The organism is Micromonospora sp. NPDC051924, assembly GCF_055586005.1.
Window position 1 is genome coordinate 57064 of the sequence record NZ_JBVJJA010000010.1, and the last position, 57671, is coordinate 114734.

The following is a 57671-nucleotide window of genomic DNA, read 5'->3' on the forward strand; positions in this document are numbered from 1 at the left end:
GCGGAGGAAGCGGTGACCGGCAGCCGTGCCCTTCCCGACCTGGACGGCGTCGCGCTGCTCAGCAACGGCGCCAGCCGCATCGTCAGCCCGTACGGCCTGACCGACTGGCCGGGCGTACTGGAACTGCTCGGCGCTGACGGGCCGGCCGAGTTCATCCGCCGCGTCCGGCAGGCCGAGGCCCGCGCCTCCGCCGGATCCGATGCCCGGATCCCGGACGACGCCACGGTCGCTTACTGCACCCTTGTCGCTCCGTGAGGTCGGCGGACTGTCCCAGCCGGCAACCGGCCGCTGAGCCTGGCCCCGGCGGCCAGTCCCGCTGCGCGGCAGGTGGTGGTGTCCAGAGCGTCGGATACCGCCCTTTGCGCCATACCGCGCCGGGGGTCGTGGGGGCCGCGCGTCCGGCCGAGGGCGACTAGCATCGGGCGCATGACCTGGCGATGTTGATCCTGTCCTAGAGGTCGTGCCCGCGGGCCGCCGCGGACGCCGTACGTCCGGTGTCCGTCTCGTCCCCGTGGGAAGGCCTCATGATCGTCACTCCTGCGCGCGTACCCGCGACCCGCCGGCTGGCGGCCACGCTCTACGGCTACGCGTTCCTCACCGACTTCGTCCTGCTCTACCCGCTCTACGTGCTGCTGTTCGCCGACACCGGGCTGTCGGTCGGGCAGATCTCCTCGCTGTTCGTCATCTGGTCGGCCACCGGCATCGTGCTGGAGGTGCCCTCCGGCGCCTGGGCCGACGCGGTCTCCCGGCGGCTGCTGCTCGTCCTGGCCCCGCTGCTGCCGGCGGTCGCGTTCGCGCTCTGGGTGCTCCTCCCGTCCTACCCGGCGTTCGCCGTCGGCTTCGTGCTCCGGGGCGCGGGCGGGTCGCTGCGCTCCGGTGCCCTCGAGGCGCTGGTCTTCACCGAACTCGACCGGCTCGGCGCGGCCGACCGGTACGCCCGCCTCATGGGCCGGGCCCGCACCGCGGACGTGGCCGCCGCGGCGGCATCCGGGGCGGTGGCCGGACCGGTCTTCGCCCTCGGCGGCTACCCGGCCGTCGGCGTGGCCAGCATCGGGGCCGGTCTGCTCGCCGCCGCCGTCGCGACCCGGTTCCCGGAGCACCGCCCGGCCCGGACGGAGGCGCCCCCGCCGGTCGACGGGGAGGACGAGCCCGGCTGGTTCGCCAGCCTGCGCGCGGGCCTGGCCGAGGCGCGGGCCGACCGCACGGTCCGCGCCGCCCTGCTGCTCGTCCCGGCGGTGACCGCGGTCTGGGGCGGCCTCGACGAGTACACCGGGCTGCTGGCCCGGGACACCGGCGTCGCCGAGGCGACTGTGCCGCTGCTGCTCCTGATGCTCTGGGCCGGGATGACCGCCGGTGGGCTGCTCGCCCCGGTGGGGGAGCGGCTCAGCACCGGCGGGTACGCGGGCCTGCTGGTGCTCGCCGCGTCGGCGTTGGCGGCGGGTTCCCTGGTCGGCAGTCCGGTCGGGTTCGTGCTGCTCGCGGTGGCGTTCGCCGCGTTCCAGCTCGCCACGGTGCTCGCCGACGTGCGGTTGCAGTCCCGGATCACCGGTGCGGCCCGGGCCACGGTGACCTCGGTGGCCGGGATGGCGACCGATCTGACCATCGTCGCGTTCTACGCCGCGTACGGCGTGGTGGCCGGTGCCGCCGGCAACGCGGTCGCGTTCGCGCTGGGCGCGGTGCCGTACCTCGCGGTGGCGTTCTGGATGGTCGTGCGTCGCCCGGTGCCGCGACGAGCGGTGGAGCAGAGCCGGTGACGGGGGCGGCCCGGAGGCAGGCCCGACCGGGCGGCGCGGGTGGAGATCGGGCAGGCCCCGGCGCCAATCGGGCGCGCCAAAGGAGAAGGATGCGGCTTCTGGTGGGCTTTGCGCTGCCCGTGTGGTGCCGGATGGCGGGCGGCAAACACACCGCATTACCCCGAATGTGACCGTCGTCACGCCACGGCGCCGGTGTTACAAAAAGAAGCACGAGCCGGGCGGGAGGTGCGAGGTGGACGCAGCGCAGCGCAGACACCACATCCTCGGCCTCGCCCGGCGCCAGGGCGACGTCGACGTGCAGAAGCTGGCCGCCGACCTGGGCGTCGCGCCGGAGACCATCCGGCGCGACCTCAGCCTGCTGGCCCAGCAAGGGCTGGTGCGCCGCACCCACGGCGGGGCGTACCCGATGGAGACCGCCCGCTTCGAGACCACGCTGGAGACCCGCACCACCAGGATGGTCGCGGAGAAGCGGCGGATCGCCGCCGCGGCCGTCGAGCACCTCGGCGACGCGGAGTCGGTCTTCATCGACGAGGGCTACACCCCGCAACTGATCGCCGAGACGCTGCCCACGCACCGGCCGCTGACCGTGGTGACCGCCTCGCTGCACACCGCCGCGACGCTCGCCACCTACCCGACCGTCACCGTCCTGCTGCTCGGCGGCCGGGTCCGGGGACGCACCCTCGCCACCGTCGACCACTGGGCCACCGCCATGCTCGCCGGCTTCGTCATCGACCTGGCCTACGTCGGGGCCAACGGCATCTCCCGCGAGCACGGGCTTACCACGCCCGACCCGGCGGTGGCCGCCGTCAAGGCCCAGGTCATGGCGGTCGCCCGGCGGGTGGTGTTCGCCGGCGTGCACACCAAGTTCGGCGGCCACAGCTTCTGCCGCTTCGCCGACGTCGGAGACGTCGACACCATCGTCACGGACACCGCGCTGCCGGCGTCCGAGGCGCACCGCTACTCGCTGCTCGGCCCCGTGGTGCTGCGCGTCTGAGCGCCCGGCCGGCCCGTTTCCACCACCACACCACCACCTCTGGAGGTCCACTGTGTCCAGAACACGGTCTCCTCGCCGCTGGCGGGCCGCGCTCGCCGTCGCCGTCGCGGTCGGTCTCACCACCACCGCCTGCTCGGGCGCCGGCGGCGGCTCCTCGTCCGGCGGCAGCGGCGGCAAGACGATCACCGTGCTGATGGTCGGCAACCCGCAGATGGAGGACCTGGCGAAGGTCACCGCCGACAACTTCACCAAACAGACCGGGATCACCGTGCGGTTCACGATCCTGCCGGAGAACGAACTGCGCGACAAGGTCACCCAGGACGTCGCCACCCAGGGCGGCCAGTACGACGTGGCGACGATCGGGGCGTACGAGGCGCCGATCTGGGCCAAGAACGGCTGGCTGCACGAACTGAGCTCGTACGCCGACGCCGACTCGGGCTACGACGAGGGCGACCTGCTCAAGCCGATGGTCGCCTCGCTCTCCGGTCAGGACGGCAAGCTCTATGCCGCGCCGTTCTACGGCGAGTCGTCCTTTCTCATGTACAACAAGGAGCTCTTCGCGGCCAAGGGCCTGACTATGCCGGAGCGGCCGACCTGGCAGCAGGTGGCCCAGTTCGCCGCGCGGCTCGACGACAAGAAGGCCGGCGTCGCCGGCATCTGCCTGCGCGGGCTGCCCGGCTGGGGCGAGCTGTTCGCCCCGCTGACGACGGTCGTCAACACCTTCGGCGGCACCTGGTTCGAAAAGGACTGGACCCCGAAGGTGAACGCGCCGGAGTTCACCGCCGCGACGAAGTTCTACGTCGACCTGGTCCGGGCGCACGGCGAGGCGGGCGCGCCGCAGGCCGGCTTCACCGAGTGCCTGAACACCTTCGGCCAGGGCAAGGCGGCCATGTGGTACGACGCCACCTCCGCCGCCGGCACCCTGGAGGACAAGAGCGCGAGCAAGGTCGCCGGCAAGGTCGGCTACGCGTACGCCCCGGTGAGCAGGACGAAGTCGTCCGGCTGGCTGTGGGCCTGGGCGCTGGCGATGCCGAAGACCACCAAGAACGCCGACGCCGCCTGGAAGTTCATCTCCTGGGCCACCGGCAAGGACTACGAGAAGCTGATCGGCTCGTCGCTCGGCTGGTCCCGGGTGCCGGCGGGCAAGCGCCAGTCCACGTACGCGATCCCCGAGTACCGGCAGTCCGCCACCGCCTTCGCCGACCTCACCCTCAAGTCCATCCAGGAGGCCGACCCGGTCAACCCGGGGGTGCAACCCCGGCCCGCGCTCGGCGTGCAGTTCGTCGGCATCCCCGAGTTCGCCGACCTCGGCACGAAGGTCTCCCAGGAGGTCTCCGCCGCCATCGCCGGCAGCACCACCGTCGACAAGGCGCTCGCCGACGGCCAGCGGCTGGCCGAGAGCGTCGCCAAGGAATACCGGTAGCCGCCGGCCGGGGCCGGTCGACCGCCGGCCGGCCCCGGCCCTGCCTCCCGAGGTGGTCCCATGACCCAGACCGTCACCGCCGGCCCGGGCACGGCACGCCGGCGTACCGTCCGACCCGTCCCCGCCGCCGCGCGGCAGCGCTGGACCCGCCGCGCCCCGCTGCTGCCCGCCCTGATCTTCGCGATCGTGGTGACCCAGGTCCCGTTCCTGGTCACCCTCTACCTGTCCACCCTCGACTGGAACGCGCTGCGGCCCGGCCGGCGGGCCTTCGTCGGCCTCGCCAACTACGGCACGGTGCTCACCGACGGCCGGCTGCGCGCCGCCCTGCTGAACACCGTGGTGCTCACCGCCGCCTCCGTCGTGCTGTCCGTCCTGCTCGGCCTCGGCCTGGCCATCCTGCTGGACCGCCGGTTCCCCGGGCGCGGCGTGGTCCGTACCCTGCTCATCACGCCGTTCCTGGTGATGCCGATGGCGGCGGCGCTGCTGTGGAAGCACGCCATCTACAACCCGTCCTACGGCCTGATCAACGGCATCGTGGGCGGTAGCACCGACTGGGTGTCCCGGTATCCGATGCTCTCGGTGGTCACCACCCTGGTCTGGCAGTGGACCCCGTTCATGATGCTGATCATTCTGGCCGGGTTGCAGAGCCAGTCGCTGGAAACCCTGGAAGCCGCCCGGGTCGACGGGGCCGGACCGTGGCAGACCTTCACCCGGGTGACCCTGCCCTACCTGCGGCCCTACCTGGAACTGGGCGCCCTGCTCGGCTCGATCTACCTGGTGCAGACGTTCGACGCCGTCTTCACCATCACCCAGGGCGGGCCCGGCACCGCCACCACCAACCTGCCGTACGAGATCTATCTGACCACCTTCCGCAAGTTCGAGTACGGCGAGGCCGCCGCGGCCGGGGTCGTGGTGGTGATCGGCACCATCATCGTCGCCACCTTCGCGCTGCGGGTGATCTCCAGCCTGTTCCGGATGGAGGACGCGCGATGACGACCCTGACCCGACGCGCCTCCCGCCGGCGGACCAGCCCGGCCCGGCGGACCAGCGGCGCCACCGGAGCAGCGTGGACCGCGCTGGCCTGGCTGGCCGGGCTGCTGTTCTTCCTGCCCGTGCTCTGGATGGTGCTCACCGGCTTCAAGCGCGAGGTCGACGCCGCCAGCAACCCGCCGTCCTGGTTCTTCACCCCGGTCCTCGACGGCTACCGGCAGGTGTTCGACCGGGACATCACGCCGTACCTGCTCAACTCCCTGATGGCCAGCCTGCTGTCCACCCTGCTGGTGCTGCTGCTGGCCACCCCCGCGGCGTACGCGCTGTCGATCCGCCCGGTCGCCAAGTGGCGCGACGTGCTGTTCTTCTTCATCAGCACCAAGATGTTGCCCGCGGTCGCCGCGCTGCTGCCGATCTACCTGCTGGTCAAGGAACTCGGCATGCTCGACAACGTCTGGACCATGGTCATCCTCTACACCTCGATGAACCTCCCGCTCGCGGTGTGGATGATGCGGTCCTTCCTGCTGGAGGTGCCGGCCGCGCTGATCGAGGCGGCGGCGATGGACGGCGCGAGCCTGACGGTGACGATCCGGCGGATCCTGCTGCCGATCGTCGCGCCCGGCTTGGCCGCCACGGCCCTGATCTGTTTCATCTTCAGCTGGAACGAGTTCTTCTTCGCGGTGAACCTCACCGCGACCAGGGCCGGCACCTCGCCGATCTTCCTGGTCGGCTTCATCACCTCCGAAGGGCTGTTCCTCGCCCGGCTCTGCGCGGCGGCGACCACCGTGTCGCTGCCGGTCGTGCTGGCCGGCTGGATCGCCCAGAAGCAACTCGTCCGAGGACTCTCTATGGGGGCGGTCAAGTGAAGGCAGCGGTCATCGTCACGCCGGGTCGGATCGAGCTGGAGTCCGTGCCCGATCCCACGCCCGGCCCGCGCGACGTGGTCGTCGAGGTCGCCGGCTGCGGGATCTGCGGCACCGACCTGCACATCATGGACGGCGAGTTCGCGCCCGCGTACCCGATCGTGCCGGGTCACGAGTTCGCCGGCCGGGTGGTCGAGGTCGGTCGGGACGTCACCGACGTGCGGATCGGTGATGCGGTGGCGGTCGACCCGTCGCTGCACTGCGGGGAGTGCTACCAGTGCCGCCGGGGCCGGGGCAACCTCTGCGAACGCTGGGCGGCCATCGGGGTCACCGTCTCCGGCGGCGCGGCCGAGTACGCGGTCGCGCCGGTGAAGAACTGCTTCCCGCTGCCGGAGTCCGTCGCGCCGGCCGACGCCGCGCTGATCGAGCCGCTCTCCTGCGCGGTACGCGGCTTCGACGTGCTGCCCCGCCGGCTCGCCGACCACTACCTGATCTACGGGGCCGGCACCATGGGCCTGATGATGCTGGAGTTGGCGAAGCGCTGCGGCGCGGCGAGCGTCAGCGTGGTCGACCCGAATCCGGACCGGCTCGCCACCGCGATCCGGTTGGGCTGCACGGCCGGCGGCGCGAGCGCGGAGGACCTGACCCGGCCGCGCGGCTGGGACGTGGTCATCGACTGCACGGGCGTGCGGGCCGCGATCGACGACGGGCTGGGCCGGGTGGCCCCGGCCGGGACGTTCCTCCAGTTCGGGGTCGCCGAGTACCGCACCCGGGCGACCGTGGAGCCGTACCGGATCTACAACCGGGAGATCACCGTCACCGGGTCGATGGCGGTGCTGCACAGCTTCGAGCGGGCGGGCGAGCTGTTCGCCGCGGGCGTGCTGGATCCGGACGTCTTCATCAGCCACCGCTTCCCGCTCGACCGGTACGCCGACGCGATGGCACAGTTCCGGGCGGGCGTCGGCCGCAAGATCCAGATAGCGGGTTGACGGGGGAGGGTAGGAGCGGTCGCCGGCAAATCGGTGGTTAACCGGATAAACGTTCGCCCTCTGGCTACGGTGGGGTGCGGCATGGCCGGCCGACCAGGGTCGACTGCGGGAGGCGATTCCGGTGACGATGGAAGCAGAGCGGACGCTGCGGGACGAGGAACTCACCCGGCTGGGTGACCTCGCCGCCCAGCTCCGGGTGGACTCGATCCGCAGCAGCACGAAGGCCGGGTCCGGCCACCCGACCTCCAGCCTGTCCGCCGCCGACCTGCTGGCCGTGCTGATCTCCCGGCACCTGCGCTACGACTGGCGCAACCCCCGCAACCCCGCCAACGACCACCTGATCTTCTCCAAGGGCCACGCCTCACCCCTGCTCTACGCCGTGTTCCGGGCGGTCGGCGCGATCAGCGAGCAGGAGCTGATGGACACCTACCGGCAGTCGGGCTCGCGCCTGCAGGGACACCCGACCCCGGTCCTGCCGTGGGTGGAGGTGGCCACCGGTTCGCTCGGCCAGGGCCTGCCGGTCGGCGTGGGCATCGCGCTGGCCGGCCGGTACCTGGACCAGCGGCCGTTCCACGTCTGGGTGCTCTGCGGCGACAGCGAGACCGCCGAGGGCTCCATCTGGGAGGCCCTGGACAAGGCCAGTCACTACGGGCTGAGCAACCTCACCGCCATCGTGGACGTGAACCGGTTCGGGCAGCGGGGCCCGACCGAGCTCGAATGGGACCTGGACACCTACCGCCGGCGGGTCGAGGCGTTCGGCTGTCACGCGCTCGTCGTCGACGGCCACGACCTGGCCGCCATCGACGACGCGTACCGCCGGGCCCGGGAGGCGACCGGCCCGACGGTCGTGCTCGCTCGGACGGTCAAGGGCAAGGGGGTGCCGGAGGTCGAGAACAAGCCGGACTGGCACGGCAAGGCGCTCAAGCCGGACATGGCCGAGCGGGCCGTCCAGGCCCTCGGGGGCGTACGGCAGATCCGCGTCACGGGGCGGCACCCCGGCAGCTTCACGCCGCCCCCCGCCCCCGCCCACGAGCCACCGGAGCTGCCCCGCTACGAGAAGGGCGCGAAGGTGGCCACCCGCAACGCATACGGGGACGCGCTGCGCGCGCTGGGCGCGCGCCCGGACGTGGTCGCCCTGGACGGCGAGGTCAGCGACTCCACCCGCGCCGACAAGTTCGGCGAGGCGTACCCGGACCGGTTCTTCGAGATGTTCATCGCCGAGCAGCAACTGGTCGCCGCCGCGGTCGGCCTCCAGGTACGCGGCTACCGGCCGTTCGCCGCGACCTTCGCCGCATTCCTCACCCGCGCCTACGACTTCATCCGGATGGCCGGCATCTCCCGGGCCGACATCGCCCTCGCCGGCTCGCACGCCGGCGTGGAGATCGGCCCGGACGGCCCCTCGCAGATGGGGCTGGAGGACCTGGCCGCGATGCGCGCCGTCCAGGGGTCGACGGTGCTCTATCCCAGCGACGCCGTCTCCTGCGCCGCCCTCGTCGCGCAGATGGTCGAATGCAAGGGCATCAGCTACCTGCGCACCACCCGCGGCAAGTACCCGGTGCTCTACGACAACGGCGCCGACTTCCCGGTCGGCGGCAGCAAACTGGTCCGCGAGGGCGGTGACGTCGCGCTGATCGGCGCCGGGGTGACCGTGCACAACTGCCTCGCCGCCGCCGACGAGCTGGTGCGCGAGGGGATCGAGGCCCGGGTCATCGACCTCTACTCGGTCAAGCCGGTCGACCGGCAGCGCCTGCTCGACGCCGTCCGGGACACCGGCGGCCGGCTGGTGGTGGTCGAGGACCACTACCCGCAGGGCGGCCTCGGCGCCGCCGTGCTCGAGTCGCTGGCCGACCTCGCCGACCCGGTACGGGTCAACCACCTGGCGGTCCGCGGCCTGCCCGGCTCCGGCACCCCCACCCAGCAGATGGACCAGGCCGGGATCGGGGTGAACGACATCGTCTCGGCGGCGCGCGCCCTGGCCTGACCGCCGACCCGGCCCGTTTCATCCCCACCCGCGCGGGTACCCGCAGGTCCGGTCCGAGAGGGGGTTCAGGTGAACTACACGGAGTTCATCCAGGCGGTGGCGGCGAAACCGAAGATGTCCCCGGCGCAGGCCGAGCCGATCACCCGCGCCACACTCCAGACACTGGCCGAGCGGATCACCGGCGGACAGGCGGAGGACCTCGCGGCGCAGCTTCCCGAGGAACTGAAGGCGTCTGTCACCAGCCGGGCCGGGGTGAATCCCGAGCCGTTCGGGCTGCCGGAGTTCCTTGAGCGGGTGCAGGCCCGGGCCGCGGTGGATCTCCAGGCGGCGACCGACGGCGTCCGCGCCGTGTTCGACACGCTGCGGGAGAGGATCAGCGCCAAGGAGTACGGGGACGTCGTCGACCAGCTGCCGCAGGACTTCTGGCAGCTCACCGGCCCGGCGTCCAGCCGCCTCGAAACCCGCCGGGTCGGCACGTAGCGGGGGCGACGGTCTGGAATGCTTCGCCCATGCCCTCCTACCCGCCCACCTTCGCCGACCAAGTCGTCGCACAGCCAGCCCAGGCCCAGTTCGAGGCGTTCCTCGACGAGCACCGCGGCGCGCTCAACGGCTGCTTGGACGGGCTGACAGAGGAACAGGTGCGCCGATCGTTGGTGGCCTCCCGGACCACGCTGCTGGGTCTGGTGAAGCACGCGACCTTCGTCGAGAAGGTCTGGTTTGACGAAGTCGTCACGGGCCGGTCGCGTGCGGAGATCGGCATCCCCGCGGCGTCGGAGGAGTCGTTCCTCCTCGAGGACGACGACACGATCGCCACCGTCCAGCAGGCACACCGCGAAGCCTGCGAAGCATCACGCCATGCGACGTCATCCCTGGGTCTGGACGACATCCTGCACGGGCACCGGCGGGGCCCGCTTCCGCTGCGGTGGGTGTATCTCCACGTGCTGCGCGAGCTCGCCCAGCACTGTGGGCACGCAGACATTCTTCGAGAGCAGCTCATCAACGAGTAGTGCCGCACTGACGAGACGCTGCGGCTTCTCTCCGTCTTCGGCGCCCAGCGCCTGACCGGACGCCGGTGACGCTTCCGGTCAGCTCCGCAGGAACGCGAGCAGGTCTTTGTTGACCTGGTCCTGCATGGTCGACGTGATGCCGTGCGGTGCGCCCGGGTAGTAGATCTCCTGCGTGTTCGCGACCAGCTGCGCGGTCTTGTGCGCCGAGTCCTTCACGGGGACGATCTGGTCATCCTCGCCGTGCAGCACGAGGGTTGGGACGTCAAATTTCGCCAGGTCGTCACGGAAGTCCGTCTCGGAGAACGCCTTGATGCTCTCGTACGCGTTCAGCAGGCCGGCCTGCATGCTCCACAGCCAGAACTGGTCAAGGATGCCCTTCGAGACCTTTGCGCCCGGCCGGTTGGCGCCGTAGAACATCTGCGCCAGATCCTGGTAGAACTGCGACCGATCGGCGAACAGGTTGGCGCGCATCTCGTCGAAGACGTTGATCGGCAATCCCTCCGGGTTGTCCGGGCTCTGCACCATGATCGGCGGTACTGCCGCGATGAGGACCGCCTTGGCGACCCGCCCGGTGCCGTGGCGACCGATGTACCGGGCGACCTCTCCGCCGCCGGTCGAGTGGCCGACGAGGGTGACGTCGCGCAGGTCGAGCGCCTCGATGACCGCGGCCAGATCGTCGGCGTACCCGTCCATGTCGTTGCGGCTGCGGGCCTGGCTCGACCGGCCGTGACCACGGCGGTCGTGCGCGACCACCCGGAACCCGTTCTGCACGAGGAAGAGCATCTGCCCGTCCCAGGCGTCGGCGTTCAGCGGCCAGCCGTGGGAGAAGGTGACGGCCGGGCCCTCACCCCAGTCCTTGTAGTAGATCTCCGCGCCGTCCGTCCCGGTGACGTAGCTCATGCCGCTGCTCTCCTCATTCGTCAGGATCGACACGCGGTTGTTCGAGTCAACTGCGTACCTGCCTCGTCTTCCACCGAGGCTAGGCCGTTCAAGGCAGCGGAACGGCAGGTTCACCAGGACCAGGAGGGTGTTCTCGGGTGGGCAGCCCCTTCACCACCACCTGGTCTTGCCAGAGGTGGGGCGGTGGGCCTCAACCGGCGCATAGTCTGATCGTGGCGACGCCGCATTCAGGGCAGATGGGCCAGGTTCCTACAGCCGGAGTGCTCCGGCGGGGAACGTGATTGCGCGCCGGTAGCTCCGGTCACCCCGGTCGCTCTTGCAACCGGACCTCGGCCGGGTCGCGGTCGCTGCGCAGCCCCTTCCAGGAGGGGTGCCGCAGCCGGCGGTCCGGGGTCCACGACCGGAAGGTGACATCGCCGACCAGCACCGGTTCGACCCAGGCGGCGTGGCGGGCGTGCTCCCGCGGAACCGGCGAGTCGAAGGGCGGATGCCGCCGGGCCAGCGGCTCCAGCCGCCGCTGGAGGTCGCGCAACACGGCCTGGGTGAAGCCGGTGCCGACCTGCCCGACGTAGACCAGCCGGTCCCGCGGGTCGTACATGCCCAGCAGCAGGGAGCCGATGGTGCCGGCCCGGCGACCCGCACCGGCCCGCCACCCGCCCACGACCACCTCCACGGTGTCGTTGAGCGGCACCTTGACCCACGCCGATGCCCGGCGACCGGGTTCGTACGCCGAGTCGAGCCGCTTGGCGACGACCCCTTCGAGGCCGAGCTCGGCCGCCGCCGTGGCCAGGTCCCGGCCGGCCTCGCCGGTCCAGTACGGCGGCGTCTCCACGCTGTCGCCGCTGAGCCCCAGCTCATCGAGCGCCGCCCGGCGTTCCTGGTACGGCAGGGACGTGGTGTCCCGCCCGTCGAGGTGCAGCAGATCAAACAGGTACAGCCGCACCGGGGTCGTGGCGACCAGCGCGGCGGCTGGCGCCCGGACGTGCATCCGGCGTTGCAGCGCCGAGAAGCTGGGCCGGCCGCCGGCGTCCAGGGCCACGATCTCCCCGTCCAGCACCGCCCGCCGCCCGGCCAGCAGCCCGGCGAGCTCACCCAGCTCGGTGTACGCCCGGGTGACGTCCCGGTCGTTGCGGCTGAGCAGCCGGAGCCCGTCGTCGACGTACGCGACCGCGCGGACGCCGTCCCACTTGAACTCGTACCCCCAGCCGGGGCCGGTGGGCAGCGCGCCGCTGGACGCCAGCATCGGCGGCACGAGTTTGGGCATCCTGGCCACGCCTCGATCATGGTCGTCCGCGCCGCGCGCGACGCAGGTTTCCGGCCTTTTGCCGGCCCCGCCGGCGCCCCACCGTTTGTGCCGGTCGCCGGCGGGTAGCCAGCCGGTCTCCGGGACGGGAAGGACGGGGCATGGCCGAGCTGGAGTTCTTCGAGAAGGTGGCCGCGCGGGCGGGCGTACCGGCGGAGACCGCCCGCGCCCTGACCGAGGCGACCCTGCGTACGCTCGCCGAACGGATCAGCGGCGGCGAGGCCGCGGACCTGGCCGACCACGTCGCCCACGAGCTGCGCCCGCTGCTGGCCCGGGCGCGCCCGGAGGAGCCGGAGGCGTTCGGGTACGACGAGTTCCTGCGCCGGGTGGCCGAGCGCGCCGGCTCGGCGCCGGAGGTCGCCGAGCGCGGCGTGCGGGCGGTGCTGCAGACCCTGCACCGGGTGGTCGGGCACCGCGAGTTCGAGCACGCGCTGGCCCAGTTGCCGCGGGAGATCGGCGCACTGGCCCAGCCGGTGCCCCGCGAGCCCTGACCGCCGATCGTCCGGGGCGGTGCGACGCCGGCCGTCGGCTTCCCCCTGGCTGGCCGATCGCCCACTAGGTTGGGTTGATGGCCCGGCTGAGCTTCGACCGACACTGCGCCGAGATCGTCGCCCAGAGCGACCTGCTGCGGTCCCACCTCGACCGGGCCGACCTCACCGTGGCCGTCCCGTCCTGCCCGGGTTGGAACGTCGGCCAGCTGGTCCGGCACCTCGGCGGCGGCCAGCGCTGGGCCGCCGAGGTGGTCCGCACCCGGGCCGCCAGCCCACCTCCGGACACCCATTTCCGCGACCTGTCGCCGTACGCCCGGGAGGAACCCGCGGTGGTCGGCCCGTAGCTGGTCGAGGGCGCCGCCGAGCTGGCCGACGCCCTGATGACGGCCGGCCCGGCTGTGGCCACCTGGACGCCGTTGGTGACTCCGGCGGCCGGCATGTTCTGGGCCCGCCGGTTCGCCCATGAGACGTTGCTGCACCGCGCGGACGCCGCCCTCGCGCTGGGCGCGGACTTCGCCGTTGACCCGATGCTGGCGGTCGACGCGCTCGACGAGTGGATGGAGCTGGGCTCGCTCCCCGAGATGCTGGACTTTCACCCGCACCAGCGGGAGCTGCTCGGCCCCGGCCGCACGCTGCACTTTCACGCCACCGACGTGCCGGCGGAGGTGGGCGCGGAGTGGCTGGTGGACCTCACCGGCGACGCCCTGGCCTGGCGGCGGGCGCACGAGAAGGCCACCGTGGCGTTACGCGGGCCGGTGGCCGAGCTGTTGTTGATCATTTACCGACGGCGCCCGGTCGACACCACCGTCGTCGAGGTCCTCGGCGACGCGAAGCTGCTGGACTTCTGGCTGGAGCGGGTCGCGTTCGGCTGACGGTGGGGCCGGCGGCCAAGTGGCCGCCGACCCCACCCCCGGCTCAGCCGGGCAGGTGCAGGAAGGACCACTGGTGGCCGTCGAGGTCCCGGAACCCGCGCATGTACATGAACCCGAGTTCCTGCCCCGGACCCAGCGAGGTGCCGCCCGCGACCACCGCCACGTCGACCAGCTCGTCCACCCGCTCCCGCCGGTCGACGCCGAGGCCGACGATCACCTCCCGACTGGTGGCGGTGTCGCACACCTCGGCCCTGGCGAACGCGGCGAAGGCCGCCGGGGTGTGCAGGATCAGGTGGGTGGTCTCGTGAAGGGTGAGCTGGGCGCTCTCGCCGCCGGGCTGCCGAGGCCCGGCCGTGAAGCCCAGCGCGGTGAAGAACTCGACCGCCCGGTCGAGGTCGGCCACCGGTAGGCTGACGAACGTCGCGCCGCTCATCGGGCCACCTCCGCCTTCTCCAGCAGCTGCTTCAGAGCGGCGAGCCGGTCCCGCCAGTACGCCTTGAGCCGGTCGGCCGCCGCGGCGTCGCTGAGCTTCTCGTGCAGCACGGCCACCCGCGCCTTCGTCCCGCTCACCGGAGTGAAGCCGACGGCGATTCGGCTCGGCCCGCCGCCCCAGTCCGCCCGGAAGGTCTTCGGCGCGGTGGCCGTACGGACCCGGATCGCCACGTCGGGCAGCCACCGCCGGCGTACCGCCTCGTCGGCGAACGCCGCGAACAGCTCCGCCACCGGCACCGCCACCGTCCGGCTGCCGGTGGCCTCGAAGCCGCCGCCGCGCCGCTGGCCGGGGGCGCGCAGCCCGCGCGCCTGCTCGTACCCGACGGTGATGGTCTGCGCCCACCAGCCCGGTACCTCGTGCGCGGTGACCAGCCAGCGCGCGGTCTCGGTGTGGGTCCGGTCGACCGCGCCCCAGGCGTCGAGCCGGCCGAACCACTCGTCCCAGTCGCGGCCGGTGCGCTCGCGCAGCAACGCGGCGGAGACGCGGTCCATCTGCGTCCGGGCGGGGGAGGAGGGTTCGGGTGCCGGGGCGGCGGCTCCGGGCCTGGCCAGCAGCTGCCGGCGGGCGGTCGTGTAGCTCTCGCCGGTGCGGGCAATCCGGGTCCGCACCCGGGACTTGAACGACTTGTGACTCGTCATCACATGCTCCCTGTCGAGGGCGCGGTCGCGGGGACTCACGCTCCCGTCGACCCCGCCCTGGGCATGTGGCGTGTCGGTGGGCCTGTCGGCACCGCGTCCCGAGGGCTCGGGGCCCCCTTTGCCTCCGCGGGACCGGTGGCGTGAGCACCGGGATGGAGGTGAGGCGCGGGACTGCGCCGCGCCCAGTCTACGCCCCGATCGGTCCCGGGTGGGGGAGGCCGGCTCAGCCGGCGGCTTGCTCCCACATCGACTTCATCTCGTCGAACGCCTGCTCCATGATCTGCACCATGGCGCGGCGGGCCCGCTCGCCGTCGCGGTGCTGCAGCGCCTGGGCCACCTCGGCGTGCAGGTGCAACGCCTGCTGATCGGGGTGGTGCGGCATCAGGTGGTAGTGGTGCCGGCCGGTCAGCACCTCGGCGACCAGTTCCTGGAGCTTCACGAACATCTCGTTGCCGGAGGCGACGAGGACCCGCCGGTGGAAGTCGATGTCCAGATGGAGGAACCGCTCCTCGTCGCCGGCCTCGCCGGCGGCCCACATCTTCGCGGCGATGCCGACCAGGTCGCTGGCCTCGTCGGGGGAGATCCGGCTCGCCGCCAGCCAGGCCGCGTGCGGCTCGATCGCGGTCCGCAGCTCGGTGATCGAGCGTAGCTGCGCCATCCGCCCGGCGGAGGCGAGCCGCCAGCGGATCACCTGCGGGTCGAAGACGTTCCATGCCTCGGCGGGCCGGATCAGCACCCCGACCCGGCGCCGGGTCTCGATGAAGCCCATCGACGCGAGTACGCGCAGGACCTCGCGGATCACCGACCGGGAGACCGCGTACCGGTCGACCAGCTCGTCGATGTTGAGCACCGAGCCGGCGGCCAGCTCGCCGCCGCAGACGGCGGTGCCGAGGTGGTCGAGGACGCGGGCGTGCAGCCCCGCCTCGGCGGGGCCGGACTGGGCGGGTGCGATCCCCGGGGAGGACTGATCCACGCGACGGAGCATATCAGTTCGGGATCACCCCTTGAATAAGTCAGCTTTTTCGGCCTAGCATCCGGTCGTTAAGCGGACGTTACAGCGTTGTGGCGCTCTTCCCCTGGGGCGGCGACCACGAGAAAAGGAGAGATGACGTGCGACGTCGATCGATAATCGGTACGTCTCTGGCCGTGGTGGTCGCCATGGGCCTGGCCGCCTGCGGCGGCGGTGGCGACGACAGCGGCGCGTCCAAGACCGTCCACGTGACCCTCGCGAACCACGTGTGGACGGAGAACATCAAGAAGGCCCTGCCCGAGTTCGAGAAGCAGACCGGGCTCAAGGTCGAGATCACCCAGCTCGGCGAGGACCAGCTCTCGGACCAGTACAACGTCAAGCTCAACGCCGGGTCGTCCGACCTCGACGTGATGATGTACCGGCCCCTGCAGGAGGGGAAGCTCTTCGCCAAGAACAAGTACCTGGCCGACCTGTCCGACCAGGTCAAGTCCAGCAAGGACTGGGACTCCTCGGACTTCCAGTCCGGCCCGGTCGAGGCCACCACGTACGAGGGCAAGTCGGTGGGCGTCCCGATCATCACCGAGCAGGAGGTCCTGTACTACCGCAAGGACCTGCTGGCCAAGGCTGGCCTGAGCGCCCCGCCGAAGACCCTCGACGAGCTCAAGGCCGCGGCCGCCAAGATCAAGGCGACCACCCCCGGCGTCGCGGGCTTCGTCGCCCGTACCGGCAAGTCGCCGGCGGTCACCCAGTTCTCCAGCTTCCTGTACAGCTTCGGCGGTGACTTCGTCGACGGCAGCGGCAAGGCGACCGTCAACAGCGATGCCGCCAAGCAGGCGTACGCCTTCTACGGCGGGCTCATCAAGGACAGCGGCCCGGCCAACGTCAGCACCGACATGAGCTGGCCCGAGGCGATGGCCATCTTCACCCAGGGCAAGGCCGCCTTCTACACCGAGGCCAACTCGCTCTACAAGAACGCCACCGACCCGGCCAAGTCCAAGGTGTCCGACACCGTCGGCTTCGCGCCGTTCCCGGCCGGCCCGGCCGGCTCCAAGCCGTACAACATCCCCTCGTGGGCGCTGGGCATCAACGACGCCTCGAAGAACAAGAGCAACGCCTGGAAGTTCATCGAGTGGGCCACCGGCAAGGAGCAGACCCTCGCCCAGCAGAAGGCCGGTGTGCCGAGCGCCCGTACCTCGGTCTGGGCCAACCCGGAGGGCACCGCGAACTACCCGAAGGACCTGGTCGAGGCAATCAACGCCAGCACCCAGGGCGGCGTCGCCCATGACCGGCCCGTGGTCGTGAAGGTCGGCCAGGCCCGCGAGATCGTCGGCCAGCCGATCGTCGACGCGATCACCGGCAAGGACCCGGCGGCCGCGGCCGACACCGCCAACGACGCCTTCCAGAAGTTCCTGGACGACGAGGCCAAGTAAGCCGCGCGCGGGTGGTGGGGCGGCTCGCCCCACCACCCCCCCCCCCCCCCCCCCCCCCGCCCCCCCCCCGCCCCCCCCCCCGCCCCCCCCCCCCCCCCCCCCCCCTCCTCCCCCCCCCCCCCCCCCCCCTCCCGCCCCCCCCCCCCCCCCCCCCCCCCCCCGCCCCCCTCCCCCCCCCCCCCCCCCCCCCCCCCCCCCCCCCCCCCCCCCCCGGTCCGTATCCCCCTCCTCGGGCAGGTCGAACGGGTGTGGCATGGTTGAAGGCGTGATTCCGGCTGGCGAGCGTTCAGGTGCCACCGGCCCCGGCGGTCGCCCGGGTCCGGAGGGCACGGGTCAGTTCGGCGCGCTCGGCCTGTACCTCGCCGACCCGCGCGTCGAAGCGTCCGTGCTGGGCGTCCTCGATCGGGTCGAGACCTACCTGCGGGCCAGCGTGGCCAGCGCCGACCCGCTCGTCACCGAGGCGGCCCGGCACCTGGTCGAGGCCGGCGGCAAGCGGTTCCGTCCGCTTCTGGTCGCGCTCGGTGCCCAGTTCGGCGATCCGACCAGCGACGAGGTCGTATCGGCCGCCGTGGTGATGGAGCTCACGCACCTGGCGACGCTCTACCACGACGACGTCATGGACGAGGCCGCGGTCCGCCGGGGCGCCCCGAGCGCCAACTCCCGCTGGACCAACTCGGTCGCCATCCTGGTCGGCGACTACCTCTTCGCCCGGGCCGCGGACATCTCGGCTGAGCTGGGTCCCGAGGCGGTACGCCTCCAGGCGCGCACCTTCGCTCGGCTGGTGCACGGGCAGATCGCCGAGACGGTCGGCCCGCGCGGCACCGACCCGGTCGCGCACTACCTGCACGTCATCGCCGAGAAGACCGGTTCGCTGATCGCCACCTCGGCCCGCTTCGGCGGCATGTTCGGCGGCGCGTCGGCTGAGCACACCGAGGCCCTGGCCGGGTACGGCGAGACCATCGGGGTGGCCTTCCAACTCTCCGACGACCTGCTCGACATCGCCAGCGAGTCGGTGCAGTCCGGCAAGACCCCCGGCACCGACCTGCGCGAGGGCGTGCCGACCCTACCGGTGCTCTACGCGCTGGCCTCGGACGACTCGGACGCCGCCAGCGTGCGGCTGCGGGAGATCCTGGCCACCGGCCCGCTGGTCGACGACGCGCTGCACGCCGAGGCGCTCGGCCTGCTCCGCGAGTCCCCGGCGCTCAAGCGCGCCCGGGAGACCGTCCGCAGCTACGCCGAGGACGCGCGGGCGCAGCTCGCCCCGCTCCCCGGGAGCCCGGCCCGCCGCGCCCTCGAATCCCTCTGCGACTACATCGCCGACCGCACCAGCTGACCCCCCACCCCCCACCCCCCACCCCCCGGCTCCGCCGGCCTTCGTGGTCGATCATGAAGTTTGCGGCGATGTCGATCTCATTGAGTGCCGCCAAGTTCATGATCAACGAGGCGGGGTCAGGTCAGGGGCGGGGGCGGGAGAGGAGGCGGGCGCCGAGGAGCATGAGGGCGGCGGCCAGGAGCATGGCTACGGCGGCGGCCGTCCACATGGTGGGGTAGCCGAGGTGGGCGGCCACCGCACCGAGGCCGAGCGGGCCCAGGCAGCCGCCCGCGTACACGCCGGTCTGGGTGATCGAGGTGGCCGCGGCCGGGGCCTGCGGGTGCAGCCGGACCACCGCGAAGTTCAGCAGGCCGGGCCAGGCCCAGCCGAGACCGAAGCCGAGCACCACGCCGGCGACCAGCGGCCCCGAGCCTGCCAGCGCGAGCAGGACCAGCCCGACCGCGCCGACCACGAGCATGCCGGCGATCAGCGCCACGTGCCCGCCCTCCCGGCGGTCGGCGAGCCAGCCGGCGCCCACCCGGGCCGCCACGCAGACCGCGCTGCCCAGCGTCAGGGTGAGGCCGGCCAGGCCCGGGGAGAGCCCGCGGCCGGCCGCGGAGTCCACCACGAAGGTGCCCAGCGCGTTCGCGGCGGCGGCGGCCAGGGTGGCGGCCAGACCGACCACCACCAGCGCCACCGTCGCCCGGCCGGCCCGTCCGGCGGCCGGCCGCCGCGCCGGGTCGCGCTCCTGCGCCGGTACGGTCGGCAGCGCCGCGAGGGCGGCCCCGGCGGCGGCCACGAACGCCCAGCGCCAGCCGGCGGTCAGCGCGATGGTGGGCACCGCCGCGCCGGCCAGCAGCGTGGAGACCGGGATGGCGGCCTGTTTCACCCCGAAGGAGAGCCCCTGCCGGTGGGCGGGGACGTGCCGGGCCAGGGCGGCGTTGCTCGCCAGCTGGCCGAGCGCGTTCGCGGCGGCGCTGAGCGCCAGCAGCCCGACCAGCACCGGGTACGACCGGGCCAGCGCCGCAACGGCCAGCAGCGAGGCGGCGGAGAGCAGGATGCCGGCGCGGGCCACCACGGCGCTGCCGTACTGCTCGACGAGCGCGCCGGAGGGCACCGAGGCGAGGGCGCTGATCCCGAAGTACACCGAGACGGCCAGGCCCAGGCCGGCGGGGGAGAAGTGCAGGTCCTGGCCCATTTGCACGGCGAGCCCGCCGAGCAGGAAGACGGGCAGGACGCAGGCGATCGTGGTGGCGATGGCCCCCGCGCTGGCCTGGACGGTACGTCGGGCCGCGGGGGGCGAGGGGTGCAAGGCGGTGTGGGTCATCGTCAGGCAAACCTACGCCGGCCATGTTTCGGCAGCTGATCGCCGTCTGTCGGTGCGCGGCCCGTGCCCGGTGATCTGGCATCCTCGATCCGAACAGGCATTTCGCACTCGGCCTCTTTTTCATATGGTGTAAGTCCCCGGCGGCGGAGGTGGTTGTGCGCGACCCCTTGGCGGAACCTTCGGACCTGATCCGAAGTGTCTCCCGCGCGCTTCGAGTGCTCGAGTCGGTCGGCCGTGCGCCGAGGGGACTCACCGTCAAGCAGATCGCCCGCCGCTGCGAGTTGACCGTGGCCACCACCTACCACCTGGTGCGCACCCTCGCGTACGAGGGCTACGTGATCCGGCGGGAGGACGGCACGTACATCGTCGGGCTGGAGGTGGCCGACCGGTACCGGGAGCTGGTGACCGCGTTCCGGGGGCCACCGGCGGTCGGGGAGTCGCTGCGGCGGGCGGCCGTGGACACCGGCTGGAGCCACTTCCTGGGGCGGTTCGTCGGCGGCCAGGTGGCGGTCACGGCGGTCGCCGAGGGGCCGCGCTCGCCCTACCTGGAGGACCTGGTGCCGGGCTTCGACGAGGGGGCGCACGCCACCGCCCTCGGCAAGAGCCTGCTCGCCACGCTCACCGCCGAGCAGCGCTTCCGCTACCTGCGCGAGTACGGCATGCGCCCGTTCACCAGCGCCACCCTCACCACGCCGGAGGCGTTCGAGGCGGACCTGGCCGCCGGTGACCGGCGCGGGATGCAGTTGGAGCTGGGCCAGTTCCGGCAGGGGGTGGCCTGCGCGGCGGTGCTGGTCACCCCGGACAAGGACATCGAGCGTCGGGTGGTGCTGGCCTGCGCGCTGCCGGCCAGCGAGATGATGACCTCCGCCCGGGTGGTCCGGGCCAAGCTGCTCACCGTCGCCCGGGCGGTCGCCGACGGCATCGCCGCCGACGTCTGACGCCGAACGGGCCCTTCCCCGGCGGGGGAAGGGGCCCTTCGGGGCGGTCCAGCGCCGAACCGCCAGGGGGAACGTCAGCTGCCGACCGGGCCGCCGTCGAGGCGCCAGGTGACCACCACGCCGGGCTTGGCGAAGTCGCCGTCGGGCCAGGTGGACGCCGGGTTCTCCACCGACGCGCCGGTGATCTCGCCCGGGTGCTGCACGGCCACGAAGACCGAGCGGTTGTCCCGGGTGATGAACGGGCCGCAGGTCTCCGCGCCGAGCGGCACGGTGAGGAACTGCTTGAGGTGACCCCGTTCCGGGCCCTCGACCGCGGTGGCGAAGAGGCCGTCGTTGCTGCCCAGCGCGTTGCCGTCGGTGGCGATCCAGAGGTTGCCGGTGGCGTCGAAGGCGACGTTGTCCGGGCAGGAGATCGGCGAGACCTTGGCCTTGTCGTACCCGGCGAAGTGGGTGGACGGGTCGGCCGGGTCGCCGCAGACGATCGGCAGCGACCAGGCGAAGCTCTCGCCGGTGTGGTCGCCCCGGTCCTCGACCAGCTCCAGGATCTGCCCGTGCTTGTTGAGGTTGCGCGGGTTCGCCTCGTCGGCCGGGGCCTTGCCGGCCTTGCCCCGGTCGGTGTTGTTGGTCAGTGCCACGTACACCTTGCCGGTGAGCTGGCTGGGCTCGACGTCCTCCGGCCGGTCCATCTTGGTCGCGCCGACCCTGTCGGCGGCGAGCCGGGTGAAGGTCAGCACGTCGGCCGCGGTCATCCCGTTCACGTACGAGCGGTTGCCGCTGACCAGCCTGATCCACCGGCCGCGCCCGTCGAACGCGCCGTCCGAGGGGAGCGTGCCGGTGCCGTCGATCTCACCGGCGCTGTTGCCGGTCAGCGCGGCCACGTAGAGCGTGCCGGACTCCAGCAGGGTGAGATTGTGCTTGCGGGCCACCCAGGAGCTGCCCGGCATGAACTTCTTGTCCGAGACGAACTTGTACAGGTAGTCGAACCGCTCGTCGTCGCCCAGGTAGGCCACCACGTGCCCGTTGTCGGCCACGATGACGTTGGCGCCCTCGTGCTTGAACCGGCCCAGCGCGGTGTGCTTGCGCGGGCGGCTCTCCGGGTCGAACGGGTCGATCTCCACGATCCATCCGAAGCGGTGCGCCTCGTTGGGGTGCTTCGCCAGGTCGAAGCGCTCGTCGGCGCGGTCCCACTTGCGGCTGCCGCTCGGGTAGCGCACGTCGGTCGGGATGCCGTAACGGGCCAGCTTCGGCTTCAGCTCCTCGGGCGCGGCGTCGCCACCGACGAAGTACTGGTTGAAGTTCTCCTCGCCGGAGAGCACGGTGCCCCACGGGGTGACCCCGCCGGCGCAGTTGTTCAGCGTGCCGACCACCGTACGGCCCGTCGGGTCGGCGGCGGTGCGCAGCCAGGCCGAGCCGGCGGCCGGGCCGGTCAGCTCGAACGTGGTGGCCAGTGCGGTCACCCGCCGGTTGTACGGCCGCCGGCCGTGGCCCACCGGCCGCCACCGCCCGGTGCCGTCCACCCGCTCCAGCTCGACCACGGACATCCCGTGCGCGGCCATGGCCACCCGCAGCTGCTCGACCGTGAGCGCGTCCTGGCCGGTGAAGCCGGGGAACATCAGGTCCTCGTTGGTGTACTCGTGGTTGACCACGAGCAGCGCCCGCTTCCGGTCGATCGGCAGCACGCCGACGAAGTCGTTGTTGTAGCCGAACTGCTTCGCCTGGGCCGCGGCGGTCTGTCCGTGCACGTCGAACTCGGGCGCGCCGGGCACCACCGGGTCGCCCCACTTGATGACGACCGCGTGGTCGTACCCGTTCGGCACGACCAGCGAGTCGAGCTTGTTCGGCGGGACAGGCCGGAAGGTCAGCGCGCCGCTGCCCACGCCGCCGCTCGGCGCAGCCTCCGGGGCCGCCGGGACGGTCGGCGCGGCGGGCGCGGCGGCGGCCGGCGCGGCACCGGCCAGCGCGCCGGCGACGGCGCCGCCGAAGCCGAGTACCAGGGCGCCGACGGCACCCGCGCGGACCACGCCGCGCCGGGAGACTTCGGCCTCGACCAGGTTTCCGAAGTACGGGTTGTCGGAGGAGTTCGGCACCGGGTGGTCGCAGGCGTTGCCGCACCGGTACTGGCAGGTCATCGCATCGCGGGTACCGTGTCGGGGCGCGCCGAGCAGCGGAAGCAGCCGGGGACGTTCACTCATGGGGTGGAGCCTCCTGATCGGACGTCGGTGGCGCGCCCGGGCGTCGGCGCGCGCGTACGGGCCGGACCCTGCCAGGGCGCGGTGAGCGGGCACCGGCACGGACGTGAACCGGACGTGAACAGCTGCGGCGTGACCTGCGGCTGAACCGTTCGGCGTCACGGCACGTATGGAGAGGTGAACGCACCGCTGGTCTCGCCGCCGGAAGCGAGGTGCCCCGCCATCAGCGACCACGACGCCCAACTGCTGCGCGCGTTGCACGACGAGCACGCCGACGCGCTCTTCGCGCACGCCCTCCGGCTGGTCAACGGTGACCGGTCGCGCGCCGAGGACCTGGTGCAGGAGACGCTGCTCCGGGCGTGGCGGCACCCGGAGTCGCTGGACCCGCGGCGCGGCTCGGTCCGCGCCTGGCTCTTCACCACCGCCCGGAACCTGGCCATCGACGCCTGGCGGCGCCGGTCCACCCGGGTCGGCGAGGTCTACACCGACGAGCTGCCCGAACCTCCCGAGACGGTCGACGAAGCGGAGCGTGCGGTGGAGGCGTGGACGGTGGCCGAGGCGCTGAACCGGCTCAGCCCCACCCACCGGGAGGTGCTGGTGGAGTGCTTCTACCAGGGTCGGTCGGTGGCGGAGGCGGCCGCCCGGCTCGGCGTGCCACCGGGCACGGTCAAGTCCCGCACCCACTACGCGCTGCGCTCACTACGGTTGGCCCTGGCCGAGATGGGGGTGACCGGATGACCCGCTGCGAGTTCGCGCACGACGACGGCGCGTACGTGCTGGGTGCCCTCGCCCCCGCCGAGCGGGCCGCCTACGAGCGGCACCTGGCCGGCTGCGCGGCCTGCCGGGAGGCGGTGGCCGAGATCGCCGTCCTGCCCGGCCTGCTCGGCCGGCTCGACCCGGCCGGGTTGGAGCAGTTCCTGGAGGTCCGTCCCGAGACCTCCCGGGTGCCCGCGCTGCTCGACGCCGCCCGGGCGCGGCGGCGCCGCGAGGGGTCCCGGTCGCGGCGACGGTACGCGCTGACCGCGCTCGCCGCGGCCGTGCTCGCCGTGCTGGCCGGCCTCGGGGCGGCCCAGCTCCGGCCGCCGGCCGCCCCGCCGGCGCGGCAGGTGACGCTGACCGCGATGCGGCCGACCGCCGGCCCGGTCCCGGTGCACGCCGAGGTCGGGTTGACCGACAAGAAGTGGGGCACCGAGGTCACCCTGCACTGCGGGTACGACCAGCGGGCCGGTGACCGGGAGGCGTACACCTTCCGGCTGGTGGCGCACGGCCCGGACGGCGCGACGGAGCAGGTCGCCACCTGGCTGGCCGCGCCCGGGGACAATCTCCGCATGACCGGCGCCACCCGCTTCACCCACGGCGAACTGGTCCGCCTCGAACTGCTGCGGGCCGACAACACTCCCGTCCTCGCCTACGACCTCCGCTGACCGCGGTCAGCGGGTCGCGGCGGGGACCGGGGCCGCGGCGGTCCGTGCCGCGGCGCGGCTGCGGCGGGCGTGGCGGACGGCGTCGGTGGTGAAGACCACCAGGGCGAGCCAGACCAGGGCGAAGCCGGCCAGCCGGGCCGGTGGCATCGGCTCGTGGTAGATCAGCACCCCGCAGCCGAGCTGGAGGATCGGGCCGACGTACTGGAGCATGCCGATGGTGGAGAGCGGCAGCCGGTTCGCCGCCCCGGCGAATAGCAGCAGCGGGATCGCGGTGGCCGCGCCGGCCAGCACCAGCAGCACGGTGTGCCCGGTGGAGACGTGGCCGAAGGTGGACGCGCCCCGGCTGGTCAGCCAGGTCAGGTAGCCCAGCGCGGGCAGCGCCAGCACCGCCGACTCGACGAACAGGCCCTCTGCGGCGGGCAGCCCGAGCCGCTTCTTGACCAGCCCGTAGCCGGCGAAGCTGAAGGCCAGGGTGAGCGCCAGGTAGGGCAGCCGGCCGTAGTCGATGGTCAACACCGCCACCGCCAGCCCGCCGACGGCGAGCGCCGCCCACTGCGCCGGGCGCAGCCGCTCGCGCAGCAGGAAGACCCCGATCAGCACGATGACCAGGGGGTTGATGAAATAGCCGAGCGCGGTCTCCACCACCCGGTCGGAGTTCACCCCGTAGATGTAGGTGCCCCAGTTGATCGCGATCAGCGTGGCCGCCGCGGCGATGCCGGCCAGCGCGCGGGGCCGGCGGGCCAGCGCGCGCAGGAAGCCGATGTTGCGCATCGCGGCCAGCACGAGGGCGACGAAGACCACCGACCAGACGATCCGGTGGGCGAGGATCTCCACCGGCCCGGCCGGACGGAGCAGCTTCAGGTAGATCGGGAAGAAACCCCAGATGAAGTACGCGCCGAAGCCGTACAGGTAGCCGAGGCGGGTCTGGTTCACGCCTCCACCGTAAGTGGTGAAGCGGCCTGTTGCTCCTTTCCAGTGACCTGGGTCACCCGCCGATCGAGGTGCATCCAGCGGTCCGGCTCCACCGGGGTGAAGCCCACCTTGGCGTAGACCTCGTGGGCGTCGTTGGTGGCCAGCACGATCCGGCGTACGCCCAGCTCGGCCAGGTGGTCGCGAACCGCGCCGGCCAGCCAGGTGCCCAGGCCGCGACCCCGCTCGCCCCGGTCCACGTACACGTCGCAGAGCCAGGCGAAGGTGGCCCGGTCGGTGACCACCCGGGCCACCGCCGCCTGCCGCCCGTCCCCGGGCCGGTAGACCCCGAAGCCGATCGAGCCGGCGAAGGCCCGCTCGACCGTGTCCCGATCCCGCCCGAGCGCCCAGTACGCGTCGGTGGAGAGCCACCGGTGCACCCGGTCCAGGTCGAGCCGGTCCGGGTCGGTGCTGAGCTGGTAGCCGTCAGGGCGGGTCAGGGTGAACACCCGACCGACGCTACCGCCGGTCCCCGGGCTCCTCGCCAGCCAATTCCCGCCCACTGGCCTGGCCGGTGGGCGGGAATCGACGGGACGGCTCAGTCGCGGTCGAGGACCGCGCCCAGGATCCAGGTCACGATGCCGACGAAGAGCGCGCCCAGCACCGCGGCCGGCCAGAAGTTGTCCACGTGGAACGGCAACCCCGCCTGACCGGCGATCCAACTGGTGAGCAGGAAGAGCAGGCCGTTCACCACCAGCGCGATCAGGCCGAGGGTCAGCAGGTAGAAGCCGCAGCCGACGGTCTTGATGATCGGCTGGAGTACGGCGTTGACCACACCGAAGATCACCGCGACCAGCACCAGCGTGGTCACCGTGTCGGTGACCGACTCCGAGTTCAGCTTGATGCCCGGGATGAGCAGCGTGGCGAGCCAGAAGGCCACCGCGGTCGAGGCGAGCCGGATCAGAAGACCCTTCAGAAAACCCATGGCGGGGATCGTGCCATGCGGCGTCGATGCGCGGAACCCTGTTGATCCGCTCAGCGGCGGCTCGGCCGACCGACCAGTTGCGACTCGATCGGCGTCGGGGAGAGCAGCGCCCAGCGCAACGCCCGCCGGTTGACCACGGCCACCATGTCGTCGCGGATCCGGGTCAGCCAGTCCGCCGAGCCGCCGAGACCGAGCGCCGCGCCGGCGAGCGCCGCCTCATCCGGGTCCAGCGGTTGCAGGATCGCCAGGTCGGCGCGGGCCAGCGCCGCCGAGTCCGCCGGGGTCAGCTCGTCCCGGACCACCAGGATGGACTGCCAGGGCGCCGCCGGCCCGACCTCCGGCGGCACCGGTCCGGCGTCGACCACCAGCAGCAGCGGTTGCAGCGGCGAACCTGGCGCGCCGCCCACCGGACGCCCGGGCGGGATCAGCGGCACCGCCCCGCCGGGCGCGGCCACGCCGCGGAGGAACGGCTCCCACGCCCGGGGCCGGGCCGTCTGCACCACCACCCGGGCGCCGAGCGCCAGCGCGCGCAGCGCCAAGAGTTGCGCGGCGCACACCCCGCCGACCAGCAGCAGGCGGGTCGTGCCGGGACCGAAGAGGCGTACGGTCACCGCGCCGCCGCGCCGGTTGGCCCCGATCATCAGCCCGGACTCGCCGACGGACAGCTCCAGCCCGTCCAGCTCCGCGCCGGCCACCCCCGGGCCGCCCCGGGCCGCCGCCAGCGGCAGGGTGGCGGCCAAGCCTGCCAGGTGCTCGCCGTCGAGCCGGCGCACCTCCGCGCCGAGGTCGCCGACGAGCCGGCGCAGCGCCCGTTCGGCCACGGCCAGCTCCGGCCCGGTCCAGGCGGCCAGGCGTACGCTCAGCTCCGCCGGAACCGGCGCGGTGTCGGCGCCGACGCGCGGACCGACGCAGAGCGAGACGGTGGTGGCGGTGGCCGGCAGCGCCAGCAGCCGGGGCACCAACCGCCGACCCGCGTCGGTACGCGGATCCGGCCACCGCCGCAGCCGGTAGGTGGCCTGGATGAGTCCGCCCGCCGTCACGGCCGGCCACGACTCGCGGACCGGTGCCCCGGCGTCGTGGTGGGCCAGTTCGGCGACCACCCGCAGCGCCGCCGCCCCGCCCAGCGGGCGGCCGGTCAGCGGGTCGAGCCGGCGGACGATCCGGCGGACCGTGCCGGAGAGCGCCCGGCGCAGTTCCCCGTCCGACCAGCCGTCGACCCGGAGCATCCGGACGGCGAGCACCGCCCGGGTTCGCGCCGCCAACCGGCCGTCGGTGAGCTGCCGGTACGACGTGCCGGCCGTGCCGGCACCGGCGGCCGGCGCGGGGGCGGGTGAGGCGGAGAGCAGGAGCTGGAGCCGCGCCGGTGGGCTCTCCGGGCCGGGCGGAGCCAGCAGGGAGAGCGGCGCGGGCAGGGCCCGCGGGCCGTCGCCGAGCAGGTCGCCGGGCTCACCGATCTCGACCAGCGCGGTGATCCCGGCCGGGTCGTCCAGCAGGGCCGCGGGGTTGCCGGCCAGCTCGGCGGCGTGCACCGACGCCCCCGGGGCCACCAGCTCCAGCAGCGCGGCCGGCCCCGAGGCGGTGGGCAGGGCGCGCCGCCGGGTGAGGTGCCCCAGGCCGACCAGCAGCCACTCGTAGAGCCACCGGCCGCGCCAGCGGACCCAGGCCCCGGGCAGCAACAGGATCGCCAGCAGCAGGGCCGCCGCGGTCACCGCCACGCCCTGGCCGACGGCTGCCACCAGCGCGGCGACCGCGACCTGGGCCGCCACCACCTGACCGGCCCGTACGCCGGGCGCGGGGCGGGGCGTCCAACGGGGCGGGTGCGGGGCCGTCGGTGCCGGCCGGCCGGTCGTGGTCGCCGTCACCGCCCCTCCTCCCATGCTCGCCGTGACGTTGCTATGGCTCATCGTAATGGCTTGTTGTCCACAGGGGAGGCTCGGGGGTAGCAGAACCGGAATCGGGCGGCTACCGTCAGCGACGAGTTCCGCCGAGCGCGCCCGTCCCCTCCCCCGTTTCCGGTTCCGCGCTCCGGCGAAGTCCACGGTGGTCGTTCCAGCGGCCAGCCACGACCGAGGAGACGAGGTGACGTCCGGGGTGTCCCAGACCCAGGCAGAAGCCGCGGTGATGCAGCAGACCGCCGCGAAGTTCGAGCAGGTGGACCAGTCGTTGCAGGCGATGCTCAGCGGCCTGATGGCCGAGCTGGAGGTGCTGCAGCAGGCCTGGCGCGGCGCCGGCGGGCGTTCGTTCGAGCAGGTCAAACAGCAGTGGGCGCAGGACCAGGCGGCGTTGCAGCGCGCCCTGCGGGAGACCGCCGGCGCCATCCGCACCGCCGGGGCGCAGTACGACGTCTCGGACACCGACGCCGCCACCCGGGTGGGCGGCACCCATCGCGGCATCCAGTTGCCGCTCTGACGACGGAAGGACGGATCCGATGGACCACGGTGTGCTGGTCGTCAACTTCGCCGCGCTGCAACAGGCCGCTGCGGACATCCAGAAGGCGCTGAACACCCTCGACGGCCAGCTCGGGCAGCTCGAGCGGGACGCCGCACCGCTCGTGGCGAGTTGGTCCGGCGGGGCCCGCGAGGCGTACGAGCAGCGACAGTCCCGGTGGCGGGCCGCCTCGGAGGACCTCCAGGCCATGCTGCGCGACATCAAGCTGGCGGTGGAGGACTCGGCGGCCGACTACCTCGACACCGAGAAGCGGAACGCCAACCTGTTCCAGTGACCACCGCAGCGGCGGCGGGCGCTCACCCATCCGAACCGCCGCCCCCGCACACCTCCGCCCGGCCCCGGCCCGGCTCACCGAGTTGATCAAGGGGTCTGCGTCGCCGTACTCCGGATTCCTGACGCAAACCTCTTGATCAACGAGGCGGCGCGGGTCGGGTGGGCCGGGTTCGGGGGTGGTGCGGGTCCAGGAGGGGGCGGGGTCTGAGGGGTGGGTGAGCCGATGGGGGGGCCGATCAGGCGGGGTCGGCGGGGCGCCAGCGGCGGCGGGCGCCGCGGGGCAGCACCGCCGCCAGCAGCGCCACGACGACGGCGGCCGCGCCGGTCACCCCCGCCACCAGCAGTGCCCGGTCCCGGGCCGCCAGCCGTCGCATCCGCTGCGCCGTCGCGGCCGGATCCGGCTGGTCCATCGCCAGCGCGGCTCTCCGCTCCGGTCCGGCGGCCACCGGCCCCGGTGACTCGGTGACCGCCCGGTACGGGTTCAGCACCCCGGCGCCGTATCCGTCGCCCCGCCCCGGCGCCGGATCCGTGCCGGCCACGATCCGCCCGGCGACCTCGGCGGCGGTCAACTCGGGGCGGTACTGCCGCAACAGCGCCGCGGTAGCCGCCACGAAGGGCGTCGCGTAGCTCGTCCCCTCCGCCCGGTGGTGGCCCTGCCCGGGCGCGGCCATCAGCACGTCCCCGCCCGGAGCCACCAGATCCACGTACGGGCCGGTCTGGGAGAAGGGGGTGCGGGCGCCGTCCGCCCCGATCGCGCCCACCCCGAGCACCCCCTCGTACGCGGCCGGGTACGGCCGGGGGTCACCGCTGTCGTGCAGGTTGCCGGCGGCGGCCACCACCACCACGTCCCGGCGCACCGCGTAGGCGATCGCGGCCCGGACCGCCGGGTTGTCGGCGTACAGCACGACGGAGAGGTTGAGCACGTCGGCGTCGTGGTCCACCGCCCAGCGGACGGCCCGGGCGAAGTCGGCCGCGTCGACCGTCCGCCCCGACTCCCGGCCCTCGACGACCTGCTGCTCGCTGACCCGTACCGGCAGGATGCGGGCACCCGGGGCGAGCCCGCGGAACGCCACGCCCGGGCGGGCGCGCGCGGCGATGATGCTCGCCACCCCGGTGCCGTGCCCGGCGCAGTCCCGGGTGCCGTCGCCACCCCGGTCGAGGAAGTCGGCGCCGTCGAGCACCCGCCCGGCCAGCTGCGGGTGGGTACGGTCCACGCCGGAGTCGACCACCGCGACGACCACGCCGGTGCCGTCGGCGAGCGGGGTGAGGCGGTCCGGCCCGTAGCGTTGCTGTGGCCACGGGGTGGCCGCCACGGGGCGGGCCGGCGCTGGTGGTGAAGCACACCCCGACGGCGCGCGAGCCGCCGCCGGTGCGGCCGGCAGCCCGGCGGTGATGATGGTGACCAGGGCGGCCAGGACCGGGCGCGCGGTGGGCCGGGACATCGACCGCCTCCGTAACGTGTCGGCTCCGGAACGGGATGTTAGCGCCTCGATCGGCGGACGGCGGACCGTCGATGGCCAGCCATTGTGATCTTGTTACCACCTTGTAGGTTGTAGGCGATGCCTGTGGCCTGCGCGCGGAAGGAAAGGTGGCCGTGACCGAATGGGAGCCGGCCACCGAGGCCGAGGTGGCGATGCGGGACGCGCTGCGTGCCGAGGATCAGCAGCTGTACTTCCGCATCCTGACCAGGGTCGATCTGTTGCTGCCGGTGGCCGGGCCGGCCGCCGCCGGGCGGCCCCAGGCCGGCTGGGGGACCTGGACGACCGGCGGCCGGACACACGTCCTCGCATTCACGTCCGTCACCGCGATGCGGGCCTGTCTGGGCGACAACGCGGGAGCCACCCGTCGCGTCCCGTACGCCGATCTGGCCGCCGGCTGGCCGAACCACGAGTGGTGGCTCGCGGTCAATCCCGGCCTGCCGATCGAGGGCTACCTGCCCGCCTGGTTCGTGGCCCAGCTCTCCCGGGGCGACGTCCGGCTGCCGGGGCGGACCATGGGGGCCCGCGCCCGGCTGGAGCGGGTGGAGAACGCCGCCCGGTCCCGTGCCGAGACGTCCGCCCGGGACGTTCCGTCGGCTTCCGTCCCGCCGCCGGCCGCCGCGTCGACCGGCCGGGCAGCGGCCGCCCCCGTCGGTCCCGGATCGGACCCGTCGGGCGAGCCCGCGACCAAGCCGTTCCCGACCACCCCGAGCACACCGGCACAGAGCGTGGCCGAGTCGTCGGTGCCGCCGATCCCCCGGCGTCCGGAACCGGCGAACGGGCAGCTCACCGCGGATCGCCTGGGGCGACTCGGCCCGCGCGGAGCGGACGAGGGAGTGGTCCGCGACGGGTGGCCCGCCCGGACCGTGGGCGACCCCGGCCGCCACGCCGGTGAGGTCGCCGCACCCGTCGAGCGGGCCGCCGATCGTCCCGGTCCGGGGCCGGAGCCCGCCCCGGACAGCCTCGCCGGCTGGGTCAGTGACCTGCGGCGGCGTCCGGACGAGTCGGACCCCTTCGACAACGCGGCCAGCTCCGGCACCGGCGCCGGCCGCTCCACCCCGCCCGCGCCGCCCCCGGCCCGGTCCTTCTTCGAACCCGCCTCCGGCCGGGCCGCCCGGCGTCCGTCCCCGCTGGACCAGCCGCCCCGGGCCGGGGACCGCGCCGTCCCGCCGTCCCGGTTCGCCCAGGGCGGCCAACCGTTCCCCCGCCGCCGGCCGCTGAACGAGCCGGTGCCGGAGGATCCCACCCGGGCGTTCCCCATGGACGCCGCCGAGACCACGCACGCGCTCGGCCCGAGCCGGCCGGAGGAGCCGTCCCGGCCCTTCCGCCCCGCGCCGCCGGCCTCGGCGGACGAGGCGACCCAGGCACTGCCCCGTCGCCGCCCCCGCGCCGCCGACGCATCCGACGGGGGCGAGCGCACCCAGCCGATCCCGGTGGGGGAGGCCGGGTTCGCCGCACCGCCCGACGCGGAGGAGCTGCCCCCGTCGGTCGCCGAGCCGGTGTCCGCACCGCCCGCGGGGCGTCGGGGCTTCTCGCCGATCGTCATCGAGGGCACCATCATCGAGTCCCGGGACCTCGCCGAGCCGGAGGCGGCACCGGCGACCCGCTCGGGTGCGGATCCCGTGGTCCCCGAGGCCTACGCGGTGCCCACCGTCCCCGCGGCCGCCTCGGCGATGGCCGCCGCGGCGGTGCCACCGGCGCACCGGGCGGACGGCGAAGTGCCCGCCGCGCCGTGGGCGGGTCCCGCCGAACCCACCGTGCCGCTCACCATCGACCCGGCCGGGTCAGCCCGCGAGAGCCGTTTCGAGCCGTCGGGCGACGAGCCGACCGTTCCGGCTGCGGCCCGCCTCGCTGAGGCCCCGGGTGCGCCGACGTCGCCGCCGGCCGGGCCGGAAATCACCGGCGGTCCGCACGGAGGGCGGAACGGGTCGTTCTTCGAGCCGGTCGCGCCGCCCGCCGAGCCGACCGTGCCGCTGTTCGGCGGTTCCGCGCCGGTGGACAGGTCCCCAGCCGAGCCGGCCGCCCCCACCGACGAGCGGACCGAGCCGGTGGTCCACGCCGCCACGCCGGTGGACGGGTCCCTGTTCGAGCCAACCGGCCCGGCGCAGCGGCGGACCGAGCCGCCGTACCCGTCGGGGGACCGGACCGACCCCGCGCCCGCGGAGCAGCGCACCGAGCCACTGTTCGCGTCCCCCGCGCCGTCCGCCGGGGAGCGGACGCAGCCGTTGCCCGCACCCGTCGCGGTTCCGTCACCTGCCCCGCCGCCCGCCTGGACCGCGCCGTCGACCCGGTCGGGCGATCCGACCAACGGCACGCCGCCCGCCGGCCCGGCCCCGCGCGAGCACGCCGGCCCGGCCCCGATCCCGGCCGATTTCGTGCCGGCGAACGAGGTCGAGGAGGAGCTGCTCGGTGCCGCGGGCAGCGGCAGCACCGACGGGTTTCTCACCACCCTGCTGCTGGCCCGGGTGCTGCTGCCGGTCGCGGCCGACTCCGCCGCCGGCAGCCGGCCCGGTGACCCCGGCTTCGTCTGGCACACCGAGCAGCTCGACGGCGGGCCGTACGTGGTGGTCTACACCTCCCCGGAGCGGCTGGCCGACCACGCCGACGGGCCGGTCGACACCGTACGCGTGAAGTTCGTCCAGCTCATCCGGCGCTGGCCGGACGAGAGCTGGTCGTTCGCGGTGAACCCGGGCACCCCGGTCGGCGCGACGTACCCCGGCGAGCAGGTGCTCGCCCTGGCCAACTGGGCCGCCGAGGTGGGGCTCGGCGACGACCCGGAGGGCGACCCCGAGCCGGCGGCCGCCGAGGCGACGCCGGCGGCGGAGCGGCGGCCCGCCCCGCCGGTGGACCCGACCCGTCCGGTGACCATGCAGAAGGCCATCGCGCCGAGCCAGCTCGCCTACTACCTGGAGCGCGGCTACGACCGGGTCTCCGGCTTCGTGCACCGGGCCAGCGAGCTCGCTCACCTCGGCACCCCGGCCGAGCTGTACGACGCGCTCGGCCTCGGTCACCCGGACACGCCGTTCTCCCGCGACGCCGAGGAGATCTACGTGCTGCGCTGGCCGGCGTACCGGCCGAGCCTCTACCGCATCCCGTACGGCGGGCAGAACGAGGCCGCGATGCGGGCCATGGAGGGCTGGGTGATCGAGCGACCGCCGTTCCGCGGCAACGGGTTCGCGCCGGGGGAGAGCAGCGACGTGGTCGCCGAGTTCAAGGTGGACAGCGCCCGGCTGCCGCACGGCGCGGAGTTGTGGCGGATCGGTGCGGACCGTACCGAGCGGGTGGTGGCCATCCTGGACACCGACGCGCTGCAATGGCGACCGGGAGGTGCGCCGTGAGCCGCGACGGCTACGTCGCCCGCTGGCGGGGCCGGGAGTACCAGGCCAGCCCCGACGGCGACGACGTCCGCCTCTACCAGCCGGAACCGGGCGAGGGCTTCGAGGAGGTACGCCCCGGCCGCTACGTCCGGGTGGTGCCGGCCACCGAGGCGGAGGACCTGGCGTACGTCCGGACCACCTGCACCTGGCAGGGTCAGCCGTTCATCGTGCTGGCCGAGCACGAGGGCTGGCTACGGGTGGAGTACACCGGCGGCCGCTGGCCGGTGGCCCGGGCGATGGGGCTGGAGGCCTTCGACTTCGGCGTCTACCAGGGCTGGGCACCGGCGAACGAGGTCGCCGACCTGCGCGAGAAGCGGGTTTAGGCCGCGTCCTGCCCAGTCAGGACTTCGTCCAGCGCAGGATCTCGCCGAGCACCACGTCCCGGGCCTCCACGTGCGGGAAGTGGCCGACCCCGTCGAGCAGCCGCCACTCGTAGGGCGCGCTGACGTAGCGGCCGGAGCCCTGGGCGGTCCGCGGCAGGGAGGCCTCGTCCAGCGCGCCGTGCAGCTGGAGGGTCGGGGCGACCAGCGGTTTCTGCATCAGCTTGACGAACCGGTAGCCGTGCAGCCGCAGCACCGAACGGAACGCCCAGCGGTAGCCCTCCATCGCGCAGAAGGCGGCCTGCGGGATCTGCATGGCCACCCGGCAGCACCGGGCGTACGCCTCGAACTCCGGACTGTCCACCCAGCCCGGCCCGCCCCAGCGGCGCAGGATCGCCTCCACCTCGGTGGCGTCGTCCCGGGTCAGCACGTGCTCGTAGCGGGGGAGCTGGAACTTCAGCGTCCGGGTGGCGGCGGCGAACTGGCCGCGCGGGTCGGCGAAGATGGCCGCCCGCAGCCGCAGCGGGTGCGGTGCCCCGAGCACCACCAGCCGGCGGACCAGGGTGGGGTGGAACGAGGCGGCGGTCCACGCGATGAGTCCGCCCGACCCGGTGCCGACCAGGGTCGCCGACCGCTCGCCGAGGGCGCGGATCAGCCCGGCGACGTCGGCGGCGAGGGTGTAGCCGTCGTACCCGCGGGGCGGCTTGTCGCTGGCGCCGTACCCGCGCAGGTCGACCGCGACCGCCCGGAACCCCGCGTCGGCGACCGCCGGCAGCATCTCCTTCCAGGCGTACCAGTACTCGGGGAAGCCGTGCAGGAAGAGCACCATCGGGCCGGTGCCGGCCTCGACGACGTGGAAGCGGCTGCCGTTGGCGCCGACGAACCGGTGCGTCCACGGCCCCTCGGGGAGGACGCAGGACTCGTCGACGGGCCCGCCACGCTGGTCGGTCATGGGGCATAGCCTAGGACCGGCGATCCGTCATCGGCCCCGCAGGTGGCGAGGATCAGGGATTTCTCCGGGGCCGCCCGGCGTGGGCCGGGGCCGGCACCGCGATCGGTGCCGGCCCCGCGAGCGTGCGGTCGGATCAGTTCACGTAGTACTTGGTGAAGAGGTAGTTGGCGACCGAATCACCGGTGGCCAACCCCTGGTCGGCGTCCCACTGGTAGTGCACGCCGAGGTAGAGCCGACTGTTCGCGTCCTCCGTCGCGGCGGCGCTGACGCTGGTGAAGGAGCGGGTGACCCCGCTGGCGTGCGGGTCCTCGGTGGTGGCGGTGAAGGAGATGGCGTCGGTGCCGTAGAACCGCTTGACGATCCCCGCCCAGGCGCCGGCGAAGGTGGCGTGCCCCGAGACGTACGCCGGGAACGGCGGCGAGAAGTGGACGCCGTTTCGATCGGCGGACAGCGGCTGCCAACCGGCGTCCGGGACGGTGGCCGTGTTGTTGTCGGACTGCGGCTCGTGGATCGCCGTCTCCGGGCGCCACAGGTCGATGGACGTCTGGTACTTGGCGTCCCAGGCGGCGACGCCGGCATCGGCCATCGCCAGCGACACCAGGGCGAAGAGCCGGGTGGTGTCGGTGCCGGTGCGGGCCTTGGCGATGATCTGGGTAAGGGTGTAGAGCTGACCCGGCGGCTTGTACGTGCCGTCGAGGTCGTTGGCCCAGAACCAGGCGAGTTGGGTCTGGTCGGCGGTGCGGTCGGCGGTGGTGGCGGTGGCGGAGCCGTACCGCTTGACGTCGTTCACCTGCTTGGCGTACGCGCTGCTGGTCAGCATGTCGGTGATGGTGGTGAAGCCGCCGGGCAGCGACGGGCGGAACTGCGAGCCGGCGGTCAGCCCGAAGGGCTTGACCAGACCCCAGTTGGGGCCCGCGGCGCTGCCGGAGCCGGTCGGCTGCCACTGGCCCGCCGTGTAGCTGATCGGATAGGGGGTGTTGTTGGTGGACCCGTCGTTGGCGCGTGCGTTGAGCATGTTCTGCGCAGCCGTCTGGCCGACGCTGACGCTCCAGCCGTTCGGCCCCGGCTCCCCGATCGGCGCGATGGACCGCGAGTTGGCGTAGTCCTGGGTGAAGTCGATGGACGGGAACACGACCTTCAGCACGTCGTACGCGGCCTCGTCCAGGTTCATGTCCAGGTCGTAGCTGTAGCTGGCCTGCTGGGCGACCGTGCCCAGGTACGGCTTGCCCTGCCCGCCCAGCGACACCTTGGTGTCGTACATGGCCAGGTGCATCATGGCGCCGGCGCGGGACAGCGTGGTCGGTGGGCCGCCCGCCTGCCGGTAGGCCTTGAGCAGCACGTTGTTCCAGTAGATGGTGTGGTCGAAGCCAGCGCTCACCGCGCGCGCCGGTTCTCCGGTGGCGGTGATCGACGTGGCGAGCCCGACGGTGGCGAGCGCGGCGACGGCGACCCGTCGCAGTCCGAGTGTCCTCAACGTGGTCCTTTCCCCGTACCGGGCCCGTCACCGGAGCTGCGGCGGCGAGCCTCGATCCATTGATGACCACGATTGTCCTGGGCGGGTCGGGGTGCCGGTATGGCGAAGCGGCAGCCGGTCCGCAAGTTGCAAGATCAGATCCAGCCGCGCCGGGCCGCGGCGATGCCCAGGGTGAGCCGGTTGGTCGCCGAGAGCCGTTCCTCCAGCAGCTCGAAGTGCCGGCGCACCCAACGGGCACTGCGGCCGAGGCTGAGGGCGATCGACTCGTCCTTCAGGCCGGCTGCGGCCAACCGGAGGATCTGGAGTTGGACGGGCGTGGGCGCGCCGTCGGTGTCGGCCGGGGCCCCGTTGGCGAGTGGGATCGCCTGCCGCCACAGCGCCTTGACGTACTGGGTCAGCAGCGCCACCAGGGCGGGGCTGCGAACCAGCAGCAGCTGTCGGTGCTGGTCGGTGGGGGGCAGGGCGAGCAGCGCGGTGCCGTCGACCGCCAGCAGGCTCGCCGGCAGCGCCGGGAGCACGCGTACGCCGTGCCCCGCGGGCAGCGCGGCCTCGATCCCTTCGCGACGCTCGGCGTTCGCCAGCAGCGGTCGGGCGCAGATCATCCGGACCGGGTGCGGCGTGCTGGGTGGCGGGGACAGGTCCGGTGCCGACTCGTCGAGGAGGATCAGGGCCTCCGCTGTGGCCGTGTCGAGCAGCCGGTGAGCGAGGTCCCGGAACCGGTCGGGTTCCGTGACCACCTCGATCCCGTCCGGGCGGTCCCCGGACCGCGCCGCGTCCTGATGGGCTATCCGCTGGAGCCGGGTGTAGTGGTCGGTGAGGCGGTTCTGGGCGCGCATCAGCTCGCGGGCGCTGTCCGCGAGCACCATCCGCAGTTCCAGCGACGGCGTCAGTGGGCCGTGGTCGGCCAGCCGGATCCAGAGGGGAATCTCGTCCGACCTGCCCGGATCGTCGGTCGCGATGTCAGCTGACAACCGGATCACCCCCCATGATCGTCGATGGGATGATCGTCACGTCCGCTGGTCGTCGCCGTCAATCGGCTGTAACGATGATGACACGATTCGTGTTTTCTGGTGGCCTGCGCGGAGCCCGAAACGGGCGGTGCCCGGGCAGGACATCTGCCCGGGCACCGGTGGTGCGGTCGATCCGTCGATCAGGAGATGCGGACCTTCATCGTGGTGCCGTTCTGCTCCAGCACGCGGATCTTGACGCCGACGGCCGGGAGCTTGACGCCGTGGTTCGGCAGCTCCGGGTACCAGTACTGCTTGGTGTCGTCGAACAGCGGCTGCGCGGCCTGGCCACGGATGTACTGCGGCTGGCTGTTGATGTGCAGCGTGAACGAGTCCGCCTTCTGCAGGCTGAACGGCGCGTCGTAGACCTGGACGCGGGCCCGCCAGGGGTTGCCGGTCAGGTTGTAGATCGGCCGCGGGTGCGCGTCAATGATCATGTTCCGACCCTCACCCGGGTGGTCGAACGTGTCGTTGTCCGCCCACCGCAGGTTCCAGTAGGAGATCAGCAGACCCGTCTGGTACGCGTAGTGGTCCACGTAGTCCGGCCGGGTGTTCATGTAGCCGAAGTAGTACGGGCCGGTCTTGAGGTACTTGTCGTACGAGACGTACGACCGGTTGCCGGCGATGTAGTAGTTGTCGAAGTCGCGGGTGTAGGTCTCGGCCTGGACCGAGAAGCCGTTGAGCGTCCAGTCACCCGCGCCCGCCTCCGCACCGTCGGTGAAGAGGGTCGCCCCGTCGGCGGTCACGGCGATCGCGTCACCGTAGAAGCCACCGGCGGAGACACCGCCGTCGGTCGTGTAGTGCAGCCGGAACTGCACCGTCTTGCCGGCGAGCGAGTTCAGCGGGATGTTGACGTCTACCCACTGGGGCGGAGTGTCCTCGTCGGGGGCGCTGGAGCCGGTCAGGGCGTAGCGGCCGGGGGAGATCTCCTCCAGCGCCTTGCCGCCGACCGTGCCGGGCAGCGCCGTCCAGGTCTGGCCGCCGTCAGTGGAGGCCTCGAAGAAGAGGTAGTCGTACCCCTCTTCGATGTTGTAACGACCCTTCATGGTGAACGCGGCGCTGGTCTTCCCGGTGAGGTCGATCGTCCGCGTCATCGTGGTGTTCAGGTCGTCCTCGTTGCCCGAGAAGTACTGCTTCGCGCCCTCGAACGGCTTGCCGTTGTCGAAGGTGTACGTCCGCTTCGGCAGCACGACGACCGCGCCCTGCGCCTCATTGGAGTTGTACTCCTGCGGACCCAGCTTCAGCGTGCGCTTCTGGCCGGCCTTGATGACCTCGTAGTCGAGCCAGCCGAGCTGGAGCTTGTTCCAGGCGCCGAGGTCGCCGCCCCGCTCACCGATGCCGCCGTCGTTCTTGCCACCGAGCCGGCTCTGGGCCATCAGGGTCCAGTGCTCGTTGTTGTTGTCCCCGCCGTTGGTGACGTTGTAGTCGTCCGGCAGGCCCAGGTCGTGGCCGTACTCGTGGTAGAAGACGCTCCGGCCGCCGTTCTCCGGCTGGATGGTGTAGTCACCGATCCACACGCCCGTGTTGCCGATCTGGGTGCCGCCGGCCGGGAAGGTGGCCGGACCGGTGTTGCCCTGGTCGGAGGCGTAGGCGTACCAGCGGTGGCTCCAGATGGCGTCCTCACCCTGGTTCGGGTCACCGTCGGCCTCGTCACCGCCGGCGTGGACGATCTGGAAGTGGTCGATGTACCCGTCCGGCTCGTTGAAGTTGCCGTCGCCGTCGTGGTCGTACCGGTCCCACTGGTCCATCGACCTGACATCGGCGGCGATCTGTGCGTCGGTCCGACCGGCGGCCTTCTGGTCGGCGACCCACTGGTTGGCGGCATCGCGCACCAGCGTCCAGGTGTTGGTGCAGACGTTGCTGGCGCAGACGGCCGGGTCGTCGCCGTTGGCGTCGGTCGGGTCGTCGCCCGAGCGGCCGTAGCGGGCCTCGTTGTACTTGACCCTGACCCAGTCGGTGACCTCGCCGTCGACGCTGTACCGGCCCGAGGACTGCGCCTCGTAGTACTGCTTCAGCGACTCGTCACCCGGGGCGGTGCCGAAGTAGAGCTTGCGGTAGTGGTCGGCGTCGAAGCTCGGCTGCCAGACGGTGGAGTTGTCCACCGCCCGGTTGGGCGCCGGGATCTCGTTGTTCAGCGGGCCGTCGAACCGGGCCGGGCCCGCAGTCAGCGGGTCGGTGTCCTTGTCCGGGTACGCCGGGTGCCGGTCGTTGCCGAACTCGGCGAGGATCACGAAGATCTTGTCGGTCCGCTCGCGCGACAGCTCGACGTACTGGTCCTTGACCGGGCCTTTGCCGGCCCTGGTGCTGCGGGCGGACCGGCCGGCGGCGGCGCCTTCGGCCGCCGTTTCGCCGACCTTGACGACGGTGCTGCCGTTGATCTTCTGGGCCTTGGTGCGGCCGGCGAGGACCTCGCTCAGGCCCTCCTGGCGCAGCGCCCGTCGCTTGGTCTCAAGCGGGTTGGGCAGATCGTGATCAGTCTGCGCGGGCTCGGCGACCGACGGAGCGGCGGCCGGCAGCTTCGGCGTCGGCGCGGCACTGGCGGCCGTGCCCGCCACCAGTCCCGTCGCCGTCAGCGAAAGCCCGAGCAGACCCACTGCGACTTTGCGCACGTGGATACCTCCGGTGTGAGGGAACCGGCCCTACGGGGGTACGGGCCGGTAGAGACGTCCCACGTGTGGGACCAATGGTGAAGATAGACAGTCACGTAACGCGTGGGAAGACGGCGACGCTGTTTTGTAGCAACTTTTTGTTGGGGCTGCTTCTCACCGTCACATCCGTACCGGCCGATGCCGTACCTCATCAGGGCGAACACTATCGGGGTACGCGAAAGGGGCCGGTGGCGTCGCCGCCACCGGCCCCTCCCGGTCTGGTGCTACCCGATCAGTTGGTGACCTTGACGATCATGTCGCTGGTCGGGGTGGTGCCCTGCTGCAGGATCTCGATGGTGGTGCCGGTGCCGGCCACCTTCACCGAGTTCCAGGCGTTGCCCGAGGTCCAGTACTTGCCGATCCCCTTGTCGCTGAAGATCGGGTTGGGCTCGAGCTCCGGCACGACGACCGCCACACCGTTGCGGTGGAAGGTCTGCGCCGGCTTGGTGTACAGGCTGAACGTGGCGTCGTAGCCGTTGCGCCGGTTGCTGATGGTGCCCTGGCCGCCGACGTTGATCTTGTCCGGACGGACGTCAACCGGGAGGTTGAGGCCGTAGCCCGGGTGCTGCGACGTGTTGTTGTCGCCGTACGCGTAGTTCACGTACCAGACCAGCATGCCGGGCTGGTTCGAGAACCGCTCCACGAAGTCCGGCCGGGTGTTGCCCCAGCCGAAGTTGTACGGACCGGTCCGCAGCGTGTCGTCGTAACCGAAGTAGGTCCGGTTCTCGGCGATGTAGAAGCGGGGGTAGGTGTCGGTCACCGAGCCGGTGATCCGGGTCCAACCCTTGGCGGTCCACTCCGCGGCGAGGGTCTCCGCGTCGTCGGTCCAGGCGACCGCGCCGTTCTTGGTCAGCGAGATGTTGTCCAGGAACGGACCGGCGAAGTGCACGCCGCCGTCGGTCGCGTAGCGGTAGCGGAACAGCACCGTCTTGCCGGCGTACGCCGACAGGTCGTAGGTCGAGTCGACCCAGGCGCCGTTGCTGGAGCCGTCGATGCCGCTGTCACCGGCGTCGACCAGGTTGTTCTTGACATCGGCCCAGGTGGCGCCACCGTCGGTGGACACCTCGGCATAGAGGTAGTCGTAGTCCTCTTCGATGTCGAACTGCAGCTTGGAGGTGATCGACGCGGTGGTCGCGCCGGTCAGGTCCAGGGTGCGGGTCAGCGAGGTGTTGAGGTCGTCCGCGCTGCCGCCCCACCACTCATACGACCCGCCGAACGGCGTGTTGTAGTTCGTGGTCTGCGTCTGGGCGGGCAGGTTCACCACGACAGCCTGGGCCTTCGGCCCGTCGCTGTCACCGGCCGGGCCGAGCGTCACCTGGGTGCTGCCCTTGCCGTAGTCGACCGTGGTGTGGTTCAGCCAGCCCAGGTAGAGCTTCGACCACGGGTCCATGTAACCCGGGGTCGAGCCGATGTCTTCGGTGCCGTGGTTCAGCCACGAACCGGAGGACATCAGCGTCCAGAAGCCGGTGCCGTTGTCGCCACCCGCGGTGTCGTACAGGTCCGGCAGACCGAGGTCGTGACCGTACTCGTGGGTGAAGACACCGAGACCGCCGTTCTCCGGCTCCGTGGTGTAGTCACGGATCCAGAGGCCGGTGTCACCGATCTGCACACCGCCCGCGAGGTTGCCGGCCGGGCCGGCCTTGCCCTCGAGGTTGGTGAACGCCGCCCAACGGTGCGACCAGATGGCATCCTCGCCCTGGGCGCCGCCGCCGGCCTCCTCGCCCTCACCGGCGTGCACCGCCTGGAAGTGGTCGATGTAGCCGTCGGGCTCGTTGAAGTTGCCGTCGCCGTCGAAGTCGTACCGGTCCCAGACGTCGAACTGCTTGAGGTAGTCCTTGATCTCCTGGGACGACTTGCCGGCCGCGGCCTGGGTCTGGTACCAGGACGTCGCGGTGTCCCGGATGAAGTTCCAGTAGCCCTCGGCCTCGGAGATGTTGTCGTTCGGGTTGTCCGGGTCGTCGTTGTGACCGTAACGGGCCTCGTTGTAAGGCACCGTGATCCAGTCGCTGACGTCACCGTCGACCGTGTAACGACCACCGGACTGCTTCAGGTAGAAGTCCCGGAACGACTCGCCCTCACCGTAGAACATGTCCATGTAGTGGGCCCGGCTGAAGTCGGACCGCCACAGGGTGCTGTTGTTGTCGGTGGAGCTGCCGTCCCAGTTGCGGTCCGGCTCGGGGATCTGGCCCACCACGGGACCGGCGCTGCCGCCGGCGCGGGGGTCGACCTTGTCACCGAAGTTGACCAGCATCGTGAAGATGGGGTCTTCCTTCGGCGCCTGCTGGTACTCGACGAACAGGTCGTCCTTCACCTGGATGACCTTCGAGCCGTTGCGCGTCTGGAGCTTGGCCTTGCCCGTGAGCAGGTCCGAAATCGCCTGCTTCTTGATCTCCCGCTGCTGATCCGCCTTGGGATCCGGGAGGTTGTCCTTGCCGTGCTTGGCCTTGTCGACGCCGGGGGTGGGCTCCGCCGCCGGGGTGGCGGACGCCGGCGCCGTGACGACACCGGCTGCCAGCAGCGCGGCCGCGGCCGAGGCCAGGCCCGCTGTGACTCGTCTCCTCAAAGGTCCTCCTCCTTTGTGGATTTGTTACATGACAGGGACAGCTATAGCCATCGCTGTCATGTCATGCGTCACTCACAATGACAGGTGTTTGCATCGTTGTCACCGGTCAATCACCTGAGGGACCGACCTTCTTTCCCGGGCAAACCAGGGCCAAAAGGCGCAGGGGCTCGAGGCCGAATTACATTACGGTTTGGCCACGATCACTGAGAGCGACGACAATTATGAGGTCCCCAAGGGGGAGCGCCGGCGCCTGAGAAAATGTCACACGGATTCTGGAAGAAATCTGAGGACACGTAAGACGACGGGGCCCGTCCGGAGCAGTGTGCTCCAGACGGGCCCCGCCGTGTGTCCCGACGCGCGGGCGGTCAGGTCACGGGGTCGCCGAGGTCACGTACACCGTGGCGTACGAGTTGTCACCGGCGGCCTTCTTGATGGTGATCGTGACGCCGTACGCGACGGCCGCGTCACCCGGGTTGCCGGTGCCGAGCACGATGGCCCCGCCACCGAGGGTGGCCCCGTAGTACGCCGTGGCCGGCGTCCCGTCCGGGTTGGTCACCCGGGTCGTGTACTTCGCATTGCCCCGCGACGGGATGACGACGGAGGCGTCGTTGTCCCGGGCGTACGCGGAGCCGTTGCGGATCTCGATGCCCGGGTACCAGCCCTTGGCGTCGCTGAACGCCGGGACCGGCGCCTGGGCGCCGAAGTTGGTGCAGTACTCGCTGTACGGCTCGCCCGCCGCCTCCAGGCACTCCTTGAAGGGGTACGTGGGGTTGAGCGAGAAGGCCGCGTTGGACGACTGCGGGCGGCTGGGCAGGTTGTCCAGCACCGACGGGTCCTTCACGGCCGCCTCGCCCTGCCGGCGCAGCGGGTCGTTGTGCGAGTCGACGATCAGCAGACCGCCCTTGGCGCCGTAGCTGGGCAGCGCGGTCATCTGCGCGGTGACGTGGTTGACGTCGCCGAGCACGGTGTCCCGGTACCAGACCAGCATGCCCGGCGCGTTGTACGAGACCCGGTCGACCTTCCACGCCTCGTGCGAGTAGACCGTGTCGTAGGTGTACTTCAGGCCCTTGTCGAAGCCGTCGAAGTTGCGCCACTCGGCCAGGTAGTAGTGCGCCTTGACCTGGGTGCCGCCGTCGGTGTGCCAGCCGGCGCCGGTGGTGTCGGTGAAGGTGCCGCCGGTCTGGGTCCAGCCGTTGGCGCCACCCTCGACGTCGTCGCTCCAGGTGGTCGCGCCGCCACCGGTGACCGAGAAGTCGTCGGCGAACCAGCCGCGCTCCACGAACGCCTCGTCCGTGGCGTACCGCAGCCGCAGCTGCACGGTCTGCCCGGCGTACGCCGACAGGTCGACGTAGTCGTGGCGCCAGCCGCCGGTGCTGCCGGTCAGGCCGTACTTCTTGCCGCCGTAGTCGACCATGCGGCCGTTCGGGTCGGCGTAGCCGTCGTTGGTCGTGACGAGCTTGCCGGTGGCGTCGTAGACCTTCTGCTCGGTCCAGTTGGCGCCGTTGTCGGTGGAGACCTCGAGGAAGCCGTAGTCCCAGTCCTGCTCGATGACGTAGTTGTTCCACATCCAGAACTTCGCGTCGGCGGCGTTCGGGACGGTCACCGTCCGGCTCAGCTTGACGTCCGCCCAGTCCTGGTCGGCGCCGCTGTACCACATGTTGGCCCCGCTGTGCGGCTGGGCCAGGGTGATCACCTTGTTCGGCAGATTGATCTTGATGCCGTCCTTGGTGCCGACCGGAGTGTTGGAGGTCTGCCCGAGCTGCACCGAGCGGGCGTCGTCACCCGGGTTGACCTGCAGCGGGTCGGCCCAGCCGAGCACCCACTTGTCCCAGAGGCCCATGTGGGTCGGGAGCGCCTGGAAGATCTCGCCGGAGTGCGAGCCCGAGGCCATCAGGTCCCAGAAGTCGACGTCCGAGTCGGCGTTGCCGGAGGTGTCGTAGAGGTCCGGCAGGCCGAGGTCGTGGCCGAACTCGTGGGCGAAGACGCCGACGCCGGCGTCCTCCGGCTGCACGATGTAGTTCGACACCTTCAGGTTGGTGCCGGGGATGGTGTAGCCGCCGGTGACCGTCGAGGAGTGCGCCCAGACCGAGTAGACGCCGATGTCGCCGCCGCCGCGGGACTTGCCCTGGTTGGCGTGCACCAGCACCAGGTGGTCGATCACGCCGTCCGGCTCGTTGAAGTTGCCGTCGCCGTCGCGGTCGCTCTGGTCCTCGATGTCGTAGTCGGCCCACGGGAAGTCGGGCCGCATCTTCGCCAGCGCGTCGATGGCGTCGGTGGCGAGCCGGCCGGCGCCCTGCGGGTTGTCCGGGTGGCCGTTCATCGACTGCTCGCGGCCGGCGACCCAGTTGCCGTTCTCGTCCTGGAAGCAGCGGGAGGCGGCGTACCAGCCCTCCGAGTGCGGCACGGTGATCCACGGGCTGGCCTCGCCGGCCACCGTGTACGCGCCCTTGGACATCTCCAGGTACATGTTGTGCATCGTGCGCCCGGAAATGTCGATGCCCGGCTTGCCGTCCGGCCCGGTCAGGTCCTTACGGACCCGCTCGGTGATGCCCTCCTTGGTGTAGAGCATCTTGTCGTAGTGCTCGGGCGAGAAGTTCGGCACCCACATCGAGTTGTTGTCCTCGCGGGACAGCGTCCCCGGGTCCGGGATGGTGTTGTGCTTCGGGCCGTTCTGGACGGTGCCGAGGACACAGCTCCGGTCCTCGAAGACCGTCTTCGGCACGTACACGTTGGTGAAGTCGTCGTTCGCCTGGTCGTTGAACTCCACCAGCAGGGTCAGCAGCTTGGCGGTCTGGGTGCCCTTGGCCTGCTTGATCTGCCGCGGGCTCTGGCCCGTCTTGATCGCCTTGGCCTCCAGCTTGGCCAGCTCCCGCGCGGCCACCGGGTTGCCCCCGGCGAACTTGCGGTCGTAGGCCCGGGCCTCGTCGACCGCGTTGGTGTAGACCCCGTCCTTCCCCTTGACCTCCTTGCCGGCGGTGTCCGGCTGGACCTCCGGCTCGGCGTAGTTGATGTAGTGCTCGTCCGCCCCGATCGACCGGGCCGGGCCGGACTCCTGGGCGGCCGCGCTGCCGGTCACGGTCAGCGACGTGGCGGCGAGGGCGAGGGCGGGCAGCGCGACGAGTAGGCGTCGGCGTGACCCGGATTGCGGAAATGTGTTCATGCCGCTCCGTTCGTGGGGCATGGGAGGAGAGAACCGGCCGGTCGCAGTGACGCCTGCCGACCCGGTCCGGTGCGGCTGAACCTAGAGGAACCAGCGCTGCCACTGAGAGGGGTGACAGCGTGCCTCTGCCCGTTCAGCCTGTCGCGCCTCCACCGAACTTCCGATGCGTACCCCCGGAAACGACGGTGGGTGACGGCCCGTCCGGACCGTCACCCACCTGATTCGGTACGCCTGCCGTCAGTCCTCGTCGGACTTCCCGCCACTCATGCCCGAGGAGATCAGCTCCATCACCGAGGAGTCCTGGAGCGTGGTGACGTCACCGAGCGAGCGGTTCTCCGCGACGTCCCGCAGCAACCGGCGCATGATCTTGCCGGAACGGGTCTTCGGCAGTTCGGGCACCAGCATGATCTGCCGCGGCTTGGCGATCGGGCCGAGCGTCTTCGCCACGTGGTTGCGCAGCTCGGCGATGAGCTGCTCGCCGGCCTCACCGGAGATCTCGGCGCTGCCGCGCGGGATGGCGAAGGCGACGATCGCCTGCCCGGTGGTCGGGTCGGTCGCGCCCACCACCGCCGCCTCGGCCACCGACGGGTGGCTGACCAGCGCCGACTCGACCTCGGTGGTGGAGATGTTGTGGCCCGACACCAGCATCACGTCGTCGACCCGGCCAAGCAGCCAGATGTGCCCGTCGTCGTCCTTCTTCGCCCCGTCGCCGGCGAAGTAGACCCACTCGTCGCCGCTGTTCGCCCCGGCCCCGAAGCGGGACCAGTACGTCTCGATGAACCGGTTGTCGTCGCCCCAGACGGTCCGCAGCATCGACGGCCACGGCTCCTTGAGCACCAGGTAGCCGCCGCCGCCGTTCGGCACCGACTGGCCCTGGTCGTCCACCACGTCGGCGACGATGCCCGGCAGCGCGGTCATCGCCGAGCCCGGCTTGGCGTCGGTGACACCCGGCAGCGGGGAGATCATGATTGCGCCGGTCTCGGTCTGCCACCAGGTGTCGACGACCGGCAACTCACCCCGGCCGACGTGCTGCCGGTACCAGATCCACGCCTCCGGGTTGATCGGCTCGCCGACGCTGCCCAGCAGGCGCAGCGAGGAGAGGTCGTACCCGGCGGGGATGTCCTCGCCCCACTTCATCATGGTGCGGATCAGCGTGGGCGCGGTGTACAGGATGGTGACCTTGTACTTGTCGACCACCTCCCAGAACCGGCCCTTGTGCGGGGTGTCCGGGGTGCCCTCGTACATGACCTGGGTGGCGCCGTTCGAGAGCGGGCCGTACACGATGTACGAGTGCCCGGTGACCCAGCCGATGTCGGCGGTGCACCAGTAGACGTCGGTCTCCGGCTTCAGGTCGAAGACGGCGTGCGTGGTGTACGACGTCTGGGTGAGGTAGCCGCCGGTGGTGTGCAGGATGCCCTTCGGCCGGGCGGTGGTGCCGCTGGTGTAGAGGATGAAGAGCGGGTGCTCGGCGTCGAACGCCTGCGCGCTGTGCTCCGGCGCGGCGGTCTCGACCGTCTCGTGCCACCAGTGGTCCTTCGCCGACCAGGCGACCTCCTCGCCGGTCCGGCGGACCACCAGCACGTGCTCCACCGAGGGGCACTTCGCCACCGCCTCGTCCACGGTCGGCTTGAGCGCCGACGGCTTGCCCCGGCGGTAGCCGCCGTCGGCGGTGATCACGACCTTGGCGCTGGCGTCCTGGATCCGGTTGGTCAGCGCGTCGGCGGAGAAGCCGCCGAAGACCACGCTGTGCGTGGCGCCGATCCGGGCGCAGGCCAGCATCGCCACCGCCGCCTCGGGGATCATCGGCAGGTAGATCGCCACCCGGTCGCCGGCGGTCACACCCAGGTCGGTCAGCGCGTTCGCCGCCTGGCAGGTGAGCTTGTGCAGGTCGGCGTAGGTGAGGGTGCGGGTGTCACCCGGCTCGCCCTCCCAGTGGATCGCCACCTTGTCGCCCCGGCCGGCTTCCACGTGCCGGTCCAGGCAGTTGTACGCCACGTTGAGCTGCCCGCCCACGAACCACTTCGCGAACGGCGCGTTCGACCAGTCGAGCACCTGGTCCCACTTCTTCGCCCAGGTCAGGCGGTCGGCCTGGCGCTCCCAGAAGGCGAGCCGGTCCCCGGCCGCCTCGGCGTACGCCTCGGCCTTGACGTTGGCGTTCGCGGCGAGCTCGGCCGGCGGCGGGAACTGGCGCGTCTCGTTCAGCAGGTTGGCCAATGCCTCGCTCATGCGATGACTCCTTCGTCGCGTGACCTGCGTCTCCTACCCGGGAGAGGTTAGTCGGGCGGTACCGCCGCCGCGAGCGCCCGGGGACGCGCCGCGCGCCCAGCGGCCCCCGACACGCGCCGGGTGGCGGCCGGCCCGGCCGCCCGGGGCCGGGCGCGGAATGCGGCAGACCGGCGCTTTCCGGGGCGGGGAGGGCGCGGATCGCCGCGGCCGGTGTCGATCATCGTGGTCGGGGTCGCCTGCCCGCCGGGTGGCGCCCGGTGGGCGCGGCGGGGTGGATAGCGTGGCGGGGTGACCACCGATCCGCTCGCTCCGCTGCTCGCGCTCGCCGACATCGCGCCCGCCGTCGAGCGGGCCCGCGAGCGGGTCGACCAGGCCCACCGGCACCGCGCGCTGCGCCGCCACGGCGGGCAGGTGGCCGCCGAGGTCAGCCTCCGTTCGGCGGTGGCCAGCGCCGCCCTGGAGGGCCGCCCGCACGAGCGCGAGGAGGTACGCGCCGGCACAGTCACCGACCCGGTGCTCCAGGGGGCGCTACGGGTGGCCGGGGCGCTGCCCGGGCTGAGCGAGCTCTGGCCGAAGGCCCCCCGGCAGGCCCTCGCCCGGCTGCACGTGCTCGCCGCCCGGGACGTCGTCGCCGAGGCGGAGCTGGGTCGGCCGGTGACCGACCCGGTGGTCGCGGCGCGCCTCGACGGGCTGTCCGGGCTGGTCGCCGGGGGAACGAAGGTGCCGCCGCTGGTGCTGGCCGCGGTGGTGCACGGCGAGCTGCTGAACCTGCGCCCGTTCGCCGGCCCGTCCGGGGTGGTGGCCCGGGCCGCCGCCCGGCTGGTGCTGATCTCGACCGGCTTCGACCCGCGCGGCCTGGTCGCCGTGGACGTCGGCCACCGGGAACGGGAGCCCGAGTACGTCGGCGCGGCCGGCGCCTTCGCCACGGGCACTCCCGACGGGCTGCGCTCCTGGCTGCGCCACTACATGTCGGCCGTCGAGGTCGGCGCGGACCAGATCTCCCTGATCGGCGACGAGGTCCTCGCCACCTCCTGACGCCCCCAGCGTCCCCCCGCGGCGGTCAGGCGGTGGGTGCGCCGGTGCGGGTACGGCGGTGCCGGCCGTACCAGGCGATCCCGATGGCCACCCCGACGCCCACCCCGAGGGCTGCGGCGGCGACCGGCACGGCGGGGCGCTCGCGGAGCCGGCGGCCCAGCGGAACCGGGTGCCGGAACTCCAGCACCGGCCACGAGTTCTCCACGGCCAGCTTGCGCAACGCCCGGTCCGGGTTGACCGCGGTCGGGTGGCCCACACACTCCAACAGCGGCCGGTCGCTGTACGAGTCGGAGTAGGCGTATGAGTCCGCGAGGTCGTACCCGCGGGCGGTGGCCAGCTCGCCGACGGCGTCGACCTTGCTCGGCCCGGCCGCGTAGAACTCCACCTCGCCGCTGTAGCGGCCGTCCGCGACCGCCATCCGGGTGGCGATCACGTCGGTCACGCCGAGCAGCTCGCCGATCGGTCGGACCATCTCCTCCCCGGAGGCGGAGACGAGCACCACGTCCCGGCCGGCCGCCTGGTGCTCCTCGATGAGGGCGGCGGCCTCCGCGTACACGTAGGGGTTGATCAGCTCGTGCAGCGTCTCCGCGACGATCTGGCGGACCTGCTCCACCTGCCACCCCTTGCAGAGGGTGGCCAGGTAGTCCCGGGTCCGGGCCATGGTCTGCTCGTCGGTGCCGCCCAGCCGGAACATCAGCTGCGCGTACGCCGACTTGACCACGTCACGCCGGGTGATCAGCCCGTCCCGGTAGAACGGCCGACCGAACGCCAGAGCGCTCGACTTGGCGATGACGGTCTTGTCGAGATCGAAGAAAGCGGCACTTCGGCCCACGGCGCGAAAGTCTAGCGGGACGGGCGGCCTCCGGCGGGGGCCCGGGGGCACCCCGAGCGTGGGAGCCATCGTCACCCTCTGCGCAGAGTGATGGCGGTCACACTCTGCGAACACAATTTAGCAATGGGTGGAGCGAGGACCACTCGACGTATACGGGTCCGCTGCGGCATGCTTGTGCGCGACGAGAGTTCACGCCTCGTCGACCGAGAGGCCCTCGGCGGTTGCACCCCCCGTGACCGCTGAGCGGGTTCGGCTCGACCCCCCCGGAGCCGAACCTCCGACGACCCCCGTCTCCCCCCGACGGGGGTCGTCCCTTTCTGGGAGCGATGCTCCGTAGCAGGTCACACGCCCTCCCCGTCCTCGTCCAGGGCACTTTCCGCCCGATTTCCTCGCCCTGAGGAAGCAGCGAGGCGGCAGAGCTCCGGTCGCCGGGCGACCGGCTCTACCTCTCTACCGCAGCTCGGCAGCGATCTGGTCGACACCGGCGGTCAGGTCGTCGTAGCCATTGGCCGTGAGCTTGCCGCCGTGCAGCAGCTCGTCGAGCTTGTCCCGGAGCTTCTTGAGCTGCTCCTCGGCTTGGTCGGTGTCACCCTCGGCGATCTCCTTGGCGATCGCGTCCACCTTGCTGTGCAGGTCCTTGGCGGCGTCCGGGTTGAGCTGGCCGGTTTCCACCTGCTCCTGGATCGAGAGGCGCATGGCGACGATCGGATCTGCGGGCGGGGTGGGACTCGGGGTACGGGAAGCGGCTCGAGGGCTCGGCGTCGGACTGGCCGAGGTGCGGGTGGCTGACCCGGCGGCGCGCAGCGTCGGGGTGGTGGGTGCGACGGTGACCGGCACGGCCGGCGCCTCCGGTGCCAGGGAGGAGGTGGTGGCGGCGGCGGGTGCCGGCGGCGTAGTGGGCCCCGCCACGGAGGTGTCCGCGTCGCGGTCGTGCAGCGTAGCGCCGGCCAGGGCGAGAAGTGCGAGGCCGACCAGGGTCCCCGCCAGCAGTGCGCGCCGACGTCGGGCCGGCCGGTCGCCCGGGGCCGGCCGTTCCGGGCCGTCCGTGTCCGCCCTGAGCGGGCCAGTGATCGCCGGGCCGGACCGCCGGGGATCGGCTGGATCCTGGTCCACCGGCACCAACGGCAGCGCGGTGCCGGCCCGGGGCAGCAGGGCCGCGAGCCGGTCCTGGACCTCGGCCGCGTCGTTCGGCCGAGCGGCGGGATCCTTTGCCAGCAGTTCGGCGACCAGGCCGCCCAGCTCGGCGGGTACGTCGGGCCGGTGATCGCGCAGCGGCGGAGGCGGCTCGTTGACGTGTTGATGCAGCACGCTCAGCGGATCGCCGACGAACGGAGGACGGCCGGCGAGCATGGCATAGAGGGTGCAGCCCAGGCTGTACAGGTCGGTGCGGTGGTCGACCGGCCGGCCGAGCGCCTGCTCAGGAGACATGTACGAGCTGGTGCCGAGCTTGGTCGCCGGCCCGGTCAGTGAGTTCTGCTCCGCGTGCGGTAACCGGGCGATGCCGAAGTCGCAGATCTTCGCCGTTCCAGCGGGCGTGACGATGAGGTTGCCCGGCTTCACGTCCCGGTGCACCACCCCGACCGCGTGCGCGGCGGCGATCCCCTCGCAGGCCTGCACGGCGATCGACAACGCCTGTATCACGGGGAGCGGGCCGTCGGCGATCAGGGCGGACACCGTCCGCCCCTCCACCAGCTCCATGACCAGGTAGGAGTCGTTCTCCTCGGTGCCGAAATCGTAGACGCGCACGATGTGCGGGTGGGTCAGTCGGGCCGCCGTACGGGCCTCGCGGTCGAAGCGTTCAGCGGCCATCGGCTCCTGCAGCCCGGCAGAGGTGAGAATCTTGATCGCCACCGGGCGGTCGAGCCGCAGGTCCCGACCGCGCCACACCTCACCCATGCCGCCGCTGCCCAGCAGCTCATCGAACCGGTAGCGGCCATTCAACAGACGTTTCAGCACCACCTCACTGTTTCCAACCGTGCGCTCCGATACACGGGGCGGCCGGCAGTGACATCCTCGGCCGGGCCATCAGGAGCTGCTCGTAATCGACCACCTCCTCACGGTAGTCAATGTTTCGCAGTCATCAGGGCCGACAGGCCGGCGTCGCGGACAACCTGGCGGACCGCCACCGGCTGCGTGCAGATGGGGCAAACTTTTTGGGCCGTTGCCGGGCCGTCTGAGCCGCGGCGTCTGGTGGCCGACCGGAAACGCGGCAGCTCCCGCCCCCACATCCACCGCCCTGGCTGCGGCACCGCGTCCTGCCGGTGCCACCGGGATGGTCGAGCCAGTGGGCGAGGACCGGCTCCGCCCGGTCGTGGATGAAGGCCTCCGGTCGACCGGTCTCCGTAGCAGATCCACTCGCCGGTCGCGGACCATCCACAGTCGCCCGCGCTGTCCACAGGGCGGGGCCACCGGACGGCGTGCCGCACCGGGCGCGACGAGGCTTCCCCCAGCACCCCGAGTCCGACCGCTGGAGGCCGCCATGCCGCCCCGTACCCCGCTCCCGCCGCGCCGCCGGCTGCCCCTGCTCGTCACCGCCGACGGTGACCTCCTCGACGAGTTGCTCCGGCTCGCCGCCGCAGGCGGCACGGAGGTCGAGCTGGCCGCCGACCCGGCTGCCGCCCGGGCCCGCTGGACGCCGGCTCCGCTGGTGCTCGTCGGCGCCGACCAGGCGCGGGCCTGCCTGCGGGCCCGGCTGCCGCGCCGGTCCCGCACGGTGCTCGTCGGCCGCTCCGGGCACCTCGACCCGGGCACGGAGATCGCCGAGCTGATCGGCGCCGAGCACGTGGCGACCCTCCCGGCAGCCGAGCCGTGGCTGGTCGACCGGTTCGCCGAGTGCACGGCCGACCCGTCCGGCGGCGGACCCGCCCGCGTCGTGGCGGTGCTCGGCGGGCGGGGTGGCGCGGGTGCCAGCGTGCTGGCCGGCGGCCTCGCGGTCACCGCGGCCCGGTCCCACCGGCGCACCCTGCTGGTGGACGCCGACCCGCTCGGCGGCGGGCTCGACCTCGTGCTCGGCTGGGAACAGCTGGAAGGGCTGCGCTGGCCGGGGCTGACCGGCACCGGCGGGCGGGTCGATCCGCCCTCGCTCGTCCGTGCGCTGCCCAGCCGGGGCGACCTCGTGGTGCTCTCCTGGGACCGGGGCGACCTGCTGCCGCTGCCGGCCGAGGCGATGGCGGCCACCATCGACGCCGGCCGTCGTGGCCGGGACATCGTGGTCCTCGACCTGCCCCGACACCTGGACGACGCGGCCGTCGTCGCGTTGCAGTCGGCGGACCGGGCCCTGGTGGTCGTACCGGCGGAGCTGCGGGCCACCGCCGCCGCGGCCCGGGTGGTGGCCGAGGCCGCGCCGCACTGCGCCGACCTGGCCGTTGTGGTGCGCGGCCCCGCGCCGGGTCGACTCAAGGCCACCGAGGTGGCCCGGGCGCTCGGCCTGCCGCTCGCCGGCACGCTCCGGCCCGAGCCCGGGCTCTGCCGAGGGCTGGAACGCGGGGAGGCACCCGCCGCCGCCGGCAAGGGTCCCCTCGCGGCGCTCTGCCAGCGGATCCTCGACGAGCTGACCGGCGAGCCGACCACGACGGGTGCGGCATGACCGGGCCCGCCGAGTCGGGGGAGCTGGCGGTCCGCGTCCGGCACCGGTTCGCCGCCGGGGCCACGCCGGTGACGCCCGCCGCCATCGTCTCCGCCGTACGCGCCGAGTCCGACGCCGCCGTGCTGGGTGACACCGCCCTGCTGCGGATCGCCGACCGGGTGCACGACGACCTGATCGGCGCCGGGCCGCTCGCACCGCTGCTGGCCGACCCGGAGGTCACCGACGTCCTGGTCAACGGGGTCCGGGTGTGGGTCGACCGGGGCCGGGGGCTGCGCCAGGTGCCGGTGCCGCTCGGCACCGTCGACGACGTGCGCCGGTTGGCGCAGCGGCTGATCGCGTCCGCCGGGCGCCGGCTCGACGACGGCTCCCCGTACGCGGACGCCCGGCTGCCCGACGGCACCCGGCTGCACGCCGTGCTGCCTCCCGTGGCGACCGACGGGCCCTACCTCTCACTGCGCACCTTCCGGCAGCGCCCGTTCACCCTCGACGAGCTGGTCCACCAGGGCACCGTGCCCCGGCCGGTGGCCCCGGTGCTCGCCGCCGTGGTCGAGGCCCGGCTCGCGTACCTGGTCAGCGGGGGTACGGGCTCGGGCAAGACCACCCTGCTCAACACGCTGCTCGGGCTGGTGCCCGGCACGGAGCGGATCGTGCTCGTCGAGGACGCCGCCGAGCTGCGTCCGGTCCACCCGCACGTGATCGGGCTTCAGGCGCGTACCTCGAACGTGGAGGGCGTCGGCGCGGTCAGGTTGAGCGACCTGGTCCGCCAGGCGCTGCGGATGCGCCCCGACCGGCTGGTGGTGGGCGAGTGCCGGGGCGCGGAAGTGGTCGACCTGCTCGCCGCGCTGAACACCGGCCACGACGGCGGCGGGGCCGGCACCCTGCACGCCAACGCCCCCGGCGACGTACCGGCCCGGCTGGAGGCGCTCGGTCTGCTCGGCGGGCTGCCCCGGGCGGCCCTGCACGCGCAGGTCACCGCGGCGCTCCAGGTGCTCCTCCAGCTGCGCCGCACCGCCGAGGGACGGGTGCTGGAGTCGATCGGCCTGCTCCTCCCCGAAGGCCCCGACCGGCTGGCCACCGTGGTTCCCGCCTGGGTACGCGGACGCGGGCTGGGCCTCGCCGCCCGGCGGCTCGGTGCGCTGCTGGACGAGCGTGGCGTGGCCGTCCCGCCGATCCTCCGCGCGACCTGGCCCGGCTCGGCGGGTCCGGCGTGACCGGGCCGGCCTGGTTGGTGAGCGTGCTCCTGCTCGGTGCCGTGGCGGTGGTGGCCTGGCCGGTATGCCCGGTGCGGTCCCGTCGGCGTGCCCTCCTCGGCACGGGATCCCGCACCGGTGCGGCCCGCGAGCAGGCCGGTACGCGGGCCGGCGTACCGGTCGCGCGTCGGGCGGCTGTCCCGCGGGGGCGTCCCGGTGAACGGTCCACCCTGGACCGGCCAGGGCCGACGCGACCGCCCAACCGGCGGGACTCCGCCCGCCCGTGCACCGACCCGCCGTCCGGCCGTTCCGGTGCCGCCCCGCGTGGCGGTCCGGTCGACCGGCGAGCCCTGGGGCGGGTGGCCGAGCTCCTGCCCCGGCACGGCCTGCCGGCGGCGGTCCTGCTGGGCGGTGGAGCCGGGGCCGCACTGGGCGGGCCGGTGGCGGCGGTGGTGCTGGCCGCCTACGGCGCGTTCGGGGCCCGGGCGGTCCGCCGCCGGCACGCCCGCCGGTCAGCCGACCAGGGCCGCCGCCGGGAACTCGACCGCCTCTGCACCCTCGCCGCGGACCTGCGGGCCGGGCTGCCGGTCACGCTCGCGCTCGTCGACGGGCCGGACCGGGTGGCCCGGCTGGCCCGGGCCGCCGTGCGGCTGGCCGACCGGACCGGCGCACCCCTGGCCGAACTGCTCGAACGCGTGGAGGCGGACGCCCGGGCGACCGACCGGGGCCTGGCCGCAGCCGGCGCCCAGGCGGCTGGTGCCCGGGCCACCGCGTGGCTGCTCGCCGCGCTACCGCTCGGCGGCATCGGGTTGGGCTACGGCATCGGCGTCGACCCGGTCACCGTGCTGCTGCGAACGCCCGTGGGCGGTGGCAGTGCGCTCGCGGCCGTCGCCCTGCAGATCAGCGGGCTGCTCTGGGCGGAGCGGCTCGGCGCGACGCCGGGGCGGGTCGCCTGATGTCCCGGCAACTGGTGGCGGCGCTCTGCCTGGTGCTGGCGGCCCCGCTGGTGGTCGTGGCCGGCGGCTCGGCGGACCGGCGGCTACGCCTGCTCACCCGACCGCCGGCGGCGGGAGGCGCGGAAGGCGCCCGGCCGGCCTGGTGGCCGGACCGGATCCGGCTCGGCTCGTGCCTGGCCGGCGTGGCCGCCCTCGTGCTGGTCGGCGGCGCGGCCGGCCTGCTCGCCGGGGTGCTGACCGGCGGGGTCGCGGACCGCCTGCTGCGGCGATTCGAACCACGCGTCGCCCGCGAGCGGCGGCTACGGGAGGTCGGCGACCTGCCCCTCGCCGCCGATCTGCTGGCGGCCGCGCTCCGGGCGGGCGCCCCGGTGGACCGGTCGGTAATCGCGGTCGCCGAGGCGCTCGGTGGACCGCTCGCCGAGCGACTCAGTCGGGTGGGCCGGACGCTCGAGCTCGGTGGCACCGCCACCGAGGCCTGGACGCACCTGCACCCGGTGTCCGGTGCGGAGCGCCTGGCGGCGGCCGCGATCCGCTCCGCCGACAGCGGTGCCGCGCTGGCCGGCGCGCTCACCCGCCTCGCCGACGACCTGCGCTCCGACCGGGCCACCGCCGCCGAGGCGGCGGCCAGGCGGGCGGGCGTCCTCATCGTGCTGCCGCTCGGGCTCTGTTTCCTGCCCGCCTTCATTCTCGCCGGTCTGGTGCCGGTGATCGTCGCCGTCCTCGGCGACGTGCTGTGATCCCTCGAGACAGGAGTACGACATGCGCAAACTCCTCGCCCGCCTGCGCGGCGACGCCGGGATGAACACGGCTGAGTACGCCGTCGGCACCCTCGCCGCGGTGGCCTTCGCCGGCATCCTGCTGAAGGTGCTCACCTCCGGCAACGTCCAGTCCGCCCTCACCGCCGTCATCGACCGGGCGCTGAAGTGACCGGCCGCCGGCGGGCCGGCCGCCGCCGGGCGGGTCCTCCGCTGCGGCGTGCCTCCGTCATCCCGCGCCGGAGGCCGTGCGGTGACGGGGAACGTGGTTCCTTCACCGCCGAGCTGGCGGCCGGCCTGCCGGCGCTTGTCCTGCTGCTCGCCGCCGGCCTCACCGCGGTCGGGGCGGTGACCACCCGGGCCGGTTGCCTCGACGCGGCCCGGGAGGCGGCGCTCGCCGCCTCCCGGGGAGAGCCGGGCTCGGCCGCAGGCAGCCGGCACGCCCCGGACGGCGCCGACATCTCGGTCACCGTCTCCGGCGACCGGGTCACCGCGACGGTCCGGGCACCGGTCCGCACGCTCGGCGCACGGCTGCCCCGGATCACCGTGTCCGCCACCGCCGTGTCCGCCGTCGAACCGGGCACGCCGGGACCGCGCCCGTGAGCCGGGCAGCCACCACCCGCGGCCGAACCGCGAACGTCGCAGCCGCTCCCGGCCGAGCTGCGGGCGCCGCGACCGTTCCCCGCCGAAGTGGGGGCGCCGCGATCGCTCCCGGCCCAACTGCGGATGCCGCAACCGCCCACGGCCCCGGGGGGCGCGTGGTGGACCGGGGCGGAGCGACCGTCTGTCTGCTCGCCGTCGGCCTGGTCTACGTGGTGGTGGGGCTCTTCGGCGCGGCGCTCGGCGCGGCGCGGGTGGCGCGGCAGCAGGCTCGCGCGGCGGCCGACTTCGGCGCGCTCGCGGGAGCCGGTCGGGCGCTCGACGGGGACGCGGTCGCATGCCGGCGGGCCGGCGAGTTCGCCGGGGCCAACGGCGGCCGGTTGGTGGCCTGCCGACTCGACGGGCTCGACGTCCTGTTCACGGCGGAGGTGACGATCTCGCCCCTGCCCTGGCTGACCCGCACCGCCGCGGCGACCTCCCGGGCCGGCCCGGTCCGCGGCTGACCTGTCGACCTGCGGCACAACGCGGGAAATGCGGAACCGGGGCGGGGCGGTGCGCGCGGACCATCCGGCCCCGACTCTGCCCGTGCCACGCGGCGCGGCCCGGTCC

Annotated in this window: 51 protein-coding genes (1 of these 51 running past the window's edge); 30 read left to right on the forward strand and 21 right to left on the reverse strand. The window is 72.9% G+C overall.

The window, feature by feature from the left end; genetic code table 11:
- From ACZ6S5_RS10560 to ACZ6S5_RS10605, 10 genes are all read left to right on the forward strand, one after another.
- On the forward strand, positions 1-255 hold the 3' portion of the coding sequence (locus tag ACZ6S5_RS10560) for a hypothetical protein (protein ID WP_465999734.1). The gene continues 564 nt to the left of window position 1, outside the view; the window shows 255 of its 819 coding nt (coding positions 565-819); the start codon falls outside the window, past its left edge; it ends in the stop codon at positions 253-255.
- A 269-nt stretch (positions 256-524) separates the two neighbouring features.
- Positions 525-1754: an MFS transporter gene (locus ACZ6S5_RS10565; protein WP_465999735.1), complete on the forward strand. Its 1230-nt coding sequence runs from the start codon at positions 525-527 to the stop codon at positions 1752-1754.
- Between the two features lie 232 nt (positions 1755-1986).
- On the forward strand, positions 1987-2748 hold the full coding sequence (locus ACZ6S5_RS10570; RefSeq protein WP_465999736.1) for a DeoR/GlpR family DNA-binding transcription regulator: 762 nt from the start codon (positions 1987-1989) through the stop codon (positions 2746-2748).
- 52 nt (positions 2749-2800) lie between these two features.
- The gene (locus ACZ6S5_RS10575; RefSeq protein ID WP_465999737.1) at positions 2801-4171 is read left to right on the forward strand and encodes an ABC transporter substrate-binding protein; all 1371 of its coding nucleotides are present in this window, start codon (positions 2801-2803) and stop codon (positions 4169-4171) included.
- Between the two features lie 60 nt (positions 4172-4231).
- The gene (locus ACZ6S5_RS10580) at positions 4232-5164 is read left to right on the forward strand and encodes a carbohydrate ABC transporter permease (RefSeq protein WP_465999738.1); all 933 of its coding nucleotides are present in this window, start codon (positions 4232-4234) and stop codon (positions 5162-5164) included.
- A complete protein-coding gene (locus ACZ6S5_RS10585; protein ID WP_465999739.1) occupies positions 5161-6027 on the forward strand; it encodes a carbohydrate ABC transporter permease in 867 nt (288 codons plus the stop codon). Before ACZ6S5_RS10580 ends, ACZ6S5_RS10585 begins: the two co-directional genes overlap by 4 nt.
- Positions 6024-7013: a zinc-dependent alcohol dehydrogenase family protein gene (locus ACZ6S5_RS10590; protein WP_465999740.1), complete on the forward strand. Its 990-nt coding sequence runs from the start codon at positions 6024-6026 to the stop codon at positions 7011-7013. The genes ACZ6S5_RS10585 and ACZ6S5_RS10590 overlap by 4 nt, the downstream gene beginning before the upstream one ends.
- Before the next feature lie 127 nt (positions 7014-7140).
- Positions 7141-8994: a transketolase gene (locus ACZ6S5_RS10595; RefSeq protein ID WP_465999831.1), complete on the forward strand. Its 1854-nt coding sequence runs from the start codon at positions 7141-7143 to the stop codon at positions 8992-8994.
- Between the two features lie 69 nt (positions 8995-9063).
- Positions 9064-9474: a DUF2267 domain-containing protein gene (locus ACZ6S5_RS10600; protein WP_465999741.1), complete on the forward strand. Its 411-nt coding sequence runs from the start codon at positions 9064-9066 to the stop codon at positions 9472-9474.
- Positions 9475-9503: 29 nt separating this feature from the next.
- Positions 9504-10001: a DinB family protein gene (locus tag ACZ6S5_RS10605; protein WP_465999742.1), complete on the forward strand. Its 498-nt coding sequence runs from the start codon at positions 9504-9506 to the stop codon at positions 9999-10001.
- Positions 10002-10079: 78 nt separating this feature from the next.
- Here the strand turns inward: ACZ6S5_RS10605 and ACZ6S5_RS10610 are convergent, their stop codons facing one another.
- Both ACZ6S5_RS10610 and ligD read right to left on the reverse strand, forming a co-directional pair.
- Positions 10080-10901, reverse strand: a complete 822-nt coding sequence (locus ACZ6S5_RS10610; protein WP_465999743.1) for an alpha/beta fold hydrolase — start codon at positions 10899-10901, stop codon at positions 10080-10082.
- Between the two features lie 301 nt (positions 10902-11202).
- Entirely contained in the window at positions 11203-12165 is a 963-nt protein-coding gene (gene ligD / locus ACZ6S5_RS10615; protein ID WP_465999832.1) for a non-homologous end-joining DNA ligase, read from the reverse strand.
- A 140-nt stretch (positions 12166-12305) separates the two neighbouring features.
- On the opposite strand from ligD, the gene ACZ6S5_RS10620 reads away from it, so the two are divergent.
- The 3 genes from ACZ6S5_RS10620 (at position 12306) to ACZ6S5_RS10630 (ending at position 13567) form a co-directional block, all read left to right on the forward strand.
- Complete coding sequence (locus ACZ6S5_RS10620) at positions 12306-12695, forward strand: DUF2267 domain-containing protein (RefSeq protein ID WP_465999744.1); 390 nt, start codon at positions 12306-12308, stop codon at positions 12693-12695.
- Positions 12696-12772: 77 nt separating this feature from the next.
- Positions 12773-13039, forward strand: coding sequence for a maleylpyruvate isomerase N-terminal domain-containing protein (locus ACZ6S5_RS10625; RefSeq protein WP_465999745.1), 267 nt, complete (start codon positions 12773-12775; stop codon positions 13037-13039).
- Between the two features lie 36 nt (positions 13040-13075).
- Positions 13076-13567 (forward strand): hypothetical protein, encoded by a 492-nt coding sequence (locus ACZ6S5_RS10630; RefSeq protein ID WP_465999746.1) that lies wholly within the window; start codon positions 13076-13078, stop codon positions 13565-13567.
- A gap of 43 nt (positions 13568-13610) precedes the next feature.
- On the opposite strand, the gene ACZ6S5_RS10635 is transcribed toward ACZ6S5_RS10630, so the two are convergent.
- The 3 genes from ACZ6S5_RS10635 to ACZ6S5_RS10645 form a co-directional block, all read right to left on the reverse strand.
- The gene (locus ACZ6S5_RS10635) at positions 13611-14000 is read right to left on the reverse strand and encodes a VOC family protein (protein WP_465999747.1); all 390 of its coding nucleotides are present in this window, start codon (positions 13998-14000) and stop codon (positions 13611-13613) included.
- Entirely contained in the window at positions 13997-14698 is a 702-nt protein-coding gene (locus tag ACZ6S5_RS10640; protein ID WP_465999748.1) for a hypothetical protein, read from the reverse strand. Before ACZ6S5_RS10640 ends, ACZ6S5_RS10635 begins: the two co-directional genes overlap by 4 nt.
- A gap of 223 nt (positions 14699-14921) precedes the next feature.
- The gene (locus tag ACZ6S5_RS10645) at positions 14922-15671 is read right to left on the reverse strand and encodes a FadR/GntR family transcriptional regulator (protein WP_465999749.1); all 750 of its coding nucleotides are present in this window, start codon (positions 15669-15671) and stop codon (positions 14922-14924) included.
- Between the two features lie 137 nt (positions 15672-15808).
- On the opposite strand from ACZ6S5_RS10645, the gene ACZ6S5_RS10650 reads away from it, so the two are divergent.
- Both ACZ6S5_RS10650 and ACZ6S5_RS10655 read left to right on the forward strand, forming a co-directional pair.
- Positions 15809-17098, forward strand: a complete 1290-nt coding sequence (locus ACZ6S5_RS10650) for an ABC transporter substrate-binding protein (RefSeq protein WP_465999750.1) — start codon at positions 15809-15811, stop codon at positions 17096-17098.
- 253 nt (positions 17099-17351) lie between these two features.
- On the forward strand, positions 17352-18431 hold the full coding sequence (locus ACZ6S5_RS10655; protein WP_465999751.1) for a polyprenyl synthetase family protein: 1080 nt from the start codon (positions 17352-17354) through the stop codon (positions 18429-18431).
- Positions 18432-18552: 121 nt separating this feature from the next.
- Here ACZ6S5_RS10655 and ACZ6S5_RS10660 read toward each other — a convergent pair whose 3' ends face one another.
- On the reverse strand, positions 18553-19737 hold the full coding sequence (locus ACZ6S5_RS10660) for an MFS transporter (protein ID WP_465999752.1): 1185 nt from the start codon (positions 19735-19737) through the stop codon (positions 18553-18555).
- A gap of 155 nt (positions 19738-19892) precedes the next feature.
- On the opposite strand from ACZ6S5_RS10660, the gene ACZ6S5_RS10665 reads away from it, so the two are divergent.
- Positions 19893-20675, forward strand: coding sequence for an IclR family transcriptional regulator (locus ACZ6S5_RS10665; RefSeq protein WP_465999753.1), 783 nt, complete (start codon positions 19893-19895; stop codon positions 20673-20675).
- Between the two features lie 74 nt (positions 20676-20749).
- On the opposite strand, the gene ACZ6S5_RS10670 is transcribed toward ACZ6S5_RS10665, so the two are convergent.
- The gene (locus ACZ6S5_RS10670) at positions 20750-22867 is read right to left on the reverse strand and encodes a PhoX family protein (RefSeq protein WP_465999754.1); all 2118 of its coding nucleotides are present in this window, start codon (positions 22865-22867) and stop codon (positions 20750-20752) included.
- A gap of 240 nt (positions 22868-23107) precedes the next feature.
- On the opposite strand from ACZ6S5_RS10670, the gene ACZ6S5_RS10675 reads away from it, so the two are divergent.
- Together ACZ6S5_RS10675 and ACZ6S5_RS10680 are read left to right on the forward strand one after the other, a co-directional pair.
- Positions 23108-23602 (forward strand): sigma-70 family RNA polymerase sigma factor, encoded by a 495-nt coding sequence (locus tag ACZ6S5_RS10675; protein ID WP_465999833.1) that lies wholly within the window; start codon positions 23108-23110, stop codon positions 23600-23602.
- Positions 23599-24288 carry an anti-sigma factor family protein gene (locus ACZ6S5_RS10680; protein WP_465999755.1) on the forward strand — a complete coding sequence of 230 codons (690 nt, stop codon included), beginning with the start codon at positions 23599-23601 and terminating at the stop codon, positions 24286-24288. The genes ACZ6S5_RS10675 and ACZ6S5_RS10680 overlap by 4 nt, the downstream gene beginning before the upstream one ends.
- Before the next feature lie 6 nt (positions 24289-24294).
- Here the strand turns inward: ACZ6S5_RS10680 and rarD are convergent, their stop codons facing one another.
- The 4 genes from rarD to eccE form a co-directional block, all read right to left on the reverse strand.
- Positions 24295-25221, reverse strand: coding sequence for an EamA family transporter RarD (gene rarD, locus ACZ6S5_RS10685; protein WP_465999756.1), 927 nt, complete (start codon positions 25219-25221; stop codon positions 24295-24297).
- The gene (locus ACZ6S5_RS10690; protein WP_465999757.1) at positions 25218-25706 is read right to left on the reverse strand and encodes a GNAT family N-acetyltransferase; all 489 of its coding nucleotides are present in this window, start codon (positions 25704-25706) and stop codon (positions 25218-25220) included. The genes rarD and ACZ6S5_RS10690 overlap by 4 nt, the downstream gene beginning before the upstream one ends.
- Positions 25707-25795: 89 nt before the next feature.
- Positions 25796-26182: a phage holin family protein gene (locus tag ACZ6S5_RS10695; protein ID WP_465999758.1), complete on the reverse strand. Its 387-nt coding sequence runs from the start codon at positions 26180-26182 to the stop codon at positions 25796-25798.
- Between the two features lie 50 nt (positions 26183-26232).
- Complete coding sequence (gene eccE / locus ACZ6S5_RS10700) at positions 26233-28044, reverse strand: type VII secretion protein EccE (protein ID WP_465999759.1); 1812 nt, start codon at positions 28042-28044, stop codon at positions 26233-26235.
- Between the two features lie 229 nt (positions 28045-28273).
- On the opposite strand from eccE, the gene ACZ6S5_RS10705 reads away from it, so the two are divergent.
- Positions 28274-28591 (forward strand): WXG100 family type VII secretion target, encoded by a 318-nt coding sequence (locus tag ACZ6S5_RS10705; RefSeq protein WP_465999834.1) that lies wholly within the window; start codon positions 28274-28276, stop codon positions 28589-28591.
- Positions 28592-28610: 19 nt separating this feature from the next.
- The gene (locus ACZ6S5_RS10710) at positions 28611-28904 is read left to right on the forward strand and encodes a WXG100 family type VII secretion target (RefSeq protein ID WP_465999760.1); all 294 of its coding nucleotides are present in this window, start codon (positions 28611-28613) and stop codon (positions 28902-28904) included.
- Positions 28905-29139: 235 nt separating this feature from the next.
- Here the strand turns inward: ACZ6S5_RS10710 and mycP are convergent, their stop codons facing one another.
- Positions 29140-30345, reverse strand: coding sequence for a type VII secretion-associated serine protease mycosin (mycP, locus tag ACZ6S5_RS10715; RefSeq protein ID WP_465999761.1), 1206 nt, complete (start codon positions 30343-30345; stop codon positions 29140-29142).
- Positions 30346-30497: 152 nt separating this feature from the next.
- Here mycP and ACZ6S5_RS10720 point away from each other — a divergent pair, with 152 nt between their 5' ends.
- Positions 30498-33719, forward strand: a complete 3222-nt coding sequence (locus ACZ6S5_RS10720; protein WP_465999762.1) for an SseB family protein — start codon at positions 30498-30500, stop codon at positions 33717-33719.
- The gene (locus ACZ6S5_RS10725; protein ID WP_465999763.1) at positions 33716-34081 is read left to right on the forward strand and encodes a hypothetical protein; all 366 of its coding nucleotides are present in this window, start codon (positions 33716-33718) and stop codon (positions 34079-34081) included. Before ACZ6S5_RS10720 ends, ACZ6S5_RS10725 begins: the two co-directional genes overlap by 4 nt.
- A gap of 16 nt (positions 34082-34097) precedes the next feature.
- Here the strand turns inward: ACZ6S5_RS10725 and ACZ6S5_RS10730 are convergent, their stop codons facing one another.
- The 7 genes from ACZ6S5_RS10730 to acs form a co-directional block, all read right to left on the reverse strand.
- A complete protein-coding gene (locus ACZ6S5_RS10730; RefSeq protein ID WP_465999764.1) occupies positions 34098-35030 on the reverse strand; it encodes an alpha/beta fold hydrolase in 933 nt (310 codons plus the stop codon).
- Positions 35031-35163: 133 nt separating this feature from the next.
- Complete coding sequence (locus ACZ6S5_RS10735) at positions 35164-36504, reverse strand: vanadium-dependent haloperoxidase (RefSeq protein ID WP_465999765.1); 1341 nt, start codon at positions 36502-36504, stop codon at positions 35164-35166.
- 134 nt (positions 36505-36638) lie between these two features.
- Entirely contained in the window at positions 36639-37475 is an 837-nt protein-coding gene (locus ACZ6S5_RS10740; protein ID WP_465999766.1) for a hypothetical protein, read from the reverse strand.
- A 179-nt stretch (positions 37476-37654) separates the two neighbouring features.
- Complete coding sequence (locus tag ACZ6S5_RS10745; protein WP_465999835.1) at positions 37655-40105, reverse strand: immune inhibitor A domain-containing protein; 2451 nt, start codon at positions 40103-40105, stop codon at positions 37655-37657.
- Between the two features lie 286 nt (positions 40106-40391).
- Entirely contained in the window at positions 40392-42722 is a 2331-nt protein-coding gene (locus tag ACZ6S5_RS10750) for an immune inhibitor A domain-containing protein (RefSeq protein ID WP_465999767.1), read from the reverse strand.
- Between the two features lie 370 nt (positions 42723-43092).
- Entirely contained in the window at positions 43093-45882 is a 2790-nt protein-coding gene (locus ACZ6S5_RS10755; RefSeq protein WP_465999768.1) for an immune inhibitor A domain-containing protein, read from the reverse strand.
- 237 nt (positions 45883-46119) lie between these two features.
- Positions 46120-48108: an acetate--CoA ligase gene (gene acs / locus ACZ6S5_RS10760; protein ID WP_465999769.1), complete on the reverse strand. Its 1989-nt coding sequence runs from the start codon at positions 48106-48108 to the stop codon at positions 46120-46122.
- 288 nt (positions 48109-48396) lie between these two features.
- On the opposite strand from acs, the gene ACZ6S5_RS10765 reads away from it, so the two are divergent.
- Positions 48397-49143 carry a Fic family protein gene (locus tag ACZ6S5_RS10765; protein ID WP_465999770.1) on the forward strand — a complete coding sequence of 249 codons (747 nt, stop codon included), beginning with the start codon at positions 48397-48399 and terminating at the stop codon, positions 49141-49143.
- A 25-nt stretch (positions 49144-49168) separates the two neighbouring features.
- On the opposite strand, the gene ACZ6S5_RS10770 is transcribed toward ACZ6S5_RS10765, so the two are convergent.
- Positions 49169-49975, reverse strand: a complete 807-nt coding sequence (locus ACZ6S5_RS10770; RefSeq protein WP_465999771.1) for an HAD family hydrolase — start codon at positions 49973-49975, stop codon at positions 49169-49171.
- A 450-nt stretch (positions 49976-50425) separates the two neighbouring features.
- Positions 50426-51931: a serine/threonine-protein kinase gene (locus ACZ6S5_RS10775; RefSeq protein WP_465999772.1), complete on the reverse strand. Its 1506-nt coding sequence runs from the start codon at positions 51929-51931 to the stop codon at positions 50426-50428.
- 523 nt (positions 51932-52454) lie between these two features.
- Here ACZ6S5_RS10775 and ssd point away from each other — a divergent pair.
- The 7 genes from ssd to ACZ6S5_RS10810 all read left to right on the forward strand — a co-directional run bounded on the left by ssd (position 52455) and on the right by ACZ6S5_RS10810 (position 57565).
- Positions 52455-53561 (forward strand): septum site-determining protein Ssd, encoded by a 1107-nt coding sequence (ssd, locus tag ACZ6S5_RS10780; RefSeq protein WP_465999773.1) that lies wholly within the window; start codon positions 52455-52457, stop codon positions 53559-53561.
- Positions 53558-54772: a TadA family conjugal transfer-associated ATPase gene (locus ACZ6S5_RS10785; RefSeq protein WP_465999774.1), complete on the forward strand. Its 1215-nt coding sequence runs from the start codon at positions 53558-53560 to the stop codon at positions 54770-54772. The genes ssd and ACZ6S5_RS10785 overlap by 4 nt, the downstream gene beginning before the upstream one ends.
- A 338-nt stretch (positions 54773-55110) precedes the next feature.
- Positions 55111-55707, forward strand: coding sequence for a hypothetical protein (locus ACZ6S5_RS10790; RefSeq protein ID WP_465999775.1), 597 nt, complete (start codon positions 55111-55113; stop codon positions 55705-55707).
- The gene (locus tag ACZ6S5_RS10795) at positions 55707-56444 is read left to right on the forward strand and encodes a type II secretion system F family protein (protein WP_465999776.1); all 738 of its coding nucleotides are present in this window, start codon (positions 55707-55709) and stop codon (positions 56442-56444) included. The genes ACZ6S5_RS10790 and ACZ6S5_RS10795 overlap by 1 nt, the downstream gene beginning before the upstream one ends.
- A gap of 22 nt (positions 56445-56466) precedes the next feature.
- Positions 56467-56634 carry a DUF4244 domain-containing protein gene (locus tag ACZ6S5_RS10800; RefSeq protein WP_076470820.1) on the forward strand — a complete coding sequence of 56 codons (168 nt, stop codon included), beginning with the start codon at positions 56467-56469 and terminating at the stop codon, positions 56632-56634.
- A gap of 41 nt (positions 56635-56675) precedes the next feature.
- On the forward strand, positions 56676-57065 hold the full coding sequence (locus ACZ6S5_RS10805) for a TadE family type IV pilus minor pilin (protein ID WP_465999836.1): 390 nt from the start codon (positions 56676-56678) through the stop codon (positions 57063-57065).
- 101 nt (positions 57066-57166) lie between these two features.
- On the forward strand, positions 57167-57565 hold the full coding sequence (locus tag ACZ6S5_RS10810) for an Rv3654c family TadE-like protein (protein WP_465999837.1): 399 nt from the start codon (positions 57167-57169) through the stop codon (positions 57563-57565).
- Positions 57566-57671: the final 106 nt, after the last annotated feature.

Bases quoted from the DNA above. Each gene is read 5' to 3' on its own strand.
- ACZ6S5_RS10565 (WP_465999735.1), top strand. From the start codon at position 525: ATGATCGTCACTCCTGCGCGCGTACCCGCGACCCGCCGGCTGGCGGCC.
- ACZ6S5_RS10580 (WP_465999738.1), top strand. From the start codon at position 4,232: ATGACCCAGACCGTCACCGCCGGCCCGGGCACGGCACGCCGGCGTACC.
- ACZ6S5_RS10585 (WP_465999739.1), top strand. From the start codon at position 5,161: ATGACGACCCTGACCCGACGCGCCTCCCGCCGGCGGACCAGCCCGGCC.
- ACZ6S5_RS10595 (WP_465999831.1), top strand. From the start codon at position 7,141: ATGGAAGCAGAGCGGACGCTGCGGGACGAGGAACTCACCCGGCTGGGT.
- ACZ6S5_RS10605 (WP_465999742.1), top strand. From the start codon at position 9,504: ATGCCCTCCTACCCGCCCACCTTCGCCGACCAAGTCGTCGCACAGCCA.
- ACZ6S5_RS10610 (WP_465999743.1), bottom strand. From the start codon at position 10,901: ATGAGCTACGTCACCGGGACGGACGGCGCGGAGATCTACTACAAGGAC.
- ligD (WP_465999832.1), bottom strand. From the start codon at position 12,165: ATGCCCAAACTCGTGCCGCCGATGCTGGCGTCCAGCGGCGCGCTGCCC.
- ACZ6S5_RS10620 (WP_465999744.1), top strand. From the start codon at position 12,306: ATGGCCGAGCTGGAGTTCTTCGAGAAGGTGGCCGCGCGGGCGGGCGTA.
- ACZ6S5_RS10625 (WP_465999745.1), top strand. From the start codon at position 12,773: ATGGCCCGGCTGAGCTTCGACCGACACTGCGCCGAGATCGTCGCCCAG.
- ACZ6S5_RS10630 (WP_465999746.1), top strand. From the start codon at position 13,076: ATGACGGCCGGCCCGGCTGTGGCCACCTGGACGCCGTTGGTGACTCCG.
- ACZ6S5_RS10635 (WP_465999747.1), bottom strand. From the start codon at position 14,000: ATGAGCGGCGCGACGTTCGTCAGCCTACCGGTGGCCGACCTCGACCGG.
- ACZ6S5_RS10640 (WP_465999748.1), bottom strand. From the start codon at position 14,698: ATGACGAGTCACAAGTCGTTCAAGTCCCGGGTGCGGACCCGGATTGCC.
- ACZ6S5_RS10655 (WP_465999751.1), top strand. From the start codon at position 17,352: ATGGTTGAAGGCGTGATTCCGGCTGGCGAGCGTTCAGGTGCCACCGGC.
- ACZ6S5_RS10660 (WP_465999752.1), bottom strand. From the start codon at position 19,737: ATGACCCACACCGCCTTGCACCCCTCGCCCCCCGCGGCCCGACGTACC.
- ACZ6S5_RS10670 (WP_465999754.1), bottom strand. From the start codon at position 22,867: ATGAGTGAACGTCCCCGGCTGCTTCCGCTGCTCGGCGCGCCCCGACAC.
- ACZ6S5_RS10680 (WP_465999755.1), top strand. From the start codon at position 23,599: ATGACCCGCTGCGAGTTCGCGCACGACGACGGCGCGTACGTGCTGGGT.
- ACZ6S5_RS10695 (WP_465999758.1), bottom strand. From the start codon at position 26,182: ATGGGTTTTCTGAAGGGTCTTCTGATCCGGCTCGCCTCGACCGCGGTG.
- ACZ6S5_RS10710 (WP_465999760.1), top strand. From the start codon at position 28,611: ATGGACCACGGTGTGCTGGTCGTCAACTTCGCCGCGCTGCAACAGGCC.
- mycP (WP_465999761.1), bottom strand. From the start codon at position 30,345: ATGTCCCGGCCCACCGCGCGCCCGGTCCTGGCCGCCCTGGTCACCATC.
- ACZ6S5_RS10730 (WP_465999764.1), bottom strand. From the start codon at position 35,030: ATGACCGACCAGCGTGGCGGGCCCGTCGACGAGTCCTGCGTCCTCCCC.
- ACZ6S5_RS10755 (WP_465999768.1), bottom strand. From the start codon at position 45,882: ATGAACACATTTCCGCAATCCGGGTCACGCCGACGCCTACTCGTCGCG.
- acs (WP_465999769.1), bottom strand. From the start codon at position 48,108: ATGAGCGAGGCATTGGCCAACCTGCTGAACGAGACGCGCCAGTTCCCG.
- ssd (WP_465999773.1), top strand. From the start codon at position 52,455: ATGCCGCCCCGTACCCCGCTCCCGCCGCGCCGCCGGCTGCCCCTGCTC.
- ACZ6S5_RS10785 (WP_465999774.1), top strand. From the start codon at position 53,558: ATGACCGGGCCCGCCGAGTCGGGGGAGCTGGCGGTCCGCGTCCGGCAC.
- ACZ6S5_RS10795 (WP_465999776.1), top strand. From the start codon at position 55,707: ATGTCCCGGCAACTGGTGGCGGCGCTCTGCCTGGTGCTGGCGGCCCCG.
- ACZ6S5_RS10800 (WP_076470820.1), top strand. From the start codon at position 56,467: ATGCGCAAACTCCTCGCCCGCCTGCGCGGCGACGCCGGGATGAACACG.